The following is a 55,709-nucleotide window of genomic DNA, read 5'->3' on the forward strand; positions in this document are numbered from 1 at the left end:
ATCCACGTCCGCGACCTGCCCCGCGCCGACGCCCTGGAGGTCGTCCGGACGCTGCGGGCGACGGTCAGCGGGAGGGCGCCGATGGAGGCGGGCTGGTCCACGATGACCAGGACGGTGCCGAACTTCTCGGTCAGCTTGTCGAAGACGGCCCGCAGTTTCGGCTCGCTGTTGGGTAGCGGTTTGTCGAAGATTTTCTTCCCGGCCGGGGTGAGTCCGTGGCCGTGGTGAGCGGTTTTGCCGACGTCCAGGCCGAGGAACACGCCCACGTCTTCGATCTCGAACATCGCGCCCTTTCCGGGGATGTTGACACCGGGGACTCAGCCCGCGGAGACGCCCAGGCGCTCCAGGATGAGCTCCTTCACGCGGGCCGCGTCGGCCTGGCCGCGGGTGGCCTTCATGACCGCCCCGACCAGCGCGCCGGCCGCCGCGACCTTGCCGCCGCGGATCTTGTCCGCGACGGCCGGGTTGCCGGCGATGGCCTCGTCGACGGCCGCGTTGAGCGCGCCGTCGTCGGAGACGAGCTTCAGCCCGCGCCCGGCGACGACCTCGTCCGGGTCGCCCTCGCCCTTGAGCACGCCGTCGATGACCTGGCGGGCCAGCTTGTCGTTGAGCTCGCCGGCCGCCACCAGGGCGGTGATCCGGGCGACCTGCGCCGGGGTGATGGCGACCTCGTCGACGGTGGTGCCCTGCTCGTTGGCGTACCGGGCGATCTCGCCCATCCACCACTTGCGCGCCTGGTCGGCGGGGGCGCCGGCCTCGATGGTCGCGACGATCAGGTCGACCGCGCCGGCGTTGAGCATCGACTGCATGTCGTGCTCGGTGACGCCCCACTCGCCGAGCAGCCGGTTGCGGCGGGCGCGCGGCATCTCCGGCAGCGCGGCGCGCAGCTCCTCGACCCAGGCGCGCTCGGGCGCGACGGGCACGAGGTCGGGCTCGGGGAAGTAGCGGTAGTCCTCGGCGTTGTCCTTGATCCGGCCGGCGGTGGTGGACCCGTCCTCCTCGTGGAAGTGGCGGGTCTCCTGCACGATCGTGCCGCCGGAGTTCAGGACGGCGGCGTGCCGCTGGATCTCGAAGCGGGCGGCGCGCTCGACCGAGCGCAGCGAGTTGACGTTCTTCGTCTCGCTGCGGGTGCCGAACTCCGCGCGGCCGTGCGGGCGCAGCGACAGGTTGACGTCGCAGCGCATCTGGCCCTTGTCCATCCGGGCCTCGGAGACGCCGAGCGCCTTGATGACCTCGCGCAGCTCCGCCACGTACGCCTTGGCGACCTCCGGGGCGCGCTCGCCGGCGCCCTCGATCGGCTTGGTGACGATCTCGATGAGGGGGATGCCGGCCCGGTTGTAGTCGAGCAGCGAGTGGGACGCGCCGTGGATCCGGCCCGTCGCGCCGCCGACGTGCTTGGACTTGCCGGTGTCCTCCTCCATGTGGGCGCGCTCGATCTCCACCCGGAAGACCTCGCCGTCCTCCAGCTGGACGTCGAGGTAGCCGTCGAAGGCGATCGGCTCGTCGTACTGCGAGGTCTGGAAGTTCTTCGGCATGTCCGGGTAGAAGTAGTTCTTCCGGGCGAACCGGCACCACTCGGCGATCTCGCAGTTCAGCGCGAGCCCGATCTTCACGGCGGACTCGACGCCCACCGCGTTGACCACCGGCAGCGCGCCCGGCAGCCCCAGGCACGTGGGGCAGACTTGCGAGTTCGGCTCCGCGCCGAGCTCGGTGGAGCAGCCGCAGAACATCTTGGTGCGGGTGCCGAGTTCGACATGGACCTCCAGGCCCATGACGGGGTCGTAGGAGCGCAGCGCGTCCTCGTACGACTCCAGGTCGGTCGTGACAGTCACGGTGAAGACTTTCCCTCTCAGCCCAGCAGGACGTCGTCGTCGCCGAGGCGCTTCAGCTCGCGGTAGAGCAGGGCGACGCCGGTGGCGATGGCGGCGGCGGAGACGACGGCGTCGGCGAGGAGCAGGGCGTCGCTCTCGCCGCGGGCCTTCCTCAGCTGCTTGGTGACGCTCAGCGCGCCGAACAGCGTGGTGCCGATGGACAGGTAGAGGCCGGGCTTGGACTTCTTGAAGCCCTTGGCCTTGTCGAGCGTGTTCGAACCGGTCACAGCGACGGTGCCTCCTCGAGCAGCGGGTGGCCCCAGCGCTCCACGAACGCCTTCTCCACGGCCGCGCCGACCGTGTAGAGGCGATCGTCCTTCAGCGCGGGGGCGATGATCTGGAGCCCGACCGGGAGGCCGTCCTCGGGGGCCAGGCCGCAGGGCAGCGACATGGCGGCGTTGCCGGCCAGGTTGGTCGGGATGGTGCACAGGTCGGCAAGGTACATCGCGACGGGGTCGTCGGTGCGCTCGCCGATGGGGAAGGCGGTGGTCGGTGTCGTCGGCGAGACGATCACGTCGACGGACTCGAAGGCCTTCTCGAAGTCGCGGGTGATGAGCGTGCGGACCTTCTGCGCGCTGCCGTAGTAGGCGTCGTAGTAGCCCGAGCTGAGGGCGTAGGTGCCGAGGATGACGCGGCGCTTGACCTCGTCGCCGAAGCCGGCCTCGCGGGTGAGCGCGGTGACGTCCTCCGCCGAGCGGGTGCCGTCGTCGCCGACGCGCAGGCCGTAGCGCATGGCGTCGAAGCGGGCCAGGTTGGAGGAGCACTCGCTCGGCGCGATCAGGTAGTAGGCGGCGAGCGCGAGGGAGAAGGACGGGCAGTCCAGCTCGACGATCTCCGCGCCCAGCTCCTTCAGCAGCTCGACGGACTCGTCGAAGCGCTGCATGACGCCGGCCTGGTAGCCCTCGCCGCGGAACTGCTTGACGACGCCGACCCGCATCCCGGCGACCCGGCCGTTGCGCGCGGCCTCGACGACCGGCGGGACGGGGGCGTCGATGGACGTGGAGTCCAGCGGGTCGTGGCCGGCGATCGCCTCGTGCAGGAGCGCGGTGTCCAGGACCGTGCGGGCGCAGGGCCCGCCCTGGTCGAGGGAGGAGGAGAACGCGACCATGCCGTAGCGGGAGACGCCGCCGTAGGTCGGCTTGACCCCGACGGTGCCGGTGACGGCGGCCGGCTGGCGGATCGAGCCGCCGGTGTCGGTGCCGATGGCGAGCGGGGCCTGGAACGCGGCCAGCGCCGCGGCGGAGCCGCCGCCGGAGCCGCCGGGGATCCGGGTGAGGTCCCAGGGGTTGCCGGTGGGGCCGTAGGCGCTGTTCTCGGTGGACGAGCCCATGGCGAACTCGTCCATGTTCGTCTTGCCGAGGATGACGACGTCGGCGGCCTTCAGCTTCTTGACCAGGGTGGCGTCGTAGGGCGGGATCCAGCCCTCGAGGATCTTGGAGCCGACGGTGGTCGGCAGGCCCTCGGTGGTGAAGATGTCCTTCAGCGCGAGCGGGACGCCGGCCAGCGGGCCGAGCTTCTCGCCGGCGGCGCGCTTGGCGTCGACGGCCGCGGCCTGGGCGAGCGCGCCCTCGCGGTCGACGTGCAGGAAGGCGTGGACCTTCTCGTCGGTGGCGTCGATCCGGGCCAGGTGGGCCTCGGTGACCTCGACGGCGGTCAGCTCGCCGGACGCGATCCGCGCGGCGGTCTCGGCTGCGGTCAGCCGGATGATGGTCTGGGTGTCCGTCATGGTCTCTTAGTCCTCCCCCAGGATCTGCGGCACCTTGAATCGCTGCTGCTCCTGGGCCGGGGCGCCGGAGAGCGCCTGCGCCGGGGTGAGCGACGGACGGACCTCGTCCGCGCGCATGACGTTGGTCAGCGGCAGCGGGTGGGAGGTCGGGGGGACGTCTTGGTCGGCGACCTCGGAGACGGCGGCGACGGCGGTGATGATGTCGTCGAGCTGTCCGGCGAAGTGGTCGAGCTCGTCGCTCGAGATCTCCAGACGCGCCAGGCGAGCGAGGTGAGAGACCTCCTCGCGCGTGATGCCAGGCATGCAGCGGTCCTCTGGGGGTGAGTGCGGGGGTTTCCGGTTTTCGGGATGCAGCCCAATCCTATGGGGCCCGGCGCCCCCGCCGCGCCGGGGTTGTTCCCGGCCCGGCCCGGCCCGTCCCGCCCGACCCGCTGCCCCGGACGTCAGGTGACGGTCTGGCCCGAGGGGGACGGCGACGCGGGCCGGCCGGTCGGGGCGGCCGTTCCGGCCGCGTCCGCCGGGCCGTGGTCGCCCTCCCGCTGCCAGCCGCGGTCGCCGCGGGCGAGCAGCCAGGCGGTGGTCTCGTCGGCGGGCATCGCGGCGGCGACCAGCCAGCCCTGGACGGCGTCGCAGCCGAGGTCCCGCAGCCGCTCCCAGGTCTCGTCGTCCTCGACGCCCTCGGCGACGACGACCAGGCCGAGGGAGTGGGCGAGGTCGAGGGTGCAGCGGACGATCTCCGCGTCCTCGGGGTCGACGGCGAGCCGGGCGACGAACGACCGGTCGATCTTCAGCTCGCTGACCGGGAGCCGGCGCAGGTGGACGAGGGAGGAGTAGCCGGTGCCGAAGTCGTCGAGCGACATCGTCACGCCGTGGACGGTGAGCGCGGCGAGCGTGTCGGCGGCGCGCTGCGGGTCCTCCAGGAGGACGTGCTCGGTGATCTCCAGCTGCAGGGAGCCGGCCGGGACGCCGTGCCGGGCGAGCCGGGCGGCGACGGCGCCGGCGAACCCGTGCGCGTGCACGTCGCGCGGGGAGACGTTGACGGCGACGGGGACGTCGAGGCCCTGCGCGCGCCAGCGGGCGACCTGGGCGAGCGCGGTGTCGAGGACGTACTCGGTGAGGTAGGGCATGAGGCCGGAGGACTCGGCGATGGCGATGAACTCGTCCGGCGGGACCTTGCCGCGCTCCGGGTGCACCCACCGCACCAGCGCCTCCAGGCCGGCGACCTTCCCGTCGAAGCGGACCTTGGGCTGGTAGTGCAGCTCGACGTCCCCGGCGTCCAGCGCCCGGCGCAGGTCGCCCAGGAGGCCGAGCCGGTCGGGGGTGTTGGAGTCCCGCTTGGACTCGTAGACCTCGACGCCGGTGCGGTCGCGCTTGGCCTGGTACATCGCCACGTCGGCCCGGCGCAGCAGGCCCTCGGCGTCGAGGGCGTGGTCGGGGCAGACGGCGAGCCCGGCGCTGGCCTCCAGGACGAGGCTGAGGCCGTCGAGGTCGAGCGGCGAGCCGAGGTCGGCGACCAGCATCCGGGCGGTGCGCTGGGCGGCGGTGGTGGAGTCGACGCGGGGCAGCAGGACGGCGAACTCGTCGCCGCCGAGCCGGGCGGCCTCGGCGCCGCGCGGGAGGGCGAGCCGGAGCCGGTCCGCTATCTGCAGCAGCAGCCGGTCGCCCGCGAGATGGCCGAGGGTGTCGTTGACGGAGCGGAACCGGTCGAGGTCGATGAGGATCAGCGCGGACCGGGAGCCGGCCCGCTCGGCGTCCTCGAGGGCGGCCCAGGTGCGCTCCAGGAGCCACAGCCGGTTGGGCATCCCGGTGAGCGGGTCGCGCAGCTGCTCCTCGGCGCGGGCCCGGGCGATCCACAGCGTGGAGTCCAGTGCGATCAGCGGGATGGCGAACAGCGGGAGCAGCACCGGGAGGTCGACGGCGACGACGCAGACCAGCGGGGCGATCCCGAGCAGCGCCACCGCGACCAGGGCCTGCCGCGCCAGCGCGGTGCGGGCCACGGTCGGCAGCCCGCGCCCGGGCGGGGCGTGGACGTACCAGAGCAGGCCGCGGGCGACGACCAGGTACGCGGCGGCGACCAGGGCGACGGCGGGGGCGGCGGCGACGTCCCAGGTCGAGGGCTCCCAGGGCTCCTCGACGGTGGGCCGCTCGCCGAACGCGGCGAGGACGAGCGCGCCGGCGGCGATGCCGAGCAGGTCGATCGCCCCGTGCAGCAGCGCCTCGCGCGCCCGGTGGCGGCGGGCGGCGGCGACGAGCAGGACGACGGCGAGGCTGACCAGGGCGGCCGGCAGCCAGCCGTAGAGGAGCAGCGCGGCGAGGGTGAGGGCGGCGCCGGAGCCGGTGCCGCCCCACCAGCGGTCGCGGCCCATGGCCACCAGGTGGCCGACGACGATGCCGGTCAGGAGGGCGAGCGCCCAGCCGGCCGCGCCGGCGGGGAACAGGGCGCGGTCCGCGACGAGGGCCTGCTGCGCGCCGAGGGCGGGCACCAGTGCGGCCACCGCGAGGATCACGGCCGGCACGACGCGCCCGCGCAGCCGCGAGCCGGCCTCGGCGCTCTCGGTCGGTTCCATTGACGTCCCTCTCACCCCTCGCCGCCTGTGCTCCTGGGCACTCAGCCTCTCCCGTCCTCCCCCCGTCACGCGAGGGGTCGGAGGAGGCCCGGTCCGCGGCCGTGCACGGCGGGCGCCCCCCTCAACAGTAGGCCGCAGCAGGCCTCTTGGGGCCGCGGTCGACGACCCTTGCCCGAATGCGGTCCGGGGACCCGTATGCATCTGGTATGCGCCGAACGGGTGAGCTCGAACCCCCTACTCGGCTACCGGAACGGCAACGTTCCGTGCCGCGTCGGGGCCCTGTTCGAGCAGGACGACGAAGCCCTCCTCGGTGAGGACGGGCACCTTGGCCTGCATCGCCTTGTCGTACTTGGAGCCGGGGTTGTCGCCGACGACGACGAACGAGGTCTTCTTGGAGACCGACCCGGTGACCTTGGCGCCCAGGCGCTGCAGGGCCTCCTTGGCGCCGTCGCGCGTGTAGTCGACGAGGGTGCCGGTGACGACGACGGTGAGGCCTTCGAGGGGGCGGGGGCCCTCGTCCTCGGCGCCCTCGTCCTCCGTCCGGACGCCGGCGGCCTTCCAGCAGCGCAGGATCTCGCGGTGCCAGTCCTCCTCGAACCACTGCTTCAGCGAGGCGGCGATGATCGGTCCGACGCCGTCGGTGTTGGCGATCTCCTCCTGCGTCGCCTGCTCGATCCGCTCGATCGAGCGGAACTCGCGGGCGAGCGCCTCGGCGGCGACGGGGCCGACGTGGCGGATGGAGAGGCCGGTGAGGATGCGGGCGAGCGGCCGCTCCTTGGCCGCCTGGATGTTGTCCAGCATGGCGAGCGCGTTCTTGCGGGGCTCGCCCAGCTGGTTGGCGAAGACGGTGACGATTTTCTCCTCGCCGGTCTTCGGGTCCCGCTTGGGCAGTCCGCTGTCCTGGTCGAGGACGTAGGCCTTGATGGGCAGCAGCTGCTCGATGGTGAGGTCGAACAGGCCGCTCTCGTCGCGCAGCGGCGGCTCGGCGGGCTCCAGCGGCTGGGTGAGGGCGGCGGCCGCGACGTAGCCGAAGTTCTCGATGTCGAGGGCCTTGCGGCCGGCGAGGTAGAACAGCCGCTCGCGCAACTGGGCGGGGCAGGAGCGGGCGTTGGGGCAGCGGAGGTCGATGTCGGCCTCCTTCATGGCCCGCAGCGCGGTGCCGCACTCGGGGCACTCGGCGGGCATGACGAACTCCCGCTCGCTGCCGTCGCGCAGGTCGGCGACCGGGCCGAGGATCTCCGGGATGACGTCGCCGGCCTTGCGCAGCACGACGGTGTCGCCGATGAGGACGCCCTTGGCCTTGACGACCTCCTGGTTGTGCAGGGTGGCGAACTCGACCTCGGAACCGGCGACCGTCACCGGCTCGACCTGCGCGTACGGCGTGACGCGGCCGGTGCGGCCCACGCCGACCCTGATGTTGATCAGCTTGGTGTTGACCTCCTCCGGCGCGTACTTCCAGGCGATCGCCCAGCGCGGGGCGCGGGAGGTGGAGCCGAGGCGGCCCTGGAGGGGGATCTCGTCGAGCTTGACGACGACGCCGTCGATCTCGTGCTCGACGGAGTGGCGGTTCTCGCCGAACTCGTCGATGAACGCGCGGACCTCCTCGATCGTGTCGACGACCTTGGCGTGCGGGGAGGTGGGCAGGCCCCACGCGCTGAGCAGGTCGTAGGCCTGGGAGAGCCGGTCGATGTCGAAGCCCTGCCGGGCGCCGATGCCGTGGACCACCATGCGGAGCGGACGGGAGGCGGTGATCTTGGGGTCCTTCTGGCGGAGCGAACCGGCCGCCGCGTTGCGCGGGTTGGCGAACGGCTTCTCCTCGGCCTCGACGAGCCGGGCGTTCAGTTCGAGGAAGCCCTCCATCGGGAAGTACACCTCGCCGCGGATCTCGACCAGGTCGGGGACGTCGTCCCCCTGGAGGCGGTGGGGGATGTCCTGAATGGTGCGGACGTTGGGCGTGATGTCCTCGCCGGTGCGGCCGTCGCCGCGGGTGGCGGCGCGGGTCAGCCGGCCCTTCTCGTAGGTGAGGTTGACCGCGAGGCCGTCGACCTTCAACTCGCACAGGAAGTGGTAGCCGGGCGCGCCGACGTCCCGGGCGACGCGGTCGGCCCAGGCGGCGAGCTCCAGGTCGTCGAAGGCGTTGTCGAGGGAGAGCATCCGCTCGCGGTGGGCGACGGCGGTGAACTCCGTCTCGTAGCTCCCGGCGACCTTCTGGGTCGGCGAGTCGGGGGTGCGCAGCTCGGGGTGGGTCTCCTCCAGCGCCTCCAGGGAGCGCAGGAGCCTGTCGAAGTCGCCGTCGCTGATGACGGGCTGATCGCGTACGTAGTACCGGAAGCGGTGCTCCTCGATCTGCTCGGCGAGCCTGGCGTGCTCCTCGCGCGCCTCGGAGGGCACCGTGCTCTGCTGTTCGACCGCCGTCTCGTCCGCCACCGTCTGACTCTCCCGTCGTCCCGTTCGTCCCACCACCGACCCCGAGCGAAGTCACTCAGGGTTGTCCGCGAGCGACCTCGCGGCCCGGACGCAGTGCGCCTGCGCCGCGCGCGCCCAGTCGGGTGAGGCACCCGCGAGGCCGCACGAGGGAGTGATCACGACGGACTCCGCCAGAGTCCCCGGATCCAGCCCCAGCCTGCGCCACAGCTTCCTGACACCCATGACGCTACCGGCAGGGTCTGACAATCGGGCGTCGCCGGACGCGTCGGTCCCGGGCACGATCCCGGCGAGCAGCTTCGTGCCGCCCTCGACGGCCTCCCCGATCGCGTCGTCGTCACGCTCGGTGAGGAGCGAGAAATCGAACGAGACGCCGTCCGCGCCGGCCCGGCGCAGCAGCGCGAAGGGCACGTCGGGGGCGCAGGAGTGGACGGCGACCGGCCCCTCGTGGACGGCGAACACGTCCCGCAGCGCGCCCTCGACGAGCTGGCGGTCGACGGCCCGGTGGGTGCGGTAGCCGCTGGCGGTGCGGACCCGGCCGCGCAGGACGGCGGTGAGGGACGGTTCGTCCAGTTGGAGCACGATCCGCGCGCCAGGCACCCGGCGCGCCACGTCGGCGAGGTGCGTGCGCAGCCCCTCGGCCAGCGACTGGGCGAGGTCGCGGCAGGCCCCGGGGTCGCCGAGGACGGCCTCGCCGCCGCGGCGCTCCAGGGCGGCGGCGAGCGTCCAGGGGCCGACGGCCTGGACCTTGAGCGGGCCCTGGTAGCCCTGGGTGAACTCCTCCAGGGCGTCGAGGTCCTCGCCGAGCCAGGAGCGGGCCCGGCGGGTGTCGCGGCCCGGGCGGTCGGAGAGCCGCCAGCCGCTCGGCTCGACGTGCGCGTACAGCTCGGCGAGCATCCCGGTGCTGCGGCCGATCATGTCCGCGCCGGGGCCGCGGGCGGGTAGCTCCGCGAGGTGGGGGAAGTCCTCGAAGGAGCCGGTGACGGTCTTCGCGGCCTCCCGCGCGTCGCCGCCGGGCATCGAACCGACCCCGGTCGCGGGGCCCCACCTGAATGCAGTCGTCTCGCTCACGCAGGGAAGCGTACGCAGGTCCCCCGGTCGTGGCGTGCGGGCGGGGCCCGGCGGACCGTCAGCCGCCGGGGCGGACCGTGAGATCGGTGACCTCGGCGTCCCTCGGCAGGTCGAGGGCGGTGAGGACGGTGGTGGCGACGGACTCGACGTCGATCCACTTCGAGGCGTCGTACTCCTTCCCCTCCTGCTGGTGCACCTTGACCTGCATCGGGCTCGCGGTGCGGCCGGGGTAGACGGAGGTGACGCGGACGCCGTTCGGCTTCTCCTCCCAGCGGAGGCTGTCGGCGAGCGCCTTGAGGCCGTGCTTGGACGCGGCGTACGCGCCCCACTCGGCGTGCGCGTTGAGGCCGGCGCCGGAGTTCACGAAGAGCACGTGGCCGCGTTCGAGCCGCAGTTGCGGCAGGAAGTGGCGGGTCAGCTCGGCGGGGGCGACGAGGTTGACGTCGAGTTGCAGGCGCCAGGTCTTCGGGGTGAGGTCCCCGATCCGGCCGAGGTCGACGACGCCGGCGATGTGCAGCAGCGAGTCGAGGCGGTCGGGGAGCGTCTGGTGGGAGAACGCCCAGGACAGCCGGTCGGGGTCGGCGAGGTCGCCGACGAGGGTGCGGGCGCCGGGGAACTCCCCCGCGAGTTCCTTGGCGCGTCCGGCGTCCCGGGCGAGCAGGACGAGGTCGTCGCCGCGGGCGTGCAGGCGGCGGGCGACGGCGGCGCCGATGCCGGAACCGGCGCCGGTGATCAGGTGGGTAGCCATGCGGCCAGGCTAGCCGGACGCCCCGGTGGAGCGGTCCGGGGTGTCAGGGGGTGAGGCGCAGGTGGCGCTCGGTCTCCTGGTCGCCGGAGGCGGAGCCGTCGTCGTGGGCGGTGAAGGCCTTGCCGAGGGCCTCGGCGACCCGGTCGACGGCCTGGTAGCCGCCGGAGAGCTCCGCGGCCACCTCGCCCTGGAGCGGCGTCGCCTGCCCGGCCTCGCGCGGTTCGGCCGCGTCGACGACCTGGGTCCAGACGGTGGGGCGTACGGAGTCCTCCGCGTGCGGCCGGCCGCCGGAGTCCCCCTCGGGCGAGGTGAAGGTGGCGAGCAGGGCGTCGATGACCGCGCTCGCGTCGGCGGGGGCGCCGGTGAGCTGGACGGTGACGTGGTGGTCGGATCCGGGGGTCGGGCTCGAGGTCGTCATGCGCGGACGGGTTCCCCACCCGCCCGTGGGACAAACCGGGCGTCACGCGGGTGTCGCGCCCCCCGGGCGGGGTACCTGGCGGGCTGTCCGCCCCGTCGAGCACGAGGAGAAGCACCATGACCACCGTCGAGCAGTCCGTCGAGGTAGACGTCCCGGTCTCCGTCGCGTACGCCCAGTGGACGCAGTTCGAGGAGTTCCCCCGGTTCATGGGCGGGGTCGAGCGGATCGAGCAGCGCACGCCGACCCTGACGCACTGGGTGGCGAAGGTCGACGGCGTGCGGCGCGAGTTCGACGCGGAGATCACCGAGCAGGTCCCCGACGAGCGGATCGCCTGGACGACGGTCGGCGGGGACCTCCGCCAGGCCGGCGTCGTCACGTTCCACCGCCTGGACGACGAGCGCACGAAGATCATGCTCCAGATGGACCACGACCCCCGCGGCTTCGCCGAGAAGGCGGCGGAGAAGCTCGGCCTGGTCCGGCAGCAGACCAAGAGCGACCTCACCCGCTTCAAGGCCTACATCGAGGGCCGCGGCGAGCCCACCGGCGGGTGGCCGGGCCGGGTCTGAGCGGCCGCCCCCGCCGGCGCCGCGGCCCGCACGAGCCGCCGGCGTACGGCGGGACGGCCGCCCGGGCCAGGACAGCGGGAACACGATGACCGCGGCCGCCGCGCGGCAAGCGTGGCGGGGGCGCCCCGGGCGGAGGACGGAGTCGACGCGGGGCGTCGGAAACCGACGACGCCGCCGCGGATCGGCGGACCGGGCGCCGTGACCCCGGCGGGATCCGTCGGACATCCCTAGCGGGACGCGGACGGGGCGTGGTCGGGGAGCAGCAGGCCGAGGGCCTGGGACAGGGTGCGGGGGCGGTGGAGGCCGTCGGACTCCCGCAGCGCGGTCCAGCCGGGGCCGGCGAGGAGGACGGCGGGGTGGCGGCGGGCGCCGCGGATGCCCCAGCCGGTCTCGCGGACGCGGCGGACGGCCTCGGCGTCGGCCGTGGCGTGGCGCTGCGACCAGAGCACCACCGCGCGGGGCCCACTGCGACGCACCGCGTCGGCGAGCGCGCCGACCGGGACCGCGGCCCCGAACATCCGCACCGGCACGCCCCGTTCGGCCAGCACCGCGGTCAGGACCTCGGCCGCGAGCGTGTGGTTCTCCCCCGGCGTGCACGCGACGACCACCGGCCGGGCGTCCATGCCGTCGGCGGGGGCCGGCACGGGCGGGGTGCACGCGCGGACCACCGTCGAGATCTGCCACGACAGCAGGTGCTCGGCCTCGACGAACCTCTCCCCCGCCGCGTCGCCGGACGCCGCCCACGTCCGGCCGATCGCCCGCAGCGCGGGCCGCAGCACGGTGTCCCACGCGTCGGCGAGCCCGTGCTGCGCCACCACGCGCCGCAGCAGCGAGTCCAGGAGCGCCGCGTCCAGCCGCACGGCGGCGCGCCCGATCCCGCGCACGAGGACACGGGGGTCGGCGGCGGGTCCGGCGGTCCCGGGTCCGGGCGACGCCCCGTCGTACCGGTCCGGCTCGCGCGGGGGCGCGGTGCGGGGGTCGAGCCGCGAGCGGCGCGCCCCGGCCGGGCGGGACCGGGCCACGGAAACCTCCGCCCGTGCGGTCGTCCCGGCCGCGGCGAGGCCTTCCGCGTCGCCGTGCTCCGCGGGCCGGCCCGAGGCGTCCGCCGCGCGGTCGCGGCTCGTGTGCACGGGGCGCGCCGGGCCGGGGACGGCCTCCCCACCGGCCGGGACCGGCCCTCCCCCGCCCACCGTCCGACCGCGTCCGGCCCGCGCCCGGCCCCGACCCGCCTCGTCCGGCGAGCCGTTCGCCGCGTCGTCGCGCTGCCCGGGCGCCCCGGTGCCGGCGGGGCTCGGGGCGGCGGCGGCCGCCGGGCCCCGACGGGACCGTCCGTCGCGCTGACCGGGCAGCGCGACGCCGGCCGCGCCGCGCGGAACCCCTTCGACGCCGCTCCCGGACCGCGCCCGGCCGCGCGCGGGCCGAGGCGCCGCGGCCACCGACCGGATCCGGCGCGCCGCCTCCGCGACCGGGATGCCGTCCGCGGTCAGGCGGCAGAGTTCCTCGAGCGCGGCGACGTCCTGCGGGGACCAGCGGCGGTGGCGGCCCTGCTCGCGGCCGGTGGGGCCGATGCCGTAGCGCTGGTCCCACGAGCGCAGGGTGGTGGGGGCCACACCCAGGCGCAGGGCGACCGCGCCGGTGGTGAGGCCCGACTCCCCTTCGGCGGCGAGGGATCGACGGGCGCCGCCGGGATCGCGTCGTTCGCCTTCCATGGGCCGACGATACGACGCGCGGGCGGTCCGGACGCCCGCTTCCGCGGGATCGGCGCCTCCGAGGACCGCGCTCCTTGCCGCTCAGCCCACCCGCGCCTCCAGGTGGTCGAGCGCCGCGACGCCGTCGTCGGCGAAGTGGACCAGCTCGGAGAGCGGGACCGGCAGGAAGCCCTCCGCGTCCATCCGCTCGAACTGCTGCCGCAGGCCGTCGTAGAAGCCGGCCGTGTTGAGCAGGACGACGGGCTTGTCGGTCAGGCCGTGCTTCCTCAGCTCCAGGATCTCGGTGGCCTCGTCGAGCGTCCCCAGGCCGCCGACCATGATCACGATCGCGTCGGCCTTCTGCAGCAGCAGCGCCTTGCGCTCGGCGAGGTCGCGGGCGACGACCATGTCGTCCACGCCGTGCCGCACCTTGTGCGAGAGGAAGGTGACGGACACGCCCGTGAGCCGGCCGCCCGCCTCGTGCACCCCGTCGGCGACGACCTTCATCAGCCCGGCGTCGGACCCGCCCCACACCAGGCCGTGCCCCCGCGCGCCCAGCTCGCGGGCGAAGGCGCGGGCGGGGACGGTGTAGCGGTCGTCGAGGTCGGCGGCGGAGAGGAAGACGCAGATGTTCATGGCCCCCACCGTAGGACGCACTCCTGACAGCGGGGCCGCGGGGCCCGGCGTGGCCGGAAAGGCCCGCCGGCCCGACGCTCCGGGCCGGACGGGCGCAGAATCGTCACAGCGCCGCCGCCACCCGGCGGCACCGTCCACGAAAGGCCACCGCCATGACCGCAGGCCACACCATCACCGTCGAGCAGGGCACGGAGCGGGTCCGGGTCGAGGTCGACGGGCAGCTCCTCGCGGAGAGCGACCGCCCGCTGGTGCTCCGGGAGACGGGCCTCCCGCCGCGCTACTACCTGCCCCCGCAGGACGTCCGCCTGGATCTCCTGACGCCGTCGGACACCACCACGCACTGCCCCTTCAAGGGCGACGCCTCCTACTGGTCCCGGCCCGGCTCCCCCGACCTGGTCTGGGCCTACCCCGACCCCAAGCCGGAGGTCGCCACGATCAAGGACCACCTGTGCTTCTCCGCGACCGAAGTGGTCGGCTGACCCCAGGGGCGCGCGCCGCGCGCGCCCCGTCCGCGCGGACGGCTCAGACCGTCGCCGCCGTCCGCCGGACCGTCGTCGCGATCGTCGCCGAGCCGACCACGCGGGTCCCGTCGTAGAGGACGATCGCCTGGCCCGGGGCGATGCCGCGGACGGGCTCGGCGAAGGCGACCTCCAGGGTGCCGCCGGTCAGCTCGGCGGTGACGGTCGTCTCCCCGCCGTGGGCCCGCAGCTGCGCGGTGTAGGTGCCCGGGCCGCTCGGCGCGGTGCCGCACCAGCGGGGCCTGACCGCCGTCAGCGCGGTGACGTCGAGCGCCTCGGCGGGGCCGACGGTGACCCGGTTGTCGACCGGGGAGATGTCCAGGACGTAGCGCGGCTTGCCGTCGGCCGCCGGGTGGCCGATGCGCAGGCCCTTGCGCTGGCCGATGGTGAAGCCGTAGGCGCCGTCGTGGGTGCCGAGCGTGGTGCCGGCCTCGTCGACGATCTCGCCCTCGGCCTTCCCCAGCCGCTTCGCGAGGAAGCCCTGGGTGTCGCCGTCGGCGATGAAGCAGATGTCGTGGCTGTCGGGCTTCTTCGCGACGGCGAGGCCACGCAGCTCGGCCTCGGCGCGGATCTCGTCCTTGGTGGTGAGGGTGTCGCCGAGCGGGAACATCGCGTGGGCGAGCTGCTGCTCGTCGAGCACGCCGAGGACGTAGGACTGGTCCTTGGCCATGTCGGAGGCGCGGTGCAGCTCACGGCTGCCGTCGTCGTTCAGGACGACCGTGGCGTAGTGGCCGGTGCAGACGGCGTCGAAGCCGAGGGCCAGCGCCTTGTCCAGGAGCGCGGCGAACTTGATCTTCTCGTTGCAGCGCAGGCACGGGTTAGGCGTGCGGCCGGCCTCGTACTCGGCGACGAAGTCGTCCACGACGTCCTCGCGGAACCGCTCGGCGAGGTCCCAGACGTAGAACGGGATGCCGATGACGTCGGCCGCGCGCCGCGCGTCGCGGGAGTCCTCGATCGTGCAGCAGCCCCGCGCGCCGGTCCGGAACGACTGCGGGTTCGCCGACAGCGCCAGGTGGACGCCGGTCACGTCGTGGCCCGCCTCGACGGCGCGGGCGGCGGCGACGGCGGAGTCGACCCCGCCGGACATGGCGGCGAGGACGCGGAGGGGGCGCGGGGCGGCGGGAGTCTCAGTCATAGCCCCACCAGAGTAAGCGCCCCCGGGGAACCGATGCCCTCGCATAAGCGTTCACGATCACATGGGGGACGGCACGGGCCCGGACAGGGCGGACACGGACGGTACGGGCGGCGCGGGCGCGGGAGGCGGCGCGGGCCCGGCCTCCGGCGCGCCCGGCGGCGCGGACCGGGGTGCGCCGAAGGGCCCGGAACGCAAGATCGGCCGCCGCAAGCTGCTCATCGGCGGCGGCATCGCGCTCGCCGGCGGCGTCGCCCTCACCCAGGACGCGGTCCGCCGCCTCTGGTGGCAGGTCCCGGGCGTCGACCGCCAGCGCGTCCCCGGTGCGGTGGACTTCGCCGGCGCCACCTGGGCCGGCGCCTCCGAGGCCAACCTGCGCTACGCCGACCGCCCGGACGACTACACGATCGACCGGATCGTGATCCACGTGACCCAGGGCAGCTACGCCAGCGCCCTGCGCGTCTTCAGGAGCCCCCTGCACGCGGCCGCCGCGCACTACGTGGTCCGCGCGAAGGACGGCCGGATCGCCCAGTGCGTCCAGGAGCGCGACGTCGCCTTCCACGCCGGCAACCGCGCGTACAACGAGCGCAGCGTCGGGATCGAGCACGAGGGGTTCGTCGACCGCCCGGAGGACTTCACGGACGTGATGTACGAGTCCTCCGCCCGCCTCGCCGCCGCGATCTGCGTGCGGCACGGCTTCCCGCCCGACCGGGAGCACATCATCGCCCACCACGAGGTCCCCGGCGCGGACCACACCGACCCGGGCCCGCACTGGGACTGGGACCGGTACATACGCCTGGTCCGGGCGGCGGAGAAGGCGGCCCGGACGAAGCAGGCCTGAGGTCCGGGCTACATCAGCCCCGCGGTCCGCGCCCGGTCCACCGCCGGCCCGATCGCCCGGCGGACCGCGTCGACGTCGGCCGCGGTGCTGGTGTGGCCGAGGGAGAAGCGCAGGGTGCCCCGGGCGAGGTCGGGGTCGCTGCCGGCCGCGAGGAGGACGTGGCTGGGCTGGGCGATCCCTGCGGTGCAGGCCGAGCCGGTGGAGCACTCGATGCCCTGGGCGTCCAGGAGCAGCAGCAGGGCGTCGCCCTCGCAGCCGGGGAAGCTGAAGTGGGCGTTCGCGGGCAGCCGGTCCGCCGGGTCCCCGCCGAGCACCGCGTCCGGCACGACGTCGTGGACGGCCTTGACCAGCTCGTCGCGGAGCGCGCCGACCTCGCGGGCGAAGTCCACCCGGCGCTCGGCGGCGAGCCGCCCGGCCACGGCGAACGCGGCGACGGCCGGCACGTCGAGCGTCCCGGAGCGGACGTGCCGCTCCTGCCCGCCGCCGTGCAGCACGGGCACGGGGGTGTGGGCGCGGCCGAGCAGCAGTGCGCCGATGCCGTACGGGCCGCCGATCTTGTGCCCGCTGACCGTCATCGCGGCGAGCCCGGACGCGCCGAAGTCGACGTCGAGCTGTCCGAAGGCCTGCACCGCGTCGGCGTGCACGGGGATGCCGAACTCGGCCCCGACGGCGACGAGTCCGCGCACCGGCATGACGGTGCCGATCTCGTTGTTCGCCCACATGACGGTGATCAGGGCGACGTCGGACGGGTCCTTCTCGATCGCGGCGCGCAGGGCGTCGGGGTGGACCCGGCCGTAGCCGTCGACCGGCAGGTACTCGATGCGGGCGCCCTCGTGGGTGCCGAGCCAGTCCACCGCGTCGAGGACGGCGTGGTGCTCGACGGGGCTGGCGAGGACCCGGGTGCGGCGGGGGTCCTCGGCCAGCCGGGACCAGTACAGGCCCTTCACCGCGAGGTTGTCGGCCTCGGTGCCGCCGGAGGTGAACACCACCTCGCTCGGCCGCGCGCCCAGCGCCTCGGCGAGCGCCTCGCGGCCCTCCTCGACCGTCCGGCGGGCTCTGCGGCCCGCGGCGTGCAGCGAGGAGGCGTTGCCGGTGACGGAGAGGTGCGCGGCCATCGCCTCGACCGCCTCGGGCAGCATCGGCGTGGTGGCGGCGTGGTCGAGGTAAGCCATGATGGGCCCGATTCTACGAGCCGGGCCGGGAGCGGGACGCCGCGCACCGGCGCACGGGGGGCGCGGGGCCGGCGACCGGCCCGGCGGACCCGGCTGCCGCCGCCCCCGAGGGACCGCCGTCGGCTCCGGGCGCCCGACCCGCCCGCGGGGCCCCGCCCGTCAGCCCCGCGGGGCCTTCGCCAGCTGGCGGGACTGGGCGACCAGCCGGTCCGCGCTGTCCCAGACCTCGGCGTCCTCCTCCAGGAAGCCGCCGGCCAGGTTGCGGGTGGTGATCGCCACCCGCAGCGGCCCGGGGGCCGGGCGGCAGCGGACGTGGACGGTCAGCTCGACGGTCGGCACCCAGCCGCGCAGACCGAGCTCGAACGCGGTCGGCGGCAGCGCGTCGACGGCGAGCAGGACGGAGAGCGGGTCGTGGTCCCGGCCGTCGGCCAGCCCGAACCAGGCCCGCATCTCGCCCTTGCCCGACGGCGCGCCGACCGCCCAGCCGGCCGTCGTCGGGTCCAGCTTCAACCGCAGCCGCTCGGTGATCGCGGACGAGCCGGGGATGTCGGCCGGCCCGTCCTCGGCGCCGAGGCAGTGCTCGTACGGCGGGATGGCCGGCGGCTTCGCGGTCGTGCGGACGTCGTCGGGCAGCGCAGCGAGGTCGCCGTACGTCGCCATCACCCGCACCCGCTCGACCTCGCGGCCCTCGGCGTCGCGCTGGAAGAGCGAGGCCTGGCCGCTGGAGAGCGTGCGGCCGGTGCGGACGGTCTCCGTGCGGACGACGGCGGGGCCGGGCTGGGACGCGCCGAGGTAGTGCGCGGTGACCGTGATCGGGTCGGGGTGCGGCAGGGCGTCGGCGAGGGCCCGGCCGAGGACGGCGAGCAGGTAGCCGCCGTTGACCGCGCTGATGATCGTCCAGCCGGCGGAGAGGTCGGCATCGTAGACGCCGGGCTCCCTGGCGACGACCGCGGTGTCGCGGTCGAACTCGCTGTCCCCGACGGTCGCCGTCGCTGCCCCGGTCGCGGCCGGTGCCGCGCATGCCTCAGTCATGCCGTCCACCGTACCCCCGCAAGCTACTGAGCGGTAGCTTTTTCCTCGGTCCGGGTCGACCGCCGGTTCCACGCGCGCGGCGCGCGCCAGCGGTAGCGGATGGCGAGGAGCCGGGTGGTGAACGCGGTCGCGGCGGCGAGGGTGCTCGTCACGAAGTCCAGCGCGCCGAAGCGCATCAGCAGGGCGGTCATCGCCGCGCCCACCATCGCGGGCACGGCGTACATGTCGCGGTCCCAGCGCAGGATCGAGGGGACCTCGTTCGCCATGATGTCCCGCATCATCCCGCCGCCGACAGCCGTCGCGAGGCCCAGCACCGCGGAGGAGGTGAGGCCGAGGCCGTACTCGTGTGCCTTCGTCGTGCCCGTGACGCAGAACAGGCCGAGGCCGGCCGCGTCGAAGATGTTCACCGCGCGGTTGATCCGCTCGACCTCCGGGTGCAGGACGAAGACGAGCGCGGTCGCGATCAGCGGCATCAGGAAGTACCCCAGGTCGTCGAACGCGGCGGGGGTCGCTCCGATCACCAGGTCCCGGAACAGGCCGCCGCCGAGGCCGGTGACCTCGGCGAGCACCGCCATCCCGAAGAGGTCGAAGTTCTTCCGCACGGCGAGGAGGGCGCCGGAGATCGCGAACACGACGATGCCGACGAGCTCGATGACGTACTGCACGGTGGGGGTGAAGAGTTCCTGGAACACGGGACATTTCTACAGGCCGCGGGCGCGGACGCAGCGCAGCCCGGGGAGCGTCGGGGCCGGGCCCGACGGGGCCCGGGGACTCGGCCCCCGGGCCCGGAACCTACGCCGGGTCCTTCGCCGGGGCGGTGGTGCCCGGGGGGACGACCGGGGGCTCCACCGGCGCGTCCGACGCGGGGGCCGCGTCGACCACGTCCGCCGGGTCCGTGCCGGTGACCGCCTCGATCCCCGTCGCACGGGTCATCGGGAGCGTGCCCGCCGCGATCTCCGCCGCGTAGTGGCACGCGACCTTGTGCCCGTCGCCCATGTCCGCGAGCGCGGGGCGGTCCGTCGCGCAGAGGGTCTCCTGCTTCCACGGGCAGCGGGTGTGGAACCGGCACCCCGCCGGCGGGGCGGCCGGCGACGGCAGGTCGCCGGTGAGCAGGATCCGCTCCCGCCGGTCCTCGACCTCCGGGTCCGGCACCGGCACCGCGGACATCAGCGCCCGCGTGTACGGGTGCCGCGGCTCGGCGTACAGCGCGTCGCTGGGCGCCTCCTCCACCAGCGACCCGAGGTACATCACCCCGATGACGTCGGAGATGTGCCGCACGACGGCCAGGTCGTGCGCGATCACCAGGTAGGTGAGCCCGAGCGACTCCTGCAGCTCCTCCAGCAGGTTGATGACCTGCGCCTGGATGGAGACGTCGAGCGCGGAGACCGGCTCGTCGCAGATGATGACGTCCGGCTCCAGGACCAGCGCCCGCGCGATCCCGATCCGCTGCCGCTGCCCGCCGGAGAACTCGTGCGGGTAGCGCGAGAGCGCGTCCGCCGGCAGCCCGACCTTCGCGAGGATCGCGCGGATCGTCTCCCGCCGCTCCTCCCGGCTGCCGCCGATGCCGTGCGCGGCCATCCCCTCGGCGAGGATCGACTCGATGTTCTGCCGCGGGTTCAGCGAGCCCATCGGGTCCTGGAACACCATCTGGAGCTTGCGCCGGAACTTCCGCATCTCCTCGTCCGGGAGCTGCGCGAGGTCCGTCCCGTCGAACCGCACCCCGCCGTCGGTGACGTCGACGAGCCGCAGCACGGCCCGGCCGAGCGTCGTCTTGCCGCAGCCGGACTCGCCGACCAGGCCGTACGTCTGACCGGCCTCGACGGAGAGCGAGACGCCGTCTACGGCGTAGACGTGCCCGACGGTCCGGTCGACGAACAACCCCTTCTTGATGGGGAAGTGGACCTTCACGCCGTCGAGTTCGAGCAGGCTCATGCGGTGACCTCCTCGGTCGCGGCGGGGGTCGGGAGCACCGGGTTGACGCAGCGGACCTCGTGGCCCGGCGCGCGCGGCTCGGAGAGCTCGGGGGTGCCCGTCAGGCACTCCATCGTGTAGTGGTCGCAGCGCGGGGCGAACGCGCAGCCGTCGGCCCACGCGATCTGGTCGTTGATCGACCCGCGGATCGGCCGCAGCGGCTCCCCGCGCGGCGCGTCGAGCCGCGGGATCGACCCGAGCAGCCCGTGTGCGTAGGGGTGGGTGGGGTGCGCGAACAGCTCGCGGCGGGCGGCCGACTCGACGACCTTGCCCGCGTAGAGCACGTTCACCTCGTCGCAGAGCCCGGCGACGACCCCCAGGTCGTGGGTGATCATCAGGAGCGCGGTGCCCTCCTGGTCGACGAGCTCCTTGAGCAGTTCGAGGATCTGCGCCTGGATGGTGACGTCGAGCGCGGTGGTCGGCTCGTCGGCGATGAGCATGCGCGGGGCGCAGGCGACAGCCATCGCGATCAGCGCGCGCTGCCGCATGCCGCCGGAGAGCTGGTGCGGGTACTCCTTGAGCCGGCGGGTCGGGTCGGGGATGCCGACCCGGTCGAGCAGGTGCGCGGCCTCCTTGCGGGCGGCCTCGCCCTTCATCCCGCGGTGCCGGGTCAGGATCTCGGTCACCTGCACCCCGATCGGCACGACCGGGTTCAGCGACGACAGCGGGTCCTGGAAGATCATCGCGAGCTCGCGGCCGCGCAGGTCGCGCAGCCGCCGCTCGCCCATGGTCAACAGGTCCTCGCCGTCGAGCACGGCCCGCCCGCCGACGGTGACGCCGCGCTTGGGCAGCAGCCCCATCAGCGCCATCGACGTGACGGACTTCCCGCACCCGGACTCCCCGACCAGGCCGACGACCTGGCCCTGGTCGACGGTGAACGAGACGCCGTTGACGGCCGTCGCGTTCTTCCGTCCGCGCCCGCCGGCGAAGGTGACGGTCAGGTCCTCGACCCTCAGCAGCGGCTCCGAGGAGCCCGCCGCGGTCGGCTGGTTCAGCTGGGTCAGCTGTGTCATGGGGGTCTCAGCCTCGCAGCTTCGGGTCGAGGGCCTCGCGCAGGGCCTCACCGAGGAGGGTGAAGCCGAGCGCGACGACGATGATGCCGACGGCCGGGTAGACCGCCATGAGCGGCTCGTTGGAGAAGAAGCGCTGCGCCTGGGTGAGCATCGCGCCCCATTCGGGGATCGAGGGGTCGGGGTTGCCGAGCCCGAGGTAGGACAGGGCGGCCGCCTCGATGATCGCGGTGGCCAGGCTCAGCGTGGTCTGCACGATGACCGGGCTCAGCGAGTTGGGCAGGATCTGGGTGACCACGATCCGCCGCCGTCTGACCCCGAGCGACTTCGCCGCGAGCACGTACTCCGCGCCGCCCTGCGAGAGCATCGAGCCGCGCAGGAGCCGGGCGAAGACGGGGATCTGCACGACCCCGACCGCGATCATGACCGTGGTCAGCGACTGGCCGAGGACGGCCGCGACGGACACCGCGAGCAGCAGCGACGGCAGCGCGAGCAGGATGTCCGTGACGCGCATGATGGAAGTGTCGAGCTGCTGGCCGCGTCGGCCGCCGAGCGTGGCGGCGGCGCCGGAGAGAGCGCCGATGGCGAAGCCGACGACGAGGCCGATCAGGGTGGCGACGACGCCGACGAGCAGCGTCTGCCGGGTGCCCTCCAGCATCCGGGAGAACATGTCGCGGCCCAGGTGGTCGAGCCCGAACCAGTTGCCTTCGCGCGGCCCGACGAACTTGCCCTGGTTGGGCAGCACGTCGCCGCGCCAGGTCTGCGCGGTCGGGTCGTACGGGGCGAGCAGCGGGCCCACGATCGACACGATGACGAAGACGACCACGATGGCGGCGCCGATGATCGCCATCTTGCTGGTCCTCAGCCGGTTGAACGTCTCGCGCCACAGGCTCGCGCCCGCGCTGGTCCCGACGTTCCCGCTGAGCTCCGCCAACCGGTCGATCTTGTCGGCCTTGGAGGTGACGATACTCATCAGTGCACCCGCACTCTCGGGTCGATGACGCTGTACGCCAGGTCGACCAGCAGGTTGATCAGGACGTAGATCGCGGCGATGAACATGATGAAGCCGACGAGCACCGGGTAGTCGCGGGCGTCGATGGCCTGCGCGATGAAGGATCCGATGCCGCCGAAGGTGAAGACCGACTCGGTGAGGACGGCCCCCGACAGCAGCGAGCCGGTCAGCAGGCCGACGGCCGTGATGACGGGCAGCAGCGCGTTGCGCAGGACGTGCCGGCCGCGGACGGTCTTCTTCTCCAGGCCCTTGGACTCCGCGGTGCGGACGTAGTCCTCGCCGAGGACCTCGAGGACGCTGGCGCGGGTCATCCGCACGATCACCGCGAGCGGGATGGTGGCGAGCGCGACGGCGGGCAGCACCAGGTGCATGATCGCGTCCCAGCTGGCGTCGAACTCACCCGTCAGCAGGCCGTCGAGCACCGCGAGCCCGGTGACCTCGGTGGCGTTGATGCCGCTGGTCAGGCGCCCGAAGGTGGGGAAGATGCCGAGCTGGACCCCGAAGATCTCCTTCAGGATCGTGGCGAGGAAGAACACCGGGATGCAGATGCCGACCAGCGATCCGGAGACCGAGGCGACGTCGAGCCAGCCGCCGCGGCGGCGTGCCGCGACGTAGCCCAGCGGGACGCCCACGGCGATCGCCAGCAGCATCGCGAAGACGGAGAGCTCGACCGTGGCGGGGAAGCGGAGCACGAACTCGTCCCACACCGGCTGCCCGGTCTGCACGGACGTGCCGAGGTCGAGTTCGAAGATCCGCCCGAGGAAGCGGAAGTACTGGACGTGGAGGGGCTGGTCGAGCCCCAGCGCCTTGTTGATGGCGGCCACTTGGGCGTCGGTCGCGCGTTCGCCGAGGATCGCCGAGGCGGGTCCGCCCGGCAGCCGGTTGAGCCAGATGAACAGCAGGACCGAGAGGCCGAGCAGCGTGGGTATGAGCTGAAGCAGTCTTCGTACGACGAGTCGCAGCACCCCGCGTGCCCCTTTCTACATGTGCTCGCCAACGGGGTCCGCCCGGCCACCGGATTGCAGTGGCCGGGCGGACCTCGTGCGAGGGGCGGTTACTTGAAGGAGGCCTCGGCGAAGTACTCCTGCGTCAGCGGGGAGACCTTCGGCGGGTTGACGTTCTTGGCGAACGCGATGGCCGGCGGGGAGGACGAGATCGGGAGACCGGGCAGGTACTCCATGATCGCCTCGTTGGCCTTCTTGTAGGCCTCGGTGCGGGCGGCGGGGTCGCCGACCTTCGAACCGGCGTTGACCGCGTCGAAGAGCGCCTTGTCCTTGAAGCCCCACTGCTTGTCGTACCCGGCGAACCAGGTGCCGATGAAGTTGTAGCCGTCGTTGAAGTCACCGGTCCAGCCGAGCATGTGCAGGTCGCACGAGCCCTGCTCGGTGGCGTCCAGGTAGTCCGGGGCCCACTTCATGGGCTTCGGGGTGACGGTGACGCCGGCCTTCTCCAGGTCGGACTTCATCAGCTCGAAGATGTCCTGCGGGGCGGGCATGTACGGGCGGGTGACCTCGGTCGGGTAGCAGAACTTCACGTTCAGCTTCGACTCGCCGGCGTCCTTCAGCAGGGCCTTGGACTTGGCGGTGTCGAACGCGTAGGTCTTCACCTGGTCCGAGTAGCCGGCGATGGTGTCCGGCATGAACTGCGTAGCGACCTTGCCGCCCTCGGGGAGCTGGGTCTTGACGATGTTCTCGCGGTCGATCGCGTGCGCGATCGCCTCGCGGACCTCCTTCTTCTTCAGGGCGGGGTTCGCCTCCTGGGTCATGCCCAGGTAGAAGAGGTTGAAGACGTCGCGGGTCGGGACCTCGAAGCCCTCGCCCTCCAGGGTCTTCACGTCGGCCGGCGCGACCAGGTCGTAGCCGTCGATGTCACCGGCCTGGAGCGCCTGGCGGCGGCCCTCCTCGGTGTCGATGGTGCGGAAGACCAGGTTCTTGATCTTCGCCTTCTCGCCCCAGTAGTCGTCGAAGCGGGTCAGGCTGACTTCCTTGTTGCCCTTGTTCCACTTCACGTACTTGTACGGGCCGGTGCCGGCGAGGACGCCTACCTCGGTGCTGTACTTCGGGTAGGAGATGGCGTCGCCCTTGGCGGTGGCGGCCTGCTTCTTCTCCTCCTCGATGGACTTCGGCGAGTGGATCGCCAGCGAGTTGAGCGAGAAGCCGCCGGGCAGGTTCGCGGAGGGCTCGTTGACCTCGATGACCGCGGTGTTCTCGTCCTTCGCGGTGCAGGACTTGTAGTTCGGCTTCGCCGTCTCCTTGTCCTCGTTCTTCGCGAAGCCGCCCATGATCGAGCGCCAGTAGTACGAGACCGCGTCCAGCTGGTACGTGCCCGTCCAGTTGAACCAGTGGTCGTAGTTCGCGCAGACCGCGGCCGCGTTGAAGACCTCGCCGTCGTGGAACTTCACGCCCTTGCGGAGGTTGAAGGTCCAGACGGTGCCGTCCTCGTTGCTGGACCACTTCTCGGCGAGGCCGCCGACGAGCTTGGAGCCGCCGGGCTCGTGCTCCAGGAGGGCCTCGAAGGCCTGGCGGGTGACGCGGAAGGTCTCGCCGTCGCTCGCGAGGGCGGGGTCGAGGGAACCGGGGTCGCCGGCGCCGGCGAAGACGAACGTGTCCTTCTTCTCGCCGCCCTTGCCCTCGTCACCGCCCTTGTCGCGGTCGCTGGAACAACCGGTGGCGATCACGCCCACCGCGAGGGCGGCGGTCAGTGCCCGCACCGCCCTGGATTCGAATATTCGCATGGGTCCACCCCGAGGGTTCCGACGACAGGCCTTGGCGGCGTGAACACTACAGTCGGCTTTCAGCGGGGAGAACAGTCCGCATACCGGTGATACCGAGTCGAGACCAGGGGAGCCAACAAACCCCCCCGGAACCGGACATCGTCGCGGGAGAAGTTAACCTCCGGGACACAAACCGCTGTTCAGCGGTGGTGCGCCGGGGGGTATCCGTAGCCGGGCTGCGGGGCGGCGGTGGCGGAGGGCGCGGCTCCGTGGGCGTCCCGGTCGTAGAACGGGCGGGCGTTTGCGCGCAGCCACATCACGACGGGGTCGTACGCGTCGGACATGGCCACGGTCGAGACCGGCAGCCCCTCGGGGACGGCGCCCACCGACTGCCGCATCATCGCGCGGGTGGCCTCGACGGACGACCGGGCGGTGTCGTACAGATCGAGCCCGATCGCCAGATAAGGGGCGCCGAGTGCGGGTTGCACCCAGGCCCGGCGCAGCGACCGGACGGCGGTGGTGCGGTGGGCGTTCTGGGTGAGCAGCGCGTAGAACTGCGGGAGCTCGATCGACGGCTCGGTCATCCGCAGCGGGCCGGCCGGCAGCCGGTCGAGGCCCGCGGCGATCCGGCGCAGGTCGAGCCAGGGGACGCCGACGCCGCCGCCGGGGGCGTGCGGGTTGAGCCACAGGCCGTAGTGGTCGGGGTAGAGCGAGCGGGCGATGTCGGCGCCGGCGACGACCTCGTAGGAGCGGTTCCAGCCGGAGGCGGCCAGCTCCTGCGCGGAGGTCACGCAGGGGGCGTAGCCGAGGCCGCCCACCTCCATGTTCCCGTACTGGGCGTCCGGCGAGCCCTCCTGGCCCTGCCAGAGCAGCATCCACACCTGCCCGGCGGCGAGGGACCGGAGCAGCGCCTCGTACGCGTCGAGGCGTCCCGGGGTCACCTGGCCGAGCATCCGCTCGACCTGGCCGGCTGCCGCGTTCACTTCTGACCGCCCCATCTCCCGCACGGCCCGCCACCCGGGCACCCTCCGGGCCATCAAACCAGCTTAAGCCCCCGGGGCCCATGGGGGGCGTGCCGCGTCGTGGGCGGTTGCGGCGGAACCGCGCCTTCCGCCCGGTGTTCAGCCGGTGGTGCGGACGTAGAAGGGGCGGACGCGGTCGCGGAGGTAGTGGGCGGCGGGGTCCTGGGTGATGTCGAGCAGGACGATGTTGACCGGCCAGGGGGTGGGGGCGCGGTGCAGGGCGCGGCCGAGGGCCTCGCCGGGGACGGTGGTGTCGGCGGTGACCCAGTCGGTCAGCTCGACCCCTATGAACATCACGGGGTCCCCGCCCTCGACGCTGGCCAGGCAGCGGCGGGCCGTGCGCACGGTGCCGGTGGCCTCGAACTCCGCGGACGCCGCGGCCAGGAAGTCGACCGGCTCGTGCTGCCAGTCCGGCTCGAACAGCCGGACCCGGCCGCCGGACGCGGGCCCGTCGAGCGCGGTGCGCCCGGCCCGGCACAGTTCGGCGACCGCGGGCGGCGGCAGCGGGACGCCGACCGCCCCGCCCGGGTTGACCGCGATGCCGACCTGCGGCGGCAGGCCGCGGGCGAACTCGACGGCCGGGGCCACCGCGAAGGACATGTGCGAGCCGACGCACGCCATGAACTGCTGCTCGGAGCTGAAGACGGGCACGAACGCCGCCCCGTCGATCTCCAGCATCGGCAGGTCGAGGTCCGGGCTGGTGGGGTCGCCGCCGTTCGGCAGCGGCACCCAGACCCGGCCCCGGCCGAGCACCTCGACGATCCGGCCGCCCGCGCCCGGCACCCCGAGCGACGCGGCGAGCACCTCCTCGACCTCGTTGGCCGGCCAGCCCGGCGCGGCCTGGCCGTGCTCGCGCGGCCCGGGGAAGTCCGATCCGGGGAAGTCCATCTGTGCCACCTGCTGCCCCACCTGGTGCTCTGCCTGCTCGGCGCGTTGCCGTACGACGGGGCCGACTCTAGTGCCCCGGGACCGGCCGGCACGGCGGGAACCCGTCCTCCGCACCCCGGCCGCACCCGACGGAGCCGCCCGCCGCACGCGGCCGCCCCCGTCCCCGCGCCCCCCGCGCGGGCTCAGCCGCGGCCGAAGGTGATCGCCCTCAGCTCGCGCGCCGCGTCGCGGTCGGCGAGGACCGCCGAGGCGCAGCCGGCCGGCAGCACGCCCGCCTCCGCGTCGGCGACCAGCCGCCCGACGGCCGCGCGGTGCCGGCCGAAGGCGTGCCCCGAGACGCCCCGGCCGCGCTCGGCCTGGCCGCCGAGCGCCTCCTCGGGCGTCGCGTCGAGCAGCAGCAGGTGCAGCCCGCTGCCGCGCCGCCGCGCCTCGCGGACCAGCCAGCGCCGCACCCAGGCCTGGCTGCCGCAGTCGTGCACGACGACGCTCTCGCCACTGCGCAGCGCGGCGCGCAGCCCGGCGTAGTGGGCGAACCGGACGAGCGGGCGGTAGACGCCGTAGGGCAGGTGGCGCGGGAGCCGGCGCTCCCAGCGCTCGCGGGCGTCCTGGGAGTCGATGCGGGCGACCGCGACGGTGTTGCGGATGAGCGTGGACTTCCCGCTGCCGGGCAGTCCGGAGACCACGACGAGGTCGCCGGGCGCGAAGGCGAGGACCCGGGGGCCGCTCCCCCGGCGGCCCCGCAGGTCGCGGACGTCCCCGAGCGGAGCCGTCCGGGCGGGCGCGGCGAGCCGCTGGCCCGCGGCCCGCTGGCCCGCCGCCCACTGCCCCGGCAGCGCGCGCCGGACCGTTCCGGACGCCGTGGCGTATGCGCCGGCCACTGAAGTTCTCTGCACGTGCCCTGCCTCCCCCTGGGGCTCCGTCCGGTCGGCTCGGGAGCCGACCGGGTCGGACCCCGACCGCTGTGCGACTGCTTCCCCCTGAGTGTAAAGAGACGGTAATGGGCCGCAAACGGTTTCGGCTGTTCCGGCGGGCCCTTCACCCGGGCGGGGACCGGGTGCGGGGACGACCGGACCCCCGTGGGGCGGTCGTGCAATGATGGCCCCGCCAACTGCATACCGGCCGTTCGAATCCGCGCGGGAGAGTCCCCGGCCACCGCCGCCGGGGCGCCGAAGGAGCAAGCCCTCCCTTGAATCTCTCAGGCCCCGTACCGCGCGGACGAGGCACATCTGAAAAGTGAGCCGTACCGGCTCCACCCAAGGTGCAAACCGTGTTCCCCGCCCCGCGCGACCGCGCGCGGGTGGACACGGTGAACCTCTCAGGTTCCGATGACAGATGGGGAGGACCGCCCTCGTCCGCCCGGCCATGCCCTGGAGTCCTACCGATGAGCAACGCCACCACCCCCGACGGCGCTCCCCGCCGCACCGCGCTCGACGCCCTGCACCGCTCGCTGGGCGCCACCATGACCGACTTCGCGGGCTGGGACATGCCGCTGCGGTACGCGAGCGAGCGGGAGGAGCACACGGCCGTCCGCACCCGGGCCGGGCTCTTCGACCTCTCGCACATGGGCGAGATCACGGTCAGCGGCCCGCAGGCCGTGGACCTGCTGAACTACGCGCTGGTCGGCAACATCGGCACGGTCGGCACCGGCCGGGCCCGGTACACGATGATCTGCCGCGAGGACGGCGGGATCGTCGACGACCTGATCGTCTACCGGCTCGAGGACACCGTGTACATGGTCGTCGCCAACGCCGGCAACGCCCAGGTCGTCCTCGACGCCCTCACCGCGCGCGCCGCCGGCTTCGACGCCGAGGTCCGCGACGACCGGGACGCCTACGCGCTGATCGCCGTCCAGGGCCCGGAGTCCCCCGGCATCCTGGCCTCGGTCACCGACGCCGACCTCGACGGGCTGAAGTACTACGCCGGGCTGCCCGGCACCGTCGCCGGCGTCCCCGCGCTGATCGCCCGGACCGGCTACACCGGTGAGGACGGCTTCGAGCTGTTCGTCGCCCCCGCCGACGCCGAGCCGCTGTGGCGGGCGCTGACCGAGGCCGGCGCGGCCGCCGGACTGATCCCCTGCGGGCTCTCCTGCCGCGACACCCTCCGCCTGGAGGCCGGCATGCCGCTCTACGGGCACGAGCTGACCACCGCGCTGACACCGTTCGACGCGGGCCTCGGCCGGGTGGTGAAGTTCGACAAGACCTCCCACGGCGACGACTTCGTCGGCCGGAAGGCGCTGGAGGCCGCCGCCGCGCAGGCCGAGTCCGCGCCCCCGCGCAGGCTCGTCGGCCTCATCGCCCAGGGCCGCCGCGTCCCCCGCGCCGGGATGTCCGTCGTCGCCGGCGGTCAGGTGGTCGGCGAGGTCACCTCCGGCGCCCCCTCCCCCACCCTCGGCAGGCCGATCGCGATGGCCTACGTCGACGCCGCGTACGCGGAGGCCGGGACGGAAGGGGTCGGGGTCGACATCCGCGGCGCCCACGAGCCGTACGACGTCGTCGCGCTGCCGTTCTACAAGCGGCAGAAGTAGCGCCGCCCCCGCCGGACCCCCGCTTTTTGACCACACCCCCGCGTACAGGAGAATCCACCCCATGAGCAACCCCCAGGACCTGCGGTACAGCAAGGAGCACGAGTGGCTGTCGGGCGCCGAGGACGGCGTCTCGACGGTCGGCATCACGGCGCACGCGGCGAACGCGCTCGGCGACGTGGTGTACGTCCAGCTCCCCGAGGTCGGCGACACGGTGACCGCGGGCGAGACCTGCGGCGAGCTGGAGTCGACGAAGTCGGTCTCCGACCTCTACTCGCCGGTCTCCGGCGAGGTGGTCGAGGCCAACCAGGACGTCGTGGACGACCCGGCGCTCGTGAACTCCGCTCCCTTCGAGGGCGGCTGGCTGTTCAAGGTGCGCGTCGCCGAGGAGCCGAAGGACCTGCTCTCGGCCGACGAGTACGCCGCCTTCTCCGGCAGCTGAACCGGCGGCTGAGCCCCGGCGGCCGGGCGTCCGGCCGCCGCGCCGCGCCCCCCTGTCCTCGGTAGTCGAAACCCCTTAGGGATCTCCCGATGTCGCTTCTGAACACCCCCCTCCACGAGCTGGACCCGGACGTCGCCGCCGCCGTCGACGCCGAGCTCCACCGCCAGCAGTCCACCCTCGAGATGATCGCGTCGGAGAACTTCGCGCCCGTCGCCGTCATGGAGGCGCAGGGCTCGGTTCTCACCAACAAGTACGCCGAGGGCTACCCCGGCCGCCGCTACTACGGCGGCTGCGAGCACGTCGACGTGGCCGAGCAGATCGCCATCGACCGGGTGAAGGAGCTGTTCGGCGCCGAGTACGCGAACGTCCAGCCGCACTCGGGCGCCTCCGCCAACCAGGCCGCGCTCTTCGCGATCGCCCAGCCCGGGGACACGATCCTCGGCCTGGACCTGGCGCACGGCGGGCACCTCACCCACGGCATGCGCCTGAACTTCTCCGGCAAGCAGTTCGACGTGGTCCCGTACCACGTGGACGACGCGGGCCTGGTCGACATGGCCGAGGTCGAGCGGCTGGCCAAGGAGCACCGCCCGAAGGTGATCATCGCCGGCTGGTCGGCGTACCCGCGGCAGCTGGACTTCGCGGAGTTCCGCCGGATCGCCGACGAGGTCGAGGCCTACCTCTGGGTCGACATGGCGCACTTCGCCGGCCTTGTCGCCGCCGGGCTGCACCCGAACCCGGTGCCGTACGCGGACGTGGTGACGTCCACCACGCACAAGACGCTCGGCGGCCCGCGCGGCGGGATCATCCTGGCGAAGAAGGAGTTCGCGAAGAAGCTGAACTCCTCCGTCTTCCCCGGCTTCCAGGGCGGCCCGCTGGAGCACGTCATCGCCGCGAAGGCGGTGTCCTTCAAGGTCGCCATGTCGGACGACTTCAAGGACCGCCAGCAGCGCACCCTGGACGGCGCGCGGCTGCTCGCCGAGCGCCTGGTGCGCTCCGACGTCGCCGACCACGGCGTCTCGGTGCTCTCCGGCGGCACGGACGTCCACCTGGTCCTCGTCGACCTGCGGAACTCCGAGCTCGACGGGCAGCAGGCGGAGGACCGGCTGCACGAGGTCGGCATCACCGTGAACCGCAACGCGGTCCCGAACGACCCGCGGCCGCCGATGGTCACCTCCGGGCTGCGGATCGGCACCCCGGCGCTCGCCACGCGCGGCTTCGGGGGCGAGGACTTCGCGGAGGTCGCGGACGTCATCGCCGAGACGCTGAAGGCGCCCGCCCCGTTCGAGGGCGGGGTCGTGGAGGGGCTGAAGGCCCGCGTCGCCGCGCTGGCCGCGAAGCACCCGCTGTACTCCGGCCTGAAGTAGTCCGAAGCCCTCCGCACGCGAGCGAGGCGCGGATCACTTCCGCACATCCGTACACTTTTGTACGTCGAGACGGGGCACCCGCACACTGAACAGTGGGCGAGGTGCCCCGCACCGCGTCACCGCCCGTCGCGTCTCTGCACCACCCCGGCAGACAACGACGTCTCCCCACCCCTAGGAGTTCTCCCCGTGGCCATCTCGGTCTTCGACCTGTTCTCGATCGGCATCGGCCCGTCCAGCTCGCACACGGTCGGCCCGATGCGGGCGGCCCGGATGTTCGCGGCCCGCCTGAAGAACGAGGGCCTGCTCGCGCACACCACCCGCGTCCACGCCGAGCTGTACGGCTCGCTCGGCGCCACCGGGCACGGCCACGGCACGCCCAAGGCGGTGCTGCTCGGCCTGGAGGGCGACTCGCCGCGGACCGTCGACGTCGAGGGCGCGGACGCCCGGGTGGAGGCGATCAGGGCCGAGGGCCGCATCAACCTGCTCGGCGCCCACGAGATCGGCTTCGACTTCGACGAGGACCTCGTCCTGCACCGCCGCAAGGCGCTGCCCTACCACGCGAACGGCATGACGCTCCAGGCGTTCGACGCCGAGGGCTCCGAGCTGCTCGCCAAGACGTACTACTCGGTCGGCGGCGGCTTCGTCGTCGACGAGACGGTCCTCGACCAGGGCTCCGACGACAGCCCGATCGTGCCGGACGACACCGTCCTGCGGCACCCCTTCCGCACCGGCGACGAGCTGCTGCGCCTCACCCGCGAGACGGGGCTGTCGATCTCCGCGCTGATGCTGGAGAACGAGAAGGCCTGGCGCACCGAGGACGAGATCCGGGCCGGGCTGCTCGAGATCTGGCGCGCGATGCAGTCCTGCGTCTCGCGCGGCATGGCCAAGGAGGGCATCCTCCCCGGCGGTCTGAAGGTCCGCCGCCGGGCCGCGCACTCCGCCCGCCAGCTGCGCGCCGAGGGCGACCCGCTGGCCCGCTCCATGGAGTGGATCACCCTCTACGCCATGGCCGTCAACGAGGAGAACGCCGCCGGCGGCCGTGTGGTGACCGCCCCCACCAACGGCGCGGCCGGCATCATCCCCGCCGTCCTGCACTGGTACATGAACTTCGTGCCCGGCGCGGACGAGGACGGCGTCGTGCGCTTCCTGCTCTCCGCCGGCGCCATCGGCATGCTCTTCAAGGAGAACGCCTCCATCTCCGGCGCCGAGGTCGGCTGCCAGGGCGAGGTCGGCTCCGCCTGCTCGATGGCCGCGGGCGCGCTCGCCGAGGTCCTCGGCGGCACCCCCGAGCAGGTCGAGAACGCGGCCGAGATCGGCATGGAGCACAACCTCGGCCTCACCTGCGACCCCGTCGGCGGCCTCGTCCAGATCCCGTGCATCGAGCGCAACGGCATGGCCGCGGTCAAGGCCGTCACCGCCGCCAAGATGGCCATGCGCGGCGACGGCTCCCACAAGGTGTCCCTCGACAAGGTCATCAAGACCATGAAGGACACCGGCGCGGACATGTCGGTGAAGTACAAGGAGACCGCCCGCGGCGGGCTCGCGGTGAACATCATCGAGTGCTAGGAGCGGCGGCGCGGGGGGGGGACGGGCCCACTCAAGCAGCTTCGCCGGGCGGGCACAATATGTGGAGCAGGATCTGAAAATAATCGACAGTGGTCTGCAACATCACGCGGCTCCGGAGTACCGGAGCCGCGTGTTCTGCGTGAGGGCCGGTTCCGGGCCCCGATGGCCGGTCGGCGACGCCGTGACGCAGTCGTAATCTTGCAATTCTGGATCGACTTCTTGCGCGGTCCTGCGTGCCGTCCTAATGTGACGGTCCCATCAGGGCAGTGCTTGGGCGTCATCCAGAGGAGCCGTAATGAAAGCCCGTAACCTCGCGATCCTTCTGACCACAGGTCTCGCGTTCACCGCAACGGCCTGCGGCGGCGACGGCGGCGACTCGTCGGACGACAACGCCGGCGGCAAGAGCGTCGACATCACCGTGGCGTGTCAGCCGGCGAAGACCGCCCCGAAGCAGCGCGCCGCGTGGGACGCGGACGTCAAGACGTTCGAGAAGGCGCACCCGGGCGTCAAGGTGAAGAGCACCGACCAGCAGCCGTGCTTCGACCCGAAGACGTTCGCGGCGAAGCTGGCCGGCGGGCAGATGGAGACCGTGTTCCTGGTGCCGGTCACCAACTACAACGACGTGATCGCCAAGAAGCAGGCGAAGGACATCACCGCCTTCACCGGCCAGGTGAAGAACTTCGGCGACATCAAGCAGGACGTCCGCGACATGGTGACCAAGGAGGGCAAGGTCTACGGCATCCCGAACGTCAGCTACAGCGTCGGCCTCGTCTACAACCGCGCCCTGTTCAAGGAGGCCGGTCTGGACCCGGACCAGCCGCCGAAGACGTGGGACGAGGTCCGCACCGCGGCCGACAAGATCGCCGGCCTGGGCGACGGCTACGTCGGCTTCGGCGAGTACGGCGGCGGCGTCGTCGGCGGCTGGCACTTCGCGCAGTCCATCTTCAGCCGCGGCGGCGAGATGGTCGTCGACGGCAAGGCGGCGTTCAACAGCCCCGAGGGCAAGGCCGTGCTGCAGAACCTCAAGGACATGCGCTGGAAGGACGACAGCGTCGGCAGCAAGGTGCTCATCGGCTGGGAGACGCTGATGCAGCAGATGGGGGCGGGCAAGACGGGCATGATGCTCGGCGCCCCGGACGTCGTCACCGACGTGGTCCAGAAGTTCCAGGGCAAGCCCGACAACTACGGGATCACCGGCATACCCGACGGGAAGGCGTCGCTGTCCGGCGGCGAGGCCTACATGATCAACCCGAAGGCGAACGAGGCCCAGACCAAGGCGGCCCTGGACTGGATCGACTTCCAGTTCAACACCCCCGGCAAGGGCCGGTTCGACTACGCCCGCGGCAAGGCCAACGGCGAGGCCGTCGGCGTCCCGAACAACGACTACATGGGCGACTCCCCCACCGGTCAGAAGCTCGCCGAGCTCCGCGCGGCCAGCGCCGTCCTGCCGACCGAGTACTACCAGCCCTACCTGGACGCCGGGAAGAGCGTCGAGCTGAAGCTGGAGCCGGTGAAGGCGCAGGAGCTCTACGCCGTGCTCGACGTGCCGATGTCCGCGGTGCTGACCCGCAAGAACGCCGACGTCGACAAGCTGCTCAAGGACGCCGAGACCAAGGCCAACGCCATCCTGGCCAACAGCTGACGGCAGCGGGTCCAGGGGTGCCGCCCGAAGGACGGGGCGGCACCCCGCGTCGGGGCGGCGAGAGCCGGGAAACGGGAGATCATCACCATGGGAACAGCCACCATCGCGCCCGAGCGGCCGCCGCGGCCGCGGCGCAGACCGCCGGCGAAGCGCCGCCGGACGGTGCGGAACAATCTGACCGCCTACGGATTCCTCTGCGCGGCACTGTTCTGCTTCGCGATGTTCGCCTGGTGGCCGATCGTCCGGGAGGTGATCCTCAGCTTCCAGCAGACCAACCTCGTCGACGACCCGACCTGGGTGGGCCTGGACAACTTCCGTACCGTCATGGACGACCCGGCGTTCGGCCAGGCGTGGAAGAACACGATCGTCTTCACCCTGCTCGCGCTGCTGTGCGGCTACGTCGTGCCGTTCGCCGTCGCGATCGTGCTCAACGAGCTGCGGCACGCCCGGGGCTATCTGCGGTTCGTGGTCTACCTGCCGGTGATGCTGCCGCCGATCGTCTCGGTGCTGCTGTTCCGCTGGTTCTACGACCCGGGGCCCGGTCTGTTCAACCAAATCCTCGACTCCGTCGGACTGCCGGCCCTCGCCTGGCTGGACTCCACCGACACCGCACTGATCTCCCTGGTCATCGTCTCCACCTGGATGAACCTGGGCTCCGGCGTGCTGATCTACCTCGCCGCCCTGCAGAACATCCCCGGCGAGCTGTACGAGGCCGCCGAGCTGGACGGGGCCGGCATCTTCAAGCGGATCCTGCACGTCACGATCCCGCAGACCCGGCTGATCCTGCTGCTGATGATGATGCTGCAGATCGTCGCCACCATGCAGGTGTTCATCGAGCCGTACATGCTCACCGGCGGCGGCCCGGAGAACGCGACGATCACCGTCGCCTACCTGATGTACCAGTACGCCTTCGTCTACGGCGGCAACTACGGGGCCGGCAGCGCGCTCGGCCTGATGCTCATGATCGTGCTCCTGGCGGTCGCCGCGGTGCAGCTGCGCCTGACCCGCGACGAGAAGAGGTAGTCCCGTGATCGACACCACCATCGAGGCCGACGTGGCGGAGCGCACCGAGGGGTCGGCACACCGGCCGCCGCCCCGCCGGCGCGGGCGGCGCCGGGCGGCGTGGGCCGACGGCCACGCCAGGACCATCGTCTCGCCCCTGGAACTGAAGTCCCGCTGGGGCAGCAGGATCTACTGGGCGCTGCTCGCGGCCGTGCTCGTCGTCTTCACCCTCGCGTTCGTCTTCCCGCTGTACTGGATGGTCACCGGGGCGATGAAGACGCCCGAGGAGATCGCCCAGATGCCGCCCACTCTGTGGCCCGCCGACCCGGACTTCTCCGTCTTCGGCGACGCCTGGGAGCTCTTCGGCATGGGCACGCTGCTGAAGAACACGCTCTTCTACGCCGCCGGCGCCTGGCTGTTCGCGCTCGCGGTGGACGTGACGGCCGCCTACGCGCTGTCCAAGCTGCGGCCGATGTTCGGGAACGTGATCCTCGGGGCCATGCTGGCCACGCTGATGATCCCGCCGATCGTCGTGATGATCCCGGCGTACATCACGGTCGTGAAGGTGCCGATCCTCGGCTGGGAGCTGCTCAACTCGCCCTGGGCGATCTGGTTCCCGGTCGCCGCCAACGGGTTCAACATCTTCCTGCTCAAGCGGTTCTTCGACTCGATACCCGACGAGATCCTGGAGGCGGCCGAGATCGACGGGGTGCCGCCGTGGCGCGTCCTGGTGTCGATCATCCTGCCGATCTCGCGGCCCATCCTCGGGGTGGTGTCCATCTTCACCATCGTGATGGTGTTCAAGGACTTCGTCTGGCCCCTGCTCGTCCTGCCGGACAGCGAGAAGATGACGATCAGCGTGGGTCTCTCGCAGACCGCGGGTGCGGTGACGCAGAACCAGGTCATGGCCGGCCTGGTGATCGCGAGCATCCCGATGATCATCGTGTTCTTCTTCTTCCAGCGCAGCATCATGGCCGGCCTCACCGCCGGAAGCCTCAAGGGCTGACCGGGGCAGAGCCGCCCCCGCCGTACCCCCGCCCCCACCAGAAGCACTCCGCCGCCGGTCCGACTTGTCCAAGTCCCCGCTGACCGGCGGCGGAGTCCCACCTGCCCGAAAGGACCGACCCGTGGCAGCTGTGCGTCCCTCCCGAACCGACCGCTGGTGGCGAGACGCCGTCATCTACCAGGTGTACCCCCGCAGTTTCGCGGACGGGAACGGCGACGGCACCGGGGACCTGGCGGGCGTCCGCAGCAGACTGGCGTACCTCTCCGAACTCGGCGTCGACGCCGTGTGGTTCACCCCCTGGTACCTCTCACCGCTGGTCGACGGCGGCTACGACGTCGCCGACTACCGGGCCATCGACCCGGCCTTCGGCACCCTCGACGAGGCCGAGAAGCTCATCGCGGACGCCGCCGAGCTGGGCATCAAGGTGATCGTCGACATCGTCCCGAACCACGTCTCCGACCAGCACGCCTGGTTCAGGGCCGCGCTGGCCGCCGGACCCGGCAGCCCCGAGCGCAAGCTGTTCCACTTCCGCCCCGGGCGCGGCGAGAACGGCGAACTGCCGCCGAACGACTGGCCGTCGCAGTTCTCCGGCTCCACCTGGACCCGGGTGCCGGACGGCGAGTGGTACCTGCACCTGTTCACCCCCGAGCAGCCCGACCTCAACTGGTCGCACCCCGAGGTCCGCCGCGAGCACGAGGAGATCCTGCGGTTCTGGTTCGAGCGCGGCGTCGCCGGCGTCCGCATCGACTCCGCCGCCCTGCTCACCAAGCACCCGGAGCTCCCCGACTTCCGTGAGGGCGTCGACCCGCACCCCTACGTCGACCAGGACGACATCCACGACGTCTACCGCGCCTGGCGGGCCGTCGCCGACGAGTACGGCGGGGTCTTCGTCGGCGAGGTCTGGCTGCCCGACGCCGAGCGTTTCGCCCGCTACCTGCGCCCCGACGAGCTGCACACGGCGTTCAACTTCAACTTCCTGACCTGCCCCTGGGAGGCGGGCCGGCTGCGGTCGGCGATCGACGACACCCTCGCCGAGCACGCCCCGGTGCGGGCCCCGGCGACCTGGGTGCTCTGCAACCACGACGTGACCCGGACGGCGACCCGCTACGGCCGCGAGGACACCGGCTTCGACTTCGCGAAGAAGGCCTTCGGCACCCCCACCGACCTGGAGCTCGGCACCCGGCGCGCCCGCGCGGCGGCCCTGCTCACGCTCGCGCTGCCGGGCTCGGTCTACCTCTACCAGGGCGAGGAACTCGGCCTGCCCGAGGCGGACGTCCCGCTGGAGAGCATCCAGGACCCCATGCACTTCCGCTCCGGCGGCACCGACCCCGGCCGCGACGGCTGCCGGGTGCCGCTGCCCTGGGCGGCCGGCGAGCCGTCCTTCGGGTTCTCCGACGCCGGCGCGGGCTCCGAGCCCTGGCTGCCGCAGCCCGCCGCCTGGGGGCGCTACGCCGTCGACCTGCAGGGGGCCGATCCGGGGTCGATGCTCGGCCTCTACCGGGCGGCGCTGCGGCTGCGCCGCTCCACCGAGGGCTTCGGCGACGGGCCGATGACGTGGCTGCCCGCCGACGACGACGTGCTCGCCTTCGAGCGCACCGAGGGGCTGGTCTGCGTGGCGAACCTCTCCGACCGGTCCACCGCCCTGCCGCCGCACTCCGAACTCCTGCTCAGCAGCGGCCCGTTGGACGACGACGGCGGGCTGCCCTCCGACACCGCGGTGTGGCTGCTGCGGTGACCTGACCCGGGGAAGGGCCGGCCCCGCCTGCGAGACGGGCGGGGCCGGTGCGGGGCGGGGTGAGGGTGCGGCGGCACCGCGGTGACGAGAGCCAGGGGACGAAAATTGTTTGCATACCTTGCGATATTCTTGCGCTCATGACGCGACGACTTGCTCAGGTGGCGAAGAAGGTCGGGGTCAGCGAGGCGACGGTGAGCCGCGTCCTCAACGACAAGCCCGGGGTCTCCGCGGTCACCCGCCAGTCCGTGCTGACGGCGCTCGACGTCCTCGGCTACGAGCGGCCGACGCAGTTGCGCGGCGAGCGGGCCCGGCTCGTCGGGCTCGTCCTGCCGGAGCTGCAGAACCCGATCTTCCCGGCCTTCGCCGAGGCGATCGGGGGCGCGCTCGCCCAGCAGGGGCTCACCCCGGTGCTCTGCACCCAGACCAAGGGCGGCGTCTCCGAGGCCGACTACGTCGACCTGCTCCTCGAACAGGGCGTCGCCGGGGTGGTGTTCGCGGGCGGCAGCTTCGCGGAGGCCGACGCCCCGCACGACCACTACCGCCAACTGGCCGAGCGGAACGTGCCGGTGGTCCTCATCAACGCCTCCATCGAGGGGCTGGACTTCCCCTGCGTCGCCTGCGACGACGCCTTCGCCGTCGAGCAGGCGTGGCGCCATCTCGCCTCGCTCGGCCACGAGCGGATCGGCCTGGTCCTCGGCCCCGCCGACCACGTCCCCTCCCGCCGCAAACTGGAGGCCGCGCGGGCGGTCGCCCGAAGCGCCGGGATGCACCTGCCGGACGAGCACGTCGAGCGGTCGATCTTCCTCCTGGAGGGCGGCCAGGCGGCCACCTCGCGCCTGTTGGACCAGGGGGTCACCGGCATCGTCTGCGCGAGCGACCCACTGGCCCTCGGGGCCATCCGCGCGGCCCGCCGGCGCGGGCTGTCCGTCCCCGCCGACGTCTCCATCGTCGGCTTCGACGACTCCGCCTTCATGACCGCCACCGAGCCGCCCCTGTCCACCGTCCGCCAGCCCATCGAGGCCATCGGCCGCGCGGCCGTCGACCTCCTCTGCTCCCAGATCCGCGGCTCCCAGGCCCATGCCGGCGAGCTCCTCTTCGAACCCGAACTCGTCGTCCGCGGCTCGACGGCACCCCCGCCGGCGTCGCCCAGGACGCCGGCGGCCTAGGGACGCGGGGCCCCTGGGGGCGGGCGGCGGCGGTGTTGCCGTCAGCCGCCGGTGAGCCAGTCGGGGCCGGGGACGAGGGGGGTGAGCCAGGTGGGGTCGGGGACGACGGTGAGGACCGCCGAGACGAGGGCGACCGCGCCGAGTGCGAACAGCTCGGTGCGGGCGGTGGTGCGCGAGTCGGCGGGCGCGCGGTGCAGGCGGAAGCGGGCAGCCAGGGCGAGGACGCAGACCACGCCGACGAGGGCGAGCTTGAGGATCAGCGTGCGGCCGTAGCCGGAGGTCAGGATCACGTCCGGGGGCAGCCGGCGCAGGGTGCTGAGGGTGCCGGTCGCGGCGAGCGCGGCCAGCAGCCAGACGGCGACGCGCGCGTAGCGGGCGAGCAGCGGGCGGACGCTCGCGGGGAACCGGCGGTTGAGGTGCGTGGCGCGCAGGACGTACAGCAGCCCGCCGCACCACAGCGACGCCGCGGTGAGGTGGACGACGGTGAGCGCGACGCCGATCTCCGGCGCGTAGGGCTCGGGGTGGGCGCGCATCGCCTCGGCCACGACCGCGGCGGCGAGCGGGAGGAGCGCCCACCGGGAGCGGTGCAGCAGCGCGGTGAGCACGAAGGCGTTCGCGGTGACGAGCAGCAGCCGCCCCTCGCGCATGTCGTACGCGGCGGACATGCCGAGCCCGTTGACCGCGCCGAGCCGCAGCAGCAGGCCGGCCGTCGCGGCCGCGCCGACGAGGGCGGCGGCCCTGGACCAGGGGCGGGGCGCCGGCAGGTCCGGGACGGCCGCCCGGGCGTGCCGGGTGCCGATCTGCTCGCCGAGCAGGACGCCGAACGCGGCGAACACGACCGTCCGCAGCAGGGTCGCCACCCCGGCCTCGGGGATGTGCAGTTCGCCCGTCCCGCGGGTGGCGAGGGAGACGCCGAACGTCCCGCCGGCCAGCAGCACGAGCGCGAAGGCGGCGACGGCCGCCCACCGGGCCGTCGTGCTACGGCGGGGCGCGCGGATCCCCGCGTCCACGGGCGCGGGCACGACGGGAACGGGCTGCTCGGGGGGCAGGGGCCGTCTTCGGGCGGGCCCGCCGGGAAGGTCTGGATGCGTCACCGCAAGATCGTCTCCGGACGGGGTCGGGGCGGGGCGGGTCGCCGCCCGGGGTGTCGCGATTTTCCCACGAGCAGCTCATCCGACCGGCGAGGACGGCCGACGGCGACACGGGAGGGCGGCGCGGGCCGCCGGCAGCGCGGGCGGTGGGCGCGCGGGGCGTCGGCGTCGGCGTCGGCGTCGGCGTCGGCGTCGGCGTCGGCCAAGGGAGCGCAGGCGGTGGACGGGACGACGGCGGCGCGGACCGACAGGTCGGGCCGGCCGCGGGGCCGGGCCGCGCCGGGCCCGCGGGGGCCGACGGATCGCGAGCCCGCCGGCCGGCGGCCGCTCGCACCACCGACCGCCCGGGCGGGGCGGTTCCGGTCGCGGCCCGCGAGGCCGACGGGCCCGCCGCTCCCGGCGCGCGCCGCGACCCCGCGCACCTCGGGGCTCAGGCCTGGCGGGAGGCCAGGAACTCGTCGAAGGTGAGCTTGCCGTCGCCGTTGGTGTCGTGCGCCTTGATGACGACCTCGGCGACGGACTCGGTGACGTTGAAGTCGCCGAGCTGCGCCATGACGGACTTGTACTCGGCCGCCGTGATCTCGCCGTCGCCGTCGCTGTCGAACCGGTCGAAGGCCCTGCGCGCGGACTCGATGTCCATCGGTAACTCCACCCTTTCGTGGCGCTGAACTGACGGTGGTCAGATTAGCTGGCCCCGGTCGCGCGGGTCGCGGGGGTCCTGCGGGGGGCGGGCGTCGAGCAGGTGGTCGGAGACGCGCATCTCGAACCAGGTGGTCTTGCCGCGCGGCAGCAGGTCCACGCCCCAGCGGTCGGAGAGCTTGTCGACGAGCATCAGGCCGCGGCCGCTGACGTCGAGGTCGCGCACGGGCATCAGGCAGGGCAGGCCGCGGGAGGGGTCGCGGACCTCGATGCGGATCCAGCCGCGCCGGCGGAGCATGCGTAAGCCGAAGACGCGGGCGCCGGTGTGCCGGACCGCGTTGCCGACGAGCTCGGAGACGAGGAGGACGGCGTACTCGGCGGTCTGCGGCGGGAGGCCCCACTGCCGGGTCACGACCAGTTCGGTGAGGCGCCGGGCGGTGCTCGCGGACTCCGGCTTCGAGGGCAGCGGGACCTCCGCCTCCGTCGGATCGCCGAACAACTCCATTTCCTTCAGAGCCTGTTCGTCCTCGACGGATGGAGTCCAGCGCTGCATTCCATCCAACCCCGCCATGCCGTCCATGATGACGGCGGAAAGCGCAGCTCGGGGGCGTTCCCGCGGAATCCACTCCCCGGAATCAACCATTCCTGGGAGCGCGATGGGCATATGACATCGGCATCAGATGATCATCGGCGGCCGGACTGACCTGCGGCGGACGGGGGCGCACGGCCCCCGTCCGCGACCGCGGCGGCGATCGGAGTTAAGCCTTCCTTAAGGCTCGGCTAAGGAAGGGCTGAGGGTCCGACGCGTCGCCCGTCAGGCGAACTTGGCCTTGCCGGGCCCGTCCTCCACGAAGCTGCGCATGCCCGTCTCCCGGTCCTCGGTGGCGAAGAGGCCGGCGAACCAGGTGCGTTCGATCGTCAGGCCGGTGTCGATGTCCGTCTCCAGGCCGGCGTCGACGGACTCCTTGGCCGCGCGCAGGGCGATCGCCGGGCCCTGGGCGAGGCGCGCGGCCCAGGCGAAGGCCTGCTCGTACACCTCGGCGGCGGGGACCACCCGGTCGACGAGGCCGAGCGCGAGCGCCTCGTCCGCGCGGACCTGGCGGCCGGTGAAGATCAGGTCCTTGGCGCGGGACGGGCCGATCAGCCGGGCCAGCCGCTGGGTGCCGCCGGCGCCGGGGATCAGGCCGAGCAGGATCTCGGGCTGGCCGAGCTTGGCGTTGTCGCCGGCGATCCGGTAGTCGGCGCAGAGCGCCAGCTCGCAGCCGCCGCCGAGCGCGTAGCCGGTGACCGCGGCGACGACCGGCTTGGGGATGCGGGCGATCGCGGTGAAGGAGTCCTGCAGGGCCTTGGACCGCGCGACCATCGCCGCGTGGTCCATCTCCCGCATCTCCTTGATGTCCGCGCCCGCCGCGAACACCTTCTCGCCGCCGTAGAGGACCACGGCGCGCACGTCGTCGCGCCGGCCCGCCTCCTCGGCGAGCTCCCGCAGGCGGTCCTGGGTGGCGACGTCCAGCGCGTTCATCGGCGGACGGGACAGCCGGATCGTGCCGACGCCCTCGGAGACTTCCAGTTCGACAGTCATGCGGGCAGGTTAACCGCCGCTAACCGGGGCGCGGAACGCCACCTCCCCCCGGGCCCGGGACGGAACCGCCCCCGCCACCGCGAGGCACTGCGCGCGGCAGCCGCGCCGCGGCGAGCACGGGGCCTCCCCCACCGCCGGCCGCGGCGGCCATACGCCGCGCGGCGAACGACCCACGCGGCAAGCGCACGGCATGACCGACCCGGCGGCCAGGCGCCACCGCGCCGGGCACGGCGAACGCGTCCCGCGTTCGAGCCGCAGTCGTGCCGTCGCGTCTCGCGGCACCACCTCGCGGGGCGCGTCGTCGGGTGAGCGGGCGGACAGCTCAGCGGGCGGTCACTTCTCCCATTCGGCCCACGGCAGGTTCCACGCGTTGAGGCCGTTGTGCCACTGGATCTTCTTGTCCTTCGAGTTCTTGACGACCACCACGTCGCCGATCATCGAGCGCTCGAAGAACCAGGCGGCCGGCTGCGAGCCGTCGCCGCCGCCGCGGACGTCCCTGAGGCCGACGCAGCCGTGGCTGACGTTGTCGGAGCCGAAGGTCGACGCGGACGCCCAGTAGTTGCCGTGGACGAAGGTGCCGGACGTGGACAGCCGCATCGCGTGCGGGACGTCCTTGATGTCGTACTCGTCGCCGAAGCCGACCGTCTCACCGTTCATCCGGGTCACCTCGTACTTCTCGGTGATGACCATCTGCCCGTTGTAGGTGGTGGTCTCCGGCGCCCCCGCGGTGATGGGGAGCTTCTTCAGGAGCTTGCCGTCCCGCACGACCTCCATGGTGTGCGCCTTGGCGTCGACCGTGGAGACCTGGGAGCGGCCGACGGTGAACCGGAAGGTCTTCGCCTGCCGGCCGTAGACGCCCGGACGCCCCTCGACGCCGTTCAGGTTGAGCTTCACGGAGACCTTCGTGCCGGGCTTCCAGTACTGCTCGGGGCGGAAGTCCAGCCGGTCGTTGCCGTGCCACTTGTGCCGGATCTCGACCGGCGGGTCGGCGGTGACCTCGATCGCCTTGACGACGGCGGCGGGGTCGGTGATCCCGCGGGTGAAGTTGAAGGAGACCGGCATGCCGACGCCGACCTTCGCGCCGTCCTCCGGCGTGAAGTGCCCGATGAAGGTGTTCTTCGGGGTCAGCGTGGTGAACGCGATGTCCTTCGCCGACGCCCGGCCGTCCTTGTCCTTCGCGACGGCGTGCACCTTGTACCGGGTCGAGGCGGCGAGGTGGTGGGCCGGCTCCCAGGTCGCGCCGTCGGCGGATATCTCGCCGTCGACGGCGTTGCCCTTGGAGTCCTCGACGACCACCTCGGTCAGCTTCCCGTTCTCCGCGCCGATCCTCAGGCCGCCGCTCGTCGCGACCTCGTCCGCGCCGTCCTCGGGCGCGATCCGCACCACGGCCACCGAGGCCGCGGTCTCCTGGGCGACGGCCTCGGCCGGCTTCTCCCCGCCCTTGCCGTCGCCCTTGCCCCCGTCGGCCGAGTCGCCGCCCCCGCCGCCGCACGCGGTGACGACCGTCATCAGCACCCCGGCGACCAGGGCGGTCGCGACCCGCCCCCGCCGCGTTCCCGCTCGCCGTCCCCGTACGGCCGACGCCCCCGGCATCGCCTGCCCGTTCACTCCTGTGTCTCCCCTCGCACGGCCTGGTCAGGCCCGCTCCCCGCAATTGCATCGTCAGACAACCACACTTGAACTGGGATGACGCCCCCTCATCTGTCACCGTTCCGTACCGACTCGGGCCGAGGGGCCGACCGGCTGATATGCGGGGATACGTGCATGCGGGACTCCGTCTGGGAAGAACAGGGGGGAGGACCGAAGTGTGGAGCGCCCGGCCCGGGACGCCGTGCGCTCTTTTTCGGACCCACGAGCCGCGGGAGGCGAGCAGGTGTCGAGCGCACCCGAGCAGAAGGAAGTCGAGCGGGACGGGACCACCACCCCCGTCCGGAACGGAGACGGGACCGACCCGACCACGCCGGGCGGCGGGACACCGCCCGGGCACCCCGACGGGCCGGGGCCGCGGGCCGCGCCCCTGGTCGAGGGGGTGCGCGCCGCCGGCGACCGGCGCAGGCCCCTGCCCACCCTGCCGGTGTGGCCGGGCGCGCCGACGCCGCTCGGCGCCCGGGTGCGGGTGGGCCCCGACGGGACCGCGGGGACCAACTTCGCGCTGTGGGCGGGCGGTGCGGAGGCCGTGGAGCTGTGCCTGTTCGACGAGGCGGGCCGCGAGACCCGCTGCCCGCTGGCGGAGCTGACGCACGAGATCTGGCACGGCTTCGTGCCCGGCGTCGGCGCCGGGCAGCGCTACGGCTTCCGGGTGCACGGCCGCTGGGACCCCTGGACCGGCGCCCGCTGGAACCCGGCCAAACTGCTCCTGGACCCCTACGCCCGGGCCGTCGACGGCGGCCCCGGCAACGACTACAGCAGCCTGCCCGCCGAGGTCTACGCGCACGTGCGGGACTGGCCGCAGCAGCACGTCGCGGACACCGTGCGCGACGACCGGGACTCCGCGCCGTACGTCCCCAAGGGCGTCGTCGTGCACGACAACGACCCCGACGACGAGTGGGCGGACGACCGCCGCCCGAAGACGCCGTGGGCGGACTCGGTCATCTACGAGCTGCACGTCAAGGGCTTCACCGCCCGCCACCCCGACATCCCGCCGCACCTGCGCGGCACCTACGCCGGGCTCGCGCACCCGGCCGCGATCGCCCACCTGACCCGGCTCGGCGTGACCGCCGTCGAGCTGCTGCCCGTGCACCAGTTCGCGCACGAGGACCACCTGCTGCGGCGCGGGATGCGCAACTACTGGGGCTACAACTCCATCGGCTACTTCGCGCCGCACGCCGCCTACGCGGCCGCCGGGACCGCGGGCCAGCAGGTGGGCGAGTTCAAGCGGATGGTCCGCGCGCTGCACGAGGCGGGCATCGAGGTCATCCTCGACGTGGTCTACAACCACACCGCCGAGGCGAGCGAGCTCGGCCCGACGTTCTCGATGCGCGGCATCGACAACCGCGGCTACTACCGGCTCCAGCCGGGCGACGCCCGCCGGTACGCCGACTACACCGGCTGCGGCAACACCCTGCACGTCGTCCAGCCGCACGTGCTGCGGCTCATCACCGACAGCCTGCGGTACTGGGTCACCGAGATGGGCGTCGACGGCTTCCGCTTCGACCTGGCCGCCGCGCTGGCCCGGTCCATGCACGACGTCGACATGCTCTCCCCGTTCCTCGCGGTCATCGCCCAGGACCCGGTCCTGCGCCGGGTGAAGCTGATCGCCGAGCCCTGGGACGTCGGCAGCGGCGGCTACCAGGTGGGCGCGTTCCCGCCGCTGTGGACCGAGTGGAACGACCGCTACCGCGACGCCGTACGGGACTACTGGCGCGGGGCGCTGCCCGACGTCCGGGACCTCGGCTACCGGCTCTCCGGCTCCAGCGACCTCTACGCCTGGGGCGGCCGCCGCCCCTACGCCTCGGTCAACTTCGTCACCGCCCACGACGGCTTCACCCTGCGCGACCTGGTGAGCTACCAGCACAAGCACAACGCGGCCAACGGCGAGGGCAACCGGGACGGCACGAACGACAACCGGGCCTGGAACTGCGGCGCGGAGGGGGAGAGCGACGACCCGGACGTCAACGCGCTGCGCCGCCGCCAGCTGCGCAACATGATCACCACGCTGCTGCTCTCCACCGGCGTGCCGATGCTGGTGGCCGGCGACGAGATGGGCCGCACCCAGGGCGGCAACAACAACGCCTACTGCCAGGACAACGAGATCAGCTGGGTCGACTGGTCGCTCCTGGACGACCCGCACTGGCGGTCCCTGTTCGAGCTGACCAGCCGGCTGCTCACCCTGCGCCACCGCCACCCGGTCCTGCGCCGGCGGCTGTTCTTCGAGGGCCGCGCCCACTCCGCCGACGGGCTGCGCGACCTCGCCTGGTTCACCCGGCACGGCGACGAGATGACCGAGGGCGACTGGTACGCGCCCGCGGCCACCCTCGGCCTGTACCTCTCCGGGCGGGACATCCCCGGCCGGGACGCCCGGGGCGCGCAGATCACCGACGACAGCTTCCTCGCCGTGCTCCACGCCGACCACCGCCCGGTCTCCTTCCGGCTGCCCGGCGCGCCCTGGGCGGCGGAGTACGAGGTGGTCGTCGACACCGCGCGGGAGGAGCAGGCCGAGGGCCCGGGTACGCGCGTCCGCGGCGGGGAGGTCGTCGAGGTGGCGCCGCGGTCGGTGCTGCTGCTCGTGGTCCGCGACTGAGGGGGTGGGACGGGGCCTGGGCGGCGGGCCCGCGGGGGGCCGGGACGGGGAACGGCGCAGGTGGAGGCCGTGCGCCGTGGTCCTAGGCCCTTCGACGTGGCCCGAAAGTCGGTGGGCGATGTCAGTGCCGAAACGTAAGCTCGCACCTGATGAGCACTGACCCTGAGACCGAGCCGAGACCCTCCCCCCACGACCCCCGCGCCCCCCGGGAGTCCGCCGTACGGACCCTGGCCCGCCTGTGGCCGTACGTGCGGCCGGTGCGCGCCCGGTGGTTCCTGGCCGCGTTCATCGCGATAGTGGCGTCCTGCCTCGGGCTGCTCATCCCGCTGGTGCTGAAGTGGATCGTGGACGGGCCGGTCGCCGACCGCGACCCGGGCGGCGTGTGGCTGGGCGCGGGCGCGCTGTTCGCGCTCGGGATCGCCGAGGCCGTGCTGTTCGGGTTCCGCCGCTGGCTCGTCGCCCGCCCGCTCGCCGGGGTCGAGGCGGCGATGCGCGCGGACCTCTACCGGCACCTCCAGCGGCTGCCGATCGCGTTCCACGACCGGTGGGCGTCCGGCCAGCTGCTCTCCCGCGGCACGACGGACCTGATGGTCGTCCGCATGTTCCTGGCGTTCCCGCTGACCTTCCTGATCGTCAACAGCGTGACGATCGCCGTCGGTTTCGCGATCCTCTTCGCGCAGGAGTGGACGCTCGGCCTCGTCCTGCTCGCCCCGGCCGTCCCGCTCATCTGGCTGTGCTCGGCGTTCGAGAAGAAGTACGCGACGGCAGCCCGCCGGGCGCAGGACCAGGTCGGCGACGTCACGACCGTGGTCGAGGAGTCCGTCCTCGGCATCCGGATCATCAAGGGCTTCGGCCGCCACCGCAGCCAGGCGCGCGCCTTCCGCGAGCTGACCGGCGAGCTGCGCGGCACCGAGCTGCACAAGGCCCGGCTGCTCGGCGGCATCTGGGGCGTCATCACGACCGTCCCCGAGCTCGCGATCGGCGCGGCGCTCGTCCTCGGCGCGGTGCGGGTCGCGGACGGCGGGCTGTCCGCGGGCACCCTGGTCGCCTTCCTCACCACCGCGCTCGCGCTGCGCTGGCCGATCGAGTCCATCGGGTTCCTGCTCGCGATGAGCCAGGAGGCGGCGACGGCGACGCGGCGGTACTTCGAGGTGATGGACGAGCCGGAGGAGACGGCCGTCGCGCCGGGTCCCGCGGCGGCTCCGGCGGCGGGTCACGACGACGGCCTGCGCTTCGAGGGCGTGCGGTTCCGCTTCCCCGACGCCCACCCGGACTCCCCGCCCGTCCTCGACGGCATCGACCTGCACATCCGCTCCGGCGAGACGCTCGCCCTGGTCGGCGCGACCGGTTCGGGCAAGACCACGCTCACCGCCCTGGTCCCCCGGCTCCACGAGCACACCGCGGGCCGGATCACCCTCGACGGCCGGGACATCACCGCCGTGGACCGCGCCGAGCTGCGCGCGCTGGTGTCGGTCGCCTTCGAGGAGCCCACCCTGTTCTCGGCGTCCGTCGCGGAGAACGTCTCCATGGGCGGGGCGGGCGACCTCGACGCCGCCCTGGACATCGCCCAGGCCGGCTTCGTCCGCTCGCTGCCCGAGGGCGAGCGGACGGAGGTCGGCGAGCAGGGGCTGAGCCTGTCCGGCGGGCAGCGGCAGCGGCTCGCGCTGGCGCGGGCCGTCGTCGGCCGGCCGCGGTTCCTGGTGCTCGACGACCCGCTCTCCGCGCTCGACGTGCACACCGAGGCGCTGGTCGAGGCCGCGCTGCGCCGGGTCCTCCAGGACACCACCGCGCTGGTCGTCGCCCACCGGCCGTCGACCGTGCTGCTCGCCGACCGGGTGGCGCTGCTGTCCGGCGGCCGGATCACGGCCGTCGGCACCCACCACGAACTCCTGCGGGACAACGACGAGTACCGCCATCTGATGTCGGGCGCGGACGCACCGGCGGCCGACCACGAGGGGGACCTGGTCCGATGACCACCACCACCGAGCCGTCCCGGGCCGCCGAGCACCCCGAAGGACCCGAAGGCAACGATGTCGAGGCGGTGCGGGTCCGCGCGGAGGACCCGTTCGACCAGGACGACCTGCCCGCCCCGAAGGGCGCGACCGGCGCCCTGCTGCGCTCGCTGCTCGCCCCCCGCCGGCGGCGGGTCGGCGTGGCGACGGTGCTGCTGCTCCTGCAGCAGGCCGCCGTCCAGGCCGGGCCGCTGATCGTCGCCTACGCCATCGACAGCGCGGTCCCGGCGCTGCGGGCCGACGACCGCGGGCCGCTGGTCCTCGTCGCCGTCGCCTACCTCGTCGCCGCGCTCGCCGCGGGCGGGCTGCAGAACGTCTTCACCCGGGTCTCCGCGCACGTCAACCAGGACGTGCTGCTCGACCTGCGCGGGCGGATCTTCCGGCACGCGCAGACGCTCGACGTCGACTTCCACGACCGCTACACCTCCGGCCGGCTGATCTCCCGGGCCACCACCGACGTCGAGTCGCTGCGCGAACTCCTCGGCGAGGGGCTGCAGGAGCTGGTCAACGTCGTCCTGGCGTCGGTCTACATCACCGTGCTCCTCCTGTGGCTCGACCTCGGCATCGGGGCCGTCGCCGCGCTGTCGTTCGTGCCGCTGTACGCGCTGATCCAGATGTACCGGCGGCGGGCCGGCGCGGTGTACGCCGAGCGGTCGACGGCCGTCGCCGCGGTCATCGTCAAGTTCGCCGAGACGATGAACGGCATCCGCCCCGTCCGCGCGTTCCGCCGCGAGCGGGCCAACGACGAGACCTTCCGGTCGCTCAACCACCGCCACGAGCGGTCCAACGGGGACGCGCTCCTGGAGATGGCCCGGTACGTGGTCGGCTCGCGGCTCGTCGCCAACACCGCCGTCGCCGGGATGGTGCTCTGGGGCGCCTACCGGGTCGCCGACGGCACGCTCGGGCTCGGCGTCCTCGCCGCGGCCGTCCTGTACGTGCGGCGGCTCTACGACCCGATCGACCGGCTCGCGATGTTCCTCAACTCCTACGAGTCGGCCGCCGCCTCGCTCACCAAGATCGCCGGGCTGCTCGCGCAGACGCCGTCCGTGCCGGAGGCGGTCGCACCGGTGCCGCTGCCGTCGGCGGCCGCCGAGCGGCCGGGTCGCGAGATCGTCTTCGACGGGGTCTCCTTCGGCTACCGCACCGGCGGCGAGGTACTCCCCCGCTTCGACCTCGCGATCCCGGCCGGGCAGACCGTCGCCGTCGTCGGCTCCACCGGCGCGGGCAAGTCCACCCTCGCCAAGCTGCTCGCCCGGTTCTACGACCCGTCCGCGGGGCGGGTCCTGCTCGACGGGGTCGACCTGCGGGACCTCGCGCTGCCCGAGCTGCGGCGGGGCGTCGTCATGGTCACCCAGGAGGCGTTCCTGTTCTCCGGCACCGTCGCCGAGAACATCGCCATCGGGCGGCCCGACGCGACCCGTGCGGAGATCGAGGAGGCGGCGCGGGCGATCGGCGCGCACGAGTTCATCGCCGCGCTGCCCGACGGGTACGACACCGACGTCCGCAAGCGCGGCGGGCGGATCTCCGCCGGGCAGCGGCAGCTCGTCGGCTTCGCCCGCGCGCTGCTCGCCGATCCGGCGGTGCTGATCCTGGACGAGGCGACCAGCTCCCTCGACGTGCCCGGCGAGCGGGCGGTCCAGCGGGCCATGGACACGGTCCTGCGGGGGCGCACCGCCGTCGTCATCGCGCACCGGCTCTCCACGGTCGAGATCGCCGACCGCGTGCTCGTCATGGAGCGCGGGCGGATCGTCGAGGACGGCGCCCCCTCCGAACTCGTCGCGGGCGCGGGGCGGTACTCCGAGCTCCACCGCGCGTGGCAGGACTCCCTTGTCTGAGCGGCGGGAATTGCGCGGGGACTGCGGGTCCTGCTTCGGGCTGTGCTGTGTGGCGCTGCCGTTCGCCCGGTCGGAGGACTTCCCCGTCGACAAGCCCGCCGGGCGGGCGTGCGGGAACCTGGCCGCGGACTTCCGCTGCGGGATCCACGAGCGGCTGCGGCCCGAGGGGTACCGGGGCTGCACCGTCTACGACTGCTTCGGGGCGGGGCAGCGGGTGTCACAGGAGACGTTCGGGGGGCGCGACTGGCGGTCGTCGCCGGGGACGGCGTCGGTGATGTTCGAGGTGTTTCCCGTGGCGCGGCAGTTGCACGAGCTGCTCTGGTATCTGGAGGACGGGCTCGGGCGGCCGGAGGCGGCGGATGAGCACGGGGCGCTGCGGGGGTTGCGGGCGGAGACGGAGCGGGCGGCGGGGCTCCCGCCGGAGTCGCTGGCCTCGTACGACGTCGGTGCGCACCGGGGGGCGGTGAACGAGGTGCTGTTGCGGGTCAGTGCGGTCGTGCGGGCCGGGCTGCGGGGGCGGAACCATCGTGGGGCGGACCTGATGGGGGCGCGGCTGGCCGGGGCGCGGCTGCGGGGGGCGTCCTTGCGCGGTGCGTACCTGATCGCGGCGGACCTCTCGCGAGCGGATCTCCGGTCTGCGGACGTCATCGGAGCGGATCTCCGTGACGCGGACCTCTCCGGTGCGGACCTTCGCGACGCCCTCTTCCTGACGCGGCCCCAGCTCGCCTCCGCCCGCGGCGACGCGACCACCCGCCTCCCGGCCACCCTGACGCGCCCCGCCCACTGGGCCACGTGAGCCCGGGCTCCGCCCCGGTCGGCCTCCCCCCGGGGGCCCGGGGCGAAGCCCCGGGGGAAGACCGAGCCCGCGTCGGGGCTACCGCATCAGGACGCCCGCGCCCTCGCCCGTCGCCTCCGTGGGGAGGGCGACGAGGCCCATGTCGGCCGCGCTCGCGAGGAGGCGGTGGGCGGGGAGGATGCGGACGGTGTAGCCGAAGGGGCCGGTGCGGTCGAGGGAGAGGGGGCCCTCGTAGACCCAGCGCCCTTCGAGGTCGGGCCCGCTGACGGGCTTGAGGGGGACGGCGAGCGGATCGGCGAGGTGGTCCTGCGCGTCGACCCGGCCGGCGACGGCCTGGACGTCGACGTCGTCGGGCTGGAGCGCGCCGAGCGAGACGCGCACGTGCAGGGAGAGCGTCGCGCCCAGCTCCGCCGCCCCCTCCGCCGGCGCCGCGGCCTCGATGTGGTCGACGACGACCTGCGGCCACGCGGCGTGGACCCGGGACTTCCAGACGGCGAGCTCGCGCGCCGCGTCCGCGGTGAGCGCGCGGTGGGCGTGCGCGGCGGGCGTGTAGAGGCGCTCGACGTACTCGCGGACCATCCGGCCGGCGAGGACCTTGGGGCCGAGCCCGCCGAGGGTCTGGCGGACCATCGAGATCCACCGCTCGGGGAGCCCGGAGCCGGGCGACCCGTCGGGCGCGCCGCGGTCGTAGAAGCGCGGGGCGACCCGCTGTTCGAGCAGCTCGTAGAGCGCGTTCGCCTCCAGCTCGTCGCGGCGGTTCTCGTCGGTGAAGTGGCCGTCGGCGGTGGGGATGGACCAGCCGAAGTCGGGCTCGTACCACTCGTCCCACCAGCCGTCGAGGACGGAGAGGTTGAGGCCGCCGTTGAGGGCGGACTTCATACCGCTGGTGCCACAGGCCTCCAGGGGGCGCAGCGGGTTGTTGAGCCAGACGTCGCAGCCGGGGTAGAGCTTCTGCGCCATCTTCATGCCGTAGTCGGGCAGGAAGACGATGCGGTGGCGCACCCGCGGGTCGTCGGCGAAGCGGACGAGCTCCTGGATCAGCCGCTTGCCGCCGTCGTCGGCCGGGTGCGCCTTGCCGGCGACGACGATCTGGATCGGCCGCTCGGGGTGGAGCAGCAGGTCCATCAGCCGGTCGCGGTCCTTGAGCATGAGCGTGAGCCGCTTGTACGACGGCACCCGGCGGGCGAAGCCGATGGTGAGGACGTCCGGGTCGAGGACGCCGTCGATCCAGCCCAGCTCCGCGGAGCCCGCCCCCCGCTGCCGCCAGGACGCGGCGAGCCGCTGCCGCACCTCCTGGACGAGCTGCTCGCGCAGCACCCGCCGCAGGTCCCAGATCTCCTGGTCGCCGATGTCGGCGACGGCGTCCCAGCGGGTCGCGCCGCCGACGGACAGCGCCTCGTCGAAGCGCTCCGCGCCGATGGTGCGGGCGCCGAGCCGGGTGACCTCGGGGGCCACCCAGGTGGCGGCGTGCACGCCGTTGGTGATGGAGGTGATGGGCACCTCGGCGGGGTCGAATCCCGGCCAGAGTCCGGCGAACATCCCGCGGCTGACGGCCCCGTGCAGGGTGCTGACGCCGTTGGCGCGCTGGGCGAGCCGCAGGCCCATGACGGCCATGTTGAAGACGTTCGGGTCGCCGCCGGGGTACGTCTCCATGCCGAGCTGGAGCACCCGGCCCACGTCGATGCCGGACAGCTCGCCGTCGTCGCCGAAGTGCCGGGCGACCAGCTCGCGGTCGAAGCGGTCGATGCCGGCGGGGACGGGGGTGTGGGTGGTGAAGACGGTCCCGGCCCGGACCGACTCGAGCGCCGCGTCGAAGTCGAGCCCTTCGCCGTCCAGTTCGCGGATGCGTTCGAGGCCGAGGAAGCCGGCGTGGCCCTCGTTGGTGTGGAACACCTCGGGCTCGGGGTGGCCGGTGAGCCGGCAGTACGTGCGCACCGCGCGGACGCCGCCGATGCCCAGCAGCATCTCCTGCAGCAGCCGGTGCTCGCTGCCGCCGCCGTACAGCCGGTCGGTCACGTCGCGCTCGCCCGGCTCGTTCTCCTCGACGTCGGAGTCGAGCATCAGCAGCGGCACCCGGCCGACCTGCGCCTGCCAGACGTACGCCCGCAGCGAGCGGCCGCCGGGCAGGGCGAGCGAGACCTGCGAGGGGGTGCCGTCGGGCTCGCGCAGGAGCTGGACGGGCAGCTCGTTCGGGTCGAGCACCGGGTACTGCTCCTGCTGCCAGCCGTCCCGGGACAGCGACTGCCGGAAGTAGCCGTGCCGGTAGAGCAGTCCGACGCCGATCAGCGGGACGCCGAGGTCGCTGGCGGCCTTCAGGTGGTCGCCGGCCAGGATGCCGAGGCCGCCGGAGTACTGCGGGAGGGCCGCGGTGACGCCGAACTCCGGCGAGAAGTAGGCGATGGTGGACGGCAGTTCACCGTTTCGCGCCTGGTACCAGCGCTCCCCCTCGACGTACTCCCGCAGCCCCTCCTCCACCTCGCCCAGCCGGCGCAGGAACTCCTCGTCCCCCGCCAGTTCCGTCAGCCGCGCCGCGCTCACCGAGCCGAGCAGCTTCACCGGGTCGCCGCCGGACTCCGCCCACTGCGCGGGGTCCACGGACTCGAACAGTTCGCGGGTCCCGGTATGCCACGACCAGCGCAGGTTCCGGGCGATCGCCTGAAGCGGCCTCAGCGCCTCGGGCAACACGGGACGGACGGTGAACCGACGGATTGCCTTCACGAGTGCCACCTTCGATGCGGACGCGGTCACGCGGGCTGTAGGGGGGCGGCACCTCGTCGTGCTCCCCCGTCGTCACGTCCGACGGTAGCCGCGTCTGGGTGCGCGGGCCATGGCGCGCGCCTCGCGCCGCGATCATGCCGGACTGGCCGGTTCCGTACCCGGCGTCGCGCGGGGTACGCGCGCTTTTCGGCCGCGCTTCGTGCCGGGAACTTCGGCGAAGGCCAGAAGCACATCAGCCCGGCGATGGGGTCTCCCCTGCTCGAGCGAAGCCGAGAGCTCGGGGAGGTTTGAGGCCACCGGGCGGAGCCCGGTACCCGCGGCGTAGCCGCGAAACCCGCGTCGCCGCCGCCCAAGGCCACCGCGGCGCAGCCGCGAACGGGGCGGGCGGAGCCCCGGAACGGGCCCCGACTGGCCGAAAGTCGACCGCCGCGCGGGGGACTCGCACCGGTGTCGGCGGGCGAAGCCCGCGCCGAAATGCCAGAGTCGGCTGCGACCGCACGGAAGCCGACCGATGATCAACGTGTGAACGTTCCGTTGCGACCACCCGCACAGGCCCCCTCTCGCACACCGTCTCGATATCGTCCGTGATGTCCGCGCGATCAGGGGTAGCCGAACATGTCGTGACCCACGAGGAGTTCGACACGAGCCTGTGCGCGCCGTTACGCCCGAGTAGTTCCCGAGCAGTTGGCGAACGACCGGATTGCCCACCCCCGGCGGGGGAAAGGCTGAGGCGGTACGCACTCGCGTCGCAGTCCGCCCGCACCCCCCGTCCCCGCCACCCCCGCCCCAGTGAACGCGGACAGGAGCCACCATGCCCGACAGCCGCCCCTCGCCCGAACCCCCGGCGAAGCCGGCCGACGACCTGATCGAGACGCCGCCCGCAGCCGACGGCGTGACACTGCACCCGGCGGCGACCGGACCGGCCCCCGAGCCCGCTCCGACGGCCGCGCCCGACGCCGTACCCCCCGCCGTCACCCGTAAGGGCGGGGCCAAGAAGGCGACCGCCAAGAAGGCGACGGCCAAGAAGGCGACCGCCAAGCGGGCGAGCGCGAAGAAGGCCGCCCCCAAGAGCGCCGCCCGCCGGATCCCCGCCCAGGCGAGCGCGGAGACCGTGCAGCCGCCCGTGGAGCTCGTCGCGAGCACGGCGGAGGTCGTGGACGTCATCGAGCGCACCGCCGCCGCGGTGCGGGACTCCGCCGCGACGGGGAAGGGCGCGCGGACCGGCGAGCAGGACGCGGCGAAGACCGCCGCCAAGAAGGCGGCGAAGAAGGCGGCCCGCAAGCGCACCCCCCTCGCCGCCTCCGCCGCGACCGCTCCGGTCGGCGA

46 protein-coding genes, 2 pseudogenes and 1 riboswitch are annotated in these 55,709 nt (G+C 73.3%); of the genes and pseudogenes, 17 read left to right on the forward strand and 31 right to left on the reverse strand.

What is annotated here, in order from left to right:
* From ACFWEG_RS08480 to ACFWEG_RS08525, 10 genes are all read right to left on the reverse strand, one after another.
* A partial coding sequence (locus ACFWEG_RS08480; RefSeq protein WP_387210716.1) for a transposase occupies window positions 1-284 on the reverse strand: 284 nt, incomplete at its 3' end.
* Between the two features lie 33 nt (window positions 285-317).
* Window positions 318-1,832, reverse strand: coding sequence for an Asp-tRNA(Asn)/Glu-tRNA(Gln) amidotransferase subunit GatB (gene gatB, locus ACFWEG_RS08485; RefSeq protein ID WP_387210719.1), 1,515 nt, complete (start codon window positions 1,830-1,832; stop codon window positions 318-320).
* Between the two features lie 17 nt (window positions 1,833-1,849).
* The gene (locus ACFWEG_RS08490) at window positions 1,850-2,098 is read right to left on the reverse strand and encodes a hypothetical protein (protein ID WP_387210721.1); all 249 of its coding nucleotides are present in this window, start codon (window positions 2,096-2,098) and stop codon (window positions 1,850-1,852) included.
* A complete protein-coding gene (gene gatA, locus ACFWEG_RS08495; RefSeq protein WP_387210724.1) occupies window positions 2,095-3,597 on the reverse strand; it encodes an Asp-tRNA(Asn)/Glu-tRNA(Gln) amidotransferase subunit GatA in 1,503 nt (500 codons plus the stop codon). The genes ACFWEG_RS08490 and gatA overlap by 4 nt, the downstream gene beginning before the upstream one ends.
* A 6-nt stretch (window positions 3,598-3,603) precedes the next feature.
* A complete protein-coding gene (gatC, locus tag ACFWEG_RS08500; protein WP_387210727.1) occupies window positions 3,604-3,900 on the reverse strand; it encodes an Asp-tRNA(Asn)/Glu-tRNA(Gln) amidotransferase subunit GatC in 297 nt (98 codons plus the stop codon).
* 140 nt (window positions 3,901-4,040) lie between these two features.
* Window positions 4,041-6,164 carry a putative bifunctional diguanylate cyclase/phosphodiesterase gene (locus ACFWEG_RS08505; protein WP_387210729.1) on the reverse strand — a complete coding sequence of 708 codons (2,124 nt, stop codon included), beginning with the start codon at window positions 6,162-6,164 and terminating at the stop codon, window positions 4,041-4,043.
* A 234-nt stretch (window positions 6,165-6,398) separates the two neighbouring features.
* Entirely contained in the window at window positions 6,399-8,591 is a 2,193-nt protein-coding gene (gene ligA, locus ACFWEG_RS08510; protein WP_387210732.1) for an NAD-dependent DNA ligase LigA, read from the reverse strand.
* A gap of 51 nt (window positions 8,592-8,642) precedes the next feature.
* Window positions 8,643-9,659: a methionine synthase gene (locus ACFWEG_RS08515; protein WP_387210735.1), complete on the reverse strand. Its 1,017-nt coding sequence runs from the start codon at window positions 9,657-9,659 to the stop codon at window positions 8,643-8,645.
* 58 nt (window positions 9,660-9,717) lie between these two features.
* Window positions 9,718-10,407, reverse strand: a complete 690-nt coding sequence (locus ACFWEG_RS08520; protein WP_387210738.1) for an SDR family oxidoreductase — start codon at window positions 10,405-10,407, stop codon at window positions 9,718-9,720.
* A 43-nt stretch (window positions 10,408-10,450) separates the two neighbouring features.
* Complete coding sequence (locus ACFWEG_RS08525) at window positions 10,451-10,825, reverse strand: hypothetical protein (RefSeq protein ID WP_387210741.1); 375 nt, start codon at window positions 10,823-10,825, stop codon at window positions 10,451-10,453.
* 116 nt (window positions 10,826-10,941) lie between these two features.
* On the opposite strand from ACFWEG_RS08525, the gene ACFWEG_RS08530 reads away from it, so the two are divergent.
* On the forward strand, window positions 10,942-11,391 hold the full coding sequence (locus ACFWEG_RS08530; RefSeq protein WP_387210744.1) for an SRPBCC family protein: 450 nt from the start codon (window positions 10,942-10,944) through the stop codon (window positions 11,389-11,391).
* A gap of 227 nt (window positions 11,392-11,618) precedes the next feature.
* Here ACFWEG_RS08530 and ACFWEG_RS08535 read toward each other — a convergent pair whose 3' ends face one another.
* The 3 genes and pseudogenes from ACFWEG_RS08535 to ACFWEG_RS08545 form a co-directional block, all read right to left on the reverse strand.
* A complete protein-coding gene (locus ACFWEG_RS08535) occupies window positions 11,619-12,827 on the reverse strand; it encodes a cobalamin-dependent protein (RefSeq protein ID WP_387210838.1) in 1,209 nt (402 codons plus the stop codon).
* A gap of 5 nt (window positions 12,828-12,832) precedes the next feature.
* A pseudogene (locus tag ACFWEG_RS08540) lies at window positions 12,833-13,100 on the reverse strand (MerR family transcriptional regulator); the annotation flags it as partial.
* Window positions 13,101-13,181: 81 nt separating this feature from the next.
* A complete protein-coding gene (locus ACFWEG_RS08545) occupies window positions 13,182-13,715 on the reverse strand; it encodes a TIGR00730 family Rossman fold protein (protein WP_387210747.1) in 534 nt (177 codons plus the stop codon).
* A gap of 152 nt (window positions 13,716-13,867) precedes the next feature.
* Between ACFWEG_RS08545 and ACFWEG_RS08550 the strand changes: the two genes are divergently transcribed.
* Window positions 13,868-14,194, forward strand: a complete 327-nt coding sequence (locus ACFWEG_RS08550) for a DUF427 domain-containing protein (RefSeq protein ID WP_387210750.1) — start codon at window positions 13,868-13,870, stop codon at window positions 14,192-14,194.
* A 43-nt stretch (window positions 14,195-14,237) separates the two neighbouring features.
* Here the strand turns inward: ACFWEG_RS08550 and mnmA are convergent, their stop codons facing one another.
* Window positions 14,238-15,368 (reverse strand): tRNA 2-thiouridine(34) synthase MnmA, encoded by a 1,131-nt coding sequence (gene mnmA, locus ACFWEG_RS08555; RefSeq protein ID WP_387210753.1) that lies wholly within the window; start codon window positions 15,366-15,368, stop codon window positions 14,238-14,240.
* Window positions 15,369-15,429: 61 nt separating this feature from the next.
* Here mnmA and ACFWEG_RS08560 point away from each other — a divergent pair, with 61 nt between their 5' ends.
* Complete coding sequence (locus ACFWEG_RS08560; RefSeq protein ID WP_387210756.1) at window positions 15,430-16,206, forward strand: N-acetylmuramoyl-L-alanine amidase; 777 nt, start codon at window positions 15,430-15,432, stop codon at window positions 16,204-16,206.
* An 8-nt stretch (window positions 16,207-16,214) separates the two neighbouring features.
* Here the strand turns inward: ACFWEG_RS08560 and ACFWEG_RS08565 are convergent, their stop codons facing one another.
* From ACFWEG_RS08565 to ACFWEG_RS08615, 11 genes are all read right to left on the reverse strand, one after another.
* Window positions 16,215-17,378 carry a cysteine desulfurase family protein gene (locus ACFWEG_RS08565; RefSeq protein WP_387210759.1) on the reverse strand — a complete coding sequence of 388 codons (1,164 nt, stop codon included), beginning with the start codon at window positions 17,376-17,378 and terminating at the stop codon, window positions 16,215-16,217.
* A gap of 159 nt (window positions 17,379-17,537) precedes the next feature.
* Window positions 17,538-18,410 carry a thioesterase family protein gene (locus ACFWEG_RS08570; protein ID WP_387210761.1) on the reverse strand — a complete coding sequence of 291 codons (873 nt, stop codon included), beginning with the start codon at window positions 18,408-18,410 and terminating at the stop codon, window positions 17,538-17,540.
* A 23-nt stretch (window positions 18,411-18,433) separates the two neighbouring features.
* Window positions 18,434-19,102: a trimeric intracellular cation channel family protein gene (locus tag ACFWEG_RS08575; RefSeq protein ID WP_387210764.1), complete on the reverse strand. Its 669-nt coding sequence runs from the start codon at window positions 19,100-19,102 to the stop codon at window positions 18,434-18,436.
* A gap of 100 nt (window positions 19,103-19,202) precedes the next feature.
* Window positions 19,203-20,342, reverse strand: a complete 1,140-nt coding sequence (locus tag ACFWEG_RS08580) for an ABC transporter ATP-binding protein (RefSeq protein ID WP_387210768.1) — start codon at window positions 20,340-20,342, stop codon at window positions 19,203-19,205.
* Complete coding sequence (locus ACFWEG_RS08585) at window positions 20,339-21,394, reverse strand: ABC transporter ATP-binding protein (protein WP_387210770.1); 1,056 nt, start codon at window positions 21,392-21,394, stop codon at window positions 20,339-20,341. The genes ACFWEG_RS08580 and ACFWEG_RS08585 overlap by 4 nt, the downstream gene beginning before the upstream one ends.
* 7 nt (window positions 21,395-21,401) lie before the next feature.
* A complete protein-coding gene (locus ACFWEG_RS08590) occupies window positions 21,402-22,364 on the reverse strand; it encodes an ABC transporter permease (protein WP_387210773.1) in 963 nt (320 codons plus the stop codon).
* Entirely contained in the window at window positions 22,364-23,368 is a 1,005-nt protein-coding gene (locus ACFWEG_RS08595; RefSeq protein WP_387210776.1) for an ABC transporter permease, read from the reverse strand. The genes ACFWEG_RS08590 and ACFWEG_RS08595 overlap by 1 nt, the downstream gene beginning before the upstream one ends.
* Window positions 23,369-23,457: 89 nt before the next feature.
* Window positions 23,458-25,137 (reverse strand): ABC transporter substrate-binding protein, encoded by a 1,680-nt coding sequence (locus ACFWEG_RS08600; RefSeq protein ID WP_387210779.1) that lies wholly within the window; start codon window positions 25,135-25,137, stop codon window positions 23,458-23,460.
* A gap of 179 nt (window positions 25,138-25,316) precedes the next feature.
* Entirely contained in the window at window positions 25,317-26,069 is a 753-nt protein-coding gene (locus tag ACFWEG_RS08605; RefSeq protein WP_387210841.1) for an enhanced serine sensitivity protein SseB C-terminal domain-containing protein, read from the reverse strand.
* A gap of 168 nt (window positions 26,070-26,237) precedes the next feature.
* The gene (locus tag ACFWEG_RS08610) at window positions 26,238-27,026 is read right to left on the reverse strand and encodes an enhanced serine sensitivity protein SseB (protein WP_387210782.1); all 789 of its coding nucleotides are present in this window, start codon (window positions 27,024-27,026) and stop codon (window positions 26,238-26,240) included.
* A gap of 182 nt (window positions 27,027-27,208) precedes the next feature.
* Complete coding sequence (locus ACFWEG_RS08615; RefSeq protein WP_387210784.1) at window positions 27,209-27,919, reverse strand: AAA family ATPase; 711 nt, start codon at window positions 27,917-27,919, stop codon at window positions 27,209-27,211.
* A gap of 231 nt (window positions 27,920-28,150) precedes the next feature.
* Window positions 28,151-28,246: riboswitch (glycine riboswitch) on the forward strand.
* 161 nt (window positions 28,247-28,407) lie between these two features.
* Between ACFWEG_RS08615 and gcvT the strand changes: the two genes are divergently transcribed.
* The 9 genes from gcvT (at window position 28,408) to ACFWEG_RS08660 (ending at window position 39,470) form a co-directional block, all read left to right on the forward strand.
* Entirely contained in the window at window positions 28,408-29,550 is a 1,143-nt protein-coding gene (gene gcvT, locus ACFWEG_RS08620; protein ID WP_387210787.1) for a glycine cleavage system aminomethyltransferase GcvT, read from the forward strand.
* 61 nt (window positions 29,551-29,611) lie between these two features.
* On the forward strand, window positions 29,612-29,989 hold the full coding sequence (gcvH, locus tag ACFWEG_RS08625; RefSeq protein ID WP_387210790.1) for a glycine cleavage system protein GcvH: 378 nt from the start codon (window positions 29,612-29,614) through the stop codon (window positions 29,987-29,989).
* Window positions 29,990-30,078: 89 nt separating this feature from the next.
* The gene (gene glyA / locus ACFWEG_RS08630; RefSeq protein ID WP_387210793.1) at window positions 30,079-31,353 is read left to right on the forward strand and encodes a serine hydroxymethyltransferase; all 1,275 of its coding nucleotides are present in this window, start codon (window positions 30,079-30,081) and stop codon (window positions 31,351-31,353) included.
* Between the two features lie 186 nt (window positions 31,354-31,539).
* On the forward strand, window positions 31,540-32,919 hold the full coding sequence (locus tag ACFWEG_RS08635) for an L-serine ammonia-lyase (RefSeq protein WP_387210796.1): 1,380 nt from the start codon (window positions 31,540-31,542) through the stop codon (window positions 32,917-32,919).
* A gap of 295 nt (window positions 32,920-33,214) precedes the next feature.
* Window positions 33,215-34,561: an extracellular solute-binding protein gene (locus ACFWEG_RS08640; protein ID WP_387210799.1), complete on the forward strand. Its 1,347-nt coding sequence runs from the start codon at window positions 33,215-33,217 to the stop codon at window positions 34,559-34,561.
* An 87-nt stretch (window positions 34,562-34,648) separates the two neighbouring features.
* The gene (locus tag ACFWEG_RS08645; RefSeq protein WP_387210802.1) at window positions 34,649-35,584 is read left to right on the forward strand and encodes a carbohydrate ABC transporter permease; all 936 of its coding nucleotides are present in this window, start codon (window positions 34,649-34,651) and stop codon (window positions 35,582-35,584) included.
* A gap of 124 nt (window positions 35,585-35,708) precedes the next feature.
* Entirely contained in the window at window positions 35,709-36,569 is an 861-nt protein-coding gene (locus tag ACFWEG_RS08650; RefSeq protein WP_387210844.1) for a carbohydrate ABC transporter permease, read from the forward strand.
* A gap of 121 nt (window positions 36,570-36,690) precedes the next feature.
* Window positions 36,691-38,304, forward strand: coding sequence for a glycoside hydrolase family 13 protein (locus ACFWEG_RS08655; protein WP_387210805.1), 1,614 nt, complete (start codon window positions 36,691-36,693; stop codon window positions 38,302-38,304).
* 137 nt (window positions 38,305-38,441) lie between these two features.
* Window positions 38,442-39,470: a LacI family DNA-binding transcriptional regulator gene (locus ACFWEG_RS08660; RefSeq protein WP_387210808.1), complete on the forward strand. Its 1,029-nt coding sequence runs from the start codon at window positions 38,442-38,444 to the stop codon at window positions 39,468-39,470.
* A 41-nt stretch (window positions 39,471-39,511) separates the two neighbouring features.
* Here the strand turns inward: ACFWEG_RS08660 and ACFWEG_RS08665 are convergent, their stop codons facing one another.
* The 5 genes from ACFWEG_RS08665 to ACFWEG_RS08685 all read right to left on the reverse strand — a co-directional run bounded on the left by ACFWEG_RS08665 (window position 39,512) and on the right by ACFWEG_RS08685 (window position 44,390).
* Window positions 39,512-40,492, reverse strand: coding sequence for a CopD family protein (locus ACFWEG_RS08665; RefSeq protein ID WP_387210811.1), 981 nt, complete (start codon window positions 40,490-40,492; stop codon window positions 39,512-39,514).
* Window positions 40,493-40,991: 499 nt separating this feature from the next.
* Window positions 40,992-41,201, reverse strand: a complete 210-nt coding sequence (locus ACFWEG_RS08670) for an EF-hand domain-containing protein (protein ID WP_387210814.1) — start codon at window positions 41,199-41,201, stop codon at window positions 40,992-40,994.
* Window positions 41,202-41,240: 39 nt separating this feature from the next.
* Window positions 41,241-41,783, reverse strand: coding sequence for an ATP-binding protein (locus tag ACFWEG_RS08675; RefSeq protein ID WP_387210847.1), 543 nt, complete (start codon window positions 41,781-41,783; stop codon window positions 41,241-41,243).
* 231 nt (window positions 41,784-42,014) lie between these two features.
* Window positions 42,015-42,782, reverse strand: a complete 768-nt coding sequence (locus ACFWEG_RS08680) for an enoyl-CoA hydratase/isomerase family protein (RefSeq protein ID WP_387210817.1) — start codon at window positions 42,780-42,782, stop codon at window positions 42,015-42,017.
* A 333-nt stretch (window positions 42,783-43,115) separates the two neighbouring features.
* Window positions 43,116-44,390 (reverse strand): Ig-like domain-containing protein, encoded by a 1,275-nt coding sequence (locus ACFWEG_RS08685; RefSeq protein WP_387210820.1) that lies wholly within the window; start codon window positions 44,388-44,390, stop codon window positions 43,116-43,118.
* Window positions 44,391-44,655: 265 nt separating this feature from the next.
* On the opposite strand from ACFWEG_RS08685, the gene glgX reads away from it, so the two are divergent.
* The 4 genes from glgX (at window position 44,656) to ACFWEG_RS08705 (ending at window position 51,665) form a co-directional block, all read left to right on the forward strand.
* Window positions 44,656-47,022 (forward strand): glycogen debranching protein GlgX, encoded by a 2,367-nt coding sequence (glgX, locus tag ACFWEG_RS08690; protein ID WP_387210823.1) that lies wholly within the window; start codon window positions 44,656-44,658, stop codon window positions 47,020-47,022.
* Window positions 47,023-47,171: 149 nt separating this feature from the next.
* Entirely contained in the window at window positions 47,172-48,995 is a 1,824-nt protein-coding gene (locus ACFWEG_RS08695; RefSeq protein ID WP_387210826.1) for an ABC transporter ATP-binding protein, read from the forward strand.
* Window positions 48,992-50,869, forward strand: coding sequence for an ABC transporter ATP-binding protein (locus ACFWEG_RS08700; protein ID WP_387210829.1), 1,878 nt, complete (start codon window positions 48,992-48,994; stop codon window positions 50,867-50,869). Before ACFWEG_RS08695 ends, ACFWEG_RS08700 begins: the two co-directional genes overlap by 4 nt.
* Window positions 50,862-51,665: a pentapeptide repeat-containing protein gene (locus ACFWEG_RS08705; RefSeq protein ID WP_387210832.1), complete on the forward strand. Its 804-nt coding sequence runs from the start codon at window positions 50,862-50,864 to the stop codon at window positions 51,663-51,665. The genes ACFWEG_RS08700 and ACFWEG_RS08705 overlap by 8 nt, the downstream gene beginning before the upstream one ends.
* A gap of 78 nt (window positions 51,666-51,743) precedes the next feature.
* Here the strand turns inward: ACFWEG_RS08705 and glgP are convergent, their stop codons facing one another.
* Complete coding sequence (gene glgP, locus ACFWEG_RS08710; protein ID WP_387210835.1) at window positions 51,744-54,383, reverse strand: alpha-glucan family phosphorylase; 2,640 nt, start codon at window positions 54,381-54,383, stop codon at window positions 51,744-51,746.
* 811 nt (window positions 54,384-55,194) lie between these two features.
* On the opposite strand from glgP, the pseudogene ACFWEG_RS08715 reads away from it, so the two are divergent.
* Window positions 55,195-55,709: pseudogene (locus ACFWEG_RS08715) on the forward strand (hypothetical protein); the annotation flags it as partial.

The organism is Streptomyces sp. NPDC060194 (assembly GCF_042728285.1).
Taxonomy (GTDB): domain Bacteria; phylum Actinomycetota; class Actinomycetes; order Streptomycetales; family Streptomycetaceae; genus Streptomyces.

What these genes read in the sequence shown, in the direction of transcription:
- gatA (WP_387210724.1), bottom strand. Translation starts at nt 3,597, where the DNA reads ATGACGGACACCCAGACCATCATCCGGCTGACCGCAGCCGAGACCGCC.
- gatC (WP_387210727.1), bottom strand. Translation starts at nt 3,900, where the DNA reads ATGCCTGGCATCACGCGCGAGGAGGTCTCTCACCTCGCTCGCCTGGCG.
- ACFWEG_RS08505 (WP_387210729.1), bottom strand. Translation starts at nt 6,164, where the DNA reads ATGGAACCGACCGAGAGCGCCGAGGCCGGCTCGCGGCTGCGCGGGCGC.
- ACFWEG_RS08520 (WP_387210738.1), bottom strand. Translation starts at nt 10,407, where the DNA reads ATGGCTACCCACCTGATCACCGGCGCCGGTTCCGGCATCGGCGCCGCC.
- ACFWEG_RS08525 (WP_387210741.1), bottom strand. Translation starts at nt 10,825, where the DNA reads ATGACGACCTCGAGCCCGACCCCCGGATCCGACCACCACGTCACCGTC.
- ACFWEG_RS08530 (WP_387210744.1), top strand. Translation starts at nt 10,942, where the DNA reads ATGACCACCGTCGAGCAGTCCGTCGAGGTAGACGTCCCGGTCTCCGTC.
- ACFWEG_RS08545 (WP_387210747.1), bottom strand. Translation starts at nt 13,715, where the DNA reads ATGAACATCTGCGTCTTCCTCTCCGCCGCCGACCTCGACGACCGCTAC.
- ACFWEG_RS08550 (WP_387210750.1), top strand. Translation starts at nt 13,868, where the DNA reads ATGACCGCAGGCCACACCATCACCGTCGAGCAGGGCACGGAGCGGGTC.
- mnmA (WP_387210753.1), bottom strand. Translation starts at nt 15,368, where the DNA reads ATGACTGAGACTCCCGCCGCCCCGCGCCCCCTCCGCGTCCTCGCCGCC.
- ACFWEG_RS08560 (WP_387210756.1), top strand. Translation starts at nt 15,430, where the DNA reads ATGGGGGACGGCACGGGCCCGGACAGGGCGGACACGGACGGTACGGGC.
- ACFWEG_RS08565 (WP_387210759.1), bottom strand. Translation starts at nt 17,378, where the DNA reads ATGGCTTACCTCGACCACGCCGCCACCACGCCGATGCTGCCCGAGGCG.
- ACFWEG_RS08570 (WP_387210761.1), bottom strand. Translation starts at nt 18,410, where the DNA reads ATGACTGAGGCATGCGCGGCACCGGCCGCGACCGGGGCAGCGACGGCG.
- ACFWEG_RS08580 (WP_387210768.1), bottom strand. Translation starts at nt 20,342, where the DNA reads ATGAGCCTGCTCGAACTCGACGGCGTGAAGGTCCACTTCCCCATCAAG.
- ACFWEG_RS08585 (WP_387210770.1), bottom strand. Translation starts at nt 21,394, where the DNA reads ATGACACAGCTGACCCAGCTGAACCAGCCGACCGCGGCGGGCTCCTCG.
- ACFWEG_RS08590 (WP_387210773.1), bottom strand. Translation starts at nt 22,364, where the DNA reads ATGAGTATCGTCACCTCCAAGGCCGACAAGATCGACCGGTTGGCGGAG.
- ACFWEG_RS08600 (WP_387210779.1), bottom strand. Translation starts at nt 25,137, where the DNA reads ATGCGAATATTCGAATCCAGGGCGGTGCGGGCACTGACCGCCGCCCTC.
- ACFWEG_RS08605 (WP_387210841.1), bottom strand. Translation starts at nt 26,069, where the DNA reads ATGCTCGGCCAGGTGACCCCGGGACGCCTCGACGCGTACGAGGCGCTG.
- ACFWEG_RS08610 (WP_387210782.1), bottom strand. Translation starts at nt 27,026, where the DNA reads ATGGACTTCCCCGGATCGGACTTCCCCGGGCCGCGCGAGCACGGCCAG.
- gcvT (WP_387210787.1), top strand. Translation starts at nt 28,408, where the DNA reads ATGAGCAACGCCACCACCCCCGACGGCGCTCCCCGCCGCACCGCGCTC.
- gcvH (WP_387210790.1), top strand. Translation starts at nt 29,612, where the DNA reads ATGAGCAACCCCCAGGACCTGCGGTACAGCAAGGAGCACGAGTGGCTG.
- glyA (WP_387210793.1), top strand. Translation starts at nt 30,079, where the DNA reads ATGTCGCTTCTGAACACCCCCCTCCACGAGCTGGACCCGGACGTCGCC.
- ACFWEG_RS08640 (WP_387210799.1), top strand. Translation starts at nt 33,215, where the DNA reads ATGAAAGCCCGTAACCTCGCGATCCTTCTGACCACAGGTCTCGCGTTC.
- ACFWEG_RS08645 (WP_387210802.1), top strand. Translation starts at nt 34,649, where the DNA reads ATGGGAACAGCCACCATCGCGCCCGAGCGGCCGCCGCGGCCGCGGCGC.
- ACFWEG_RS08660 (WP_387210808.1), top strand. Translation starts at nt 38,442, where the DNA reads ATGACGCGACGACTTGCTCAGGTGGCGAAGAAGGTCGGGGTCAGCGAG.
- ACFWEG_RS08670 (WP_387210814.1), bottom strand. Translation starts at nt 41,201, where the DNA reads ATGGACATCGAGTCCGCGCGCAGGGCCTTCGACCGGTTCGACAGCGAC.
- ACFWEG_RS08680 (WP_387210817.1), bottom strand. Translation starts at nt 42,782, where the DNA reads ATGACTGTCGAACTGGAAGTCTCCGAGGGCGTCGGCACGATCCGGCTG.
- ACFWEG_RS08695 (WP_387210826.1), top strand. Translation starts at nt 47,172, where the DNA reads ATGAGCACTGACCCTGAGACCGAGCCGAGACCCTCCCCCCACGACCCC.
- ACFWEG_RS08700 (WP_387210829.1), top strand. Translation starts at nt 48,992, where the DNA reads ATGACCACCACCACCGAGCCGTCCCGGGCCGCCGAGCACCCCGAAGGA.